General features: G+C 72.4%; 51 protein-coding genes, 2 pseudogenes and 1 riboswitch. Of the genes and pseudogenes, 29 read left to right on the forward strand and 24 right to left on the reverse strand.

Going from position 1 to position 56320, the window contains the following annotated elements:
- Positions 1-46 precede the first annotated feature (46 nt).
- From ABGB17_RS33310 to ABGB17_RS33320, 3 genes are read right to left on the reverse strand one after another with little or no spacing between them, the layout of a single operon-like run.
- Positions 47-499, reverse strand: coding sequence for a hypothetical protein (locus tag ABGB17_RS33310; RefSeq protein WP_347637298.1), 453 nt, complete (start codon positions 497-499; stop codon positions 47-49).
- A gap of 19 nt (positions 500-518) precedes the next feature.
- Positions 519-1223, reverse strand: a complete 705-nt coding sequence (locus ABGB17_RS33315) for a hypothetical protein (RefSeq protein WP_347637300.1) — start codon at positions 1221-1223, stop codon at positions 519-521.
- A 33-nt stretch (positions 1224-1256) separates the two neighbouring features.
- Positions 1257-2033 (reverse strand): Crp/Fnr family transcriptional regulator, encoded by a 777-nt coding sequence (locus ABGB17_RS33320; RefSeq protein ID WP_347637302.1) that lies wholly within the window; start codon positions 2031-2033, stop codon positions 1257-1259.
- 331 nt (positions 2034-2364) lie between these two features.
- Here ABGB17_RS33320 and ABGB17_RS33325 point away from each other — a divergent pair, with 331 nt between their 5' ends.
- Together ABGB17_RS33325 and cydB are read left to right on the forward strand one after the other, a co-directional pair.
- Positions 2365-3735, forward strand: a complete 1371-nt coding sequence (locus ABGB17_RS33325; protein WP_347637304.1) for a cytochrome ubiquinol oxidase subunit I — start codon at positions 2365-2367, stop codon at positions 3733-3735.
- A 10-nt stretch (positions 3736-3745) separates the two neighbouring features.
- The gene (cydB, locus tag ABGB17_RS33330; protein ID WP_347637306.1) at positions 3746-4729 is read left to right on the forward strand and encodes a cytochrome d ubiquinol oxidase subunit II; all 984 of its coding nucleotides are present in this window, start codon (positions 3746-3748) and stop codon (positions 4727-4729) included.
- 38 nt (positions 4730-4767) lie between these two features.
- Here the strand turns inward: cydB and ABGB17_RS33335 are convergent, their stop codons facing one another.
- The 5 genes from ABGB17_RS33335 to ABGB17_RS33355 form a co-directional block, all read right to left on the reverse strand.
- Positions 4768-5175 (reverse strand): peptidase inhibitor family I36 protein, encoded by a 408-nt coding sequence (locus tag ABGB17_RS33335; protein WP_347637308.1) that lies wholly within the window; start codon positions 5173-5175, stop codon positions 4768-4770.
- Between the two features lie 180 nt (positions 5176-5355).
- Positions 5356-7743: an aerobic carbon-monoxide dehydrogenase large subunit gene (gene cutA, locus ABGB17_RS33340; RefSeq protein ID WP_347637310.1), complete on the reverse strand. Its 2388-nt coding sequence runs from the start codon at positions 7741-7743 to the stop codon at positions 5356-5358.
- Positions 7740-8234, reverse strand: a complete 495-nt coding sequence (locus ABGB17_RS33345; RefSeq protein WP_347637312.1) for a (2Fe-2S)-binding protein — start codon at positions 8232-8234, stop codon at positions 7740-7742. The genes cutA and ABGB17_RS33345 overlap by 4 nt, the downstream gene beginning before the upstream one ends.
- Positions 8227-9129: an FAD binding domain-containing protein gene (locus tag ABGB17_RS33350; RefSeq protein ID WP_347637314.1), complete on the reverse strand. Its 903-nt coding sequence runs from the start codon at positions 9127-9129 to the stop codon at positions 8227-8229. Before ABGB17_RS33350 ends, ABGB17_RS33345 begins: the two co-directional genes overlap by 8 nt.
- Positions 9126-10499 carry a solute carrier family 23 protein gene (locus tag ABGB17_RS33355; RefSeq protein WP_347637316.1) on the reverse strand — a complete coding sequence of 458 codons (1374 nt, stop codon included), beginning with the start codon at positions 10497-10499 and terminating at the stop codon, positions 9126-9128. The genes ABGB17_RS33350 and ABGB17_RS33355 overlap by 4 nt, the downstream gene beginning before the upstream one ends.
- Before the next feature lie 378 nt (positions 10500-10877).
- Between ABGB17_RS33355 and ABGB17_RS33360 the strand changes: the two genes are divergently transcribed.
- Positions 10878-11279 (forward strand): AraC family transcriptional regulator, encoded by a 402-nt coding sequence (locus ABGB17_RS33360; RefSeq protein WP_347637318.1) that lies wholly within the window; start codon positions 10878-10880, stop codon positions 11277-11279.
- Between the two features lie 67 nt (positions 11280-11346).
- Entirely contained in the window at positions 11347-11754 is a 408-nt protein-coding gene (locus tag ABGB17_RS33365) for a VOC family protein (protein ID WP_347637320.1), read from the forward strand.
- Between the two features lie 8 nt (positions 11755-11762).
- Here the strand turns inward: ABGB17_RS33365 and ABGB17_RS33370 are convergent, their stop codons facing one another.
- The 3 genes from ABGB17_RS33370 to ABGB17_RS33380 all read right to left on the reverse strand — a co-directional run bounded on the left by ABGB17_RS33370 (position 11763) and on the right by ABGB17_RS33380 (position 16341).
- On the reverse strand, positions 11763-11903 hold the full coding sequence (locus ABGB17_RS33370) for a hypothetical protein (protein WP_347637322.1): 141 nt from the start codon (positions 11901-11903) through the stop codon (positions 11763-11765).
- A gap of 112 nt (positions 11904-12015) precedes the next feature.
- A complete protein-coding gene (locus tag ABGB17_RS33375; protein WP_347637324.1) occupies positions 12016-14742 on the reverse strand; it encodes a protein kinase in 2727 nt (908 codons plus the stop codon).
- Between the two features lie 33 nt (positions 14743-14775).
- On the reverse strand, positions 14776-16341 hold the full coding sequence (locus ABGB17_RS33380; protein ID WP_347637326.1) for a PucR family transcriptional regulator ligand-binding domain-containing protein: 1566 nt from the start codon (positions 16339-16341) through the stop codon (positions 14776-14778).
- A 154-nt stretch (positions 16342-16495) separates the two neighbouring features.
- Between ABGB17_RS33380 and ABGB17_RS33385 the strand changes: the two genes are divergently transcribed.
- From ABGB17_RS33385 to ABGB17_RS33400, 4 genes are all read left to right on the forward strand, one after another.
- Positions 16496-17413 (forward strand): DUF2877 domain-containing protein, encoded by a 918-nt coding sequence (locus tag ABGB17_RS33385; protein ID WP_347637328.1) that lies wholly within the window; start codon positions 16496-16498, stop codon positions 17411-17413.
- A gap of 118 nt (positions 17414-17531) precedes the next feature.
- Positions 17532-18917, forward strand: a complete 1386-nt coding sequence (locus ABGB17_RS33390) for an FdrA family protein (protein ID WP_347637330.1) — start codon at positions 17532-17534, stop codon at positions 18915-18917.
- Positions 18918-18999: 82 nt separating this feature from the next.
- Positions 19000-20382: a DUF1116 domain-containing protein gene (locus ABGB17_RS33395; RefSeq protein ID WP_347637332.1), complete on the forward strand. Its 1383-nt coding sequence runs from the start codon at positions 19000-19002 to the stop codon at positions 20380-20382.
- A gap of 177 nt (positions 20383-20559) precedes the next feature.
- Complete coding sequence (locus ABGB17_RS33400; protein WP_347637334.1) at positions 20560-23256, forward strand: protein kinase; 2697 nt, start codon at positions 20560-20562, stop codon at positions 23254-23256.
- A 28-nt stretch (positions 23257-23284) separates the two neighbouring features.
- Here the strand turns inward: ABGB17_RS33400 and ABGB17_RS33405 are convergent, their stop codons facing one another.
- On the reverse strand, positions 23285-24865 hold the full coding sequence (locus ABGB17_RS33405; RefSeq protein ID WP_347637336.1) for a metallophosphoesterase: 1581 nt from the start codon (positions 24863-24865) through the stop codon (positions 23285-23287).
- Positions 24866-24923: 58 nt separating this feature from the next.
- The gene (locus ABGB17_RS33410) at positions 24924-26522 is read right to left on the reverse strand and encodes an FAD-binding oxidoreductase (protein WP_347637381.1); all 1599 of its coding nucleotides are present in this window, start codon (positions 26520-26522) and stop codon (positions 24924-24926) included.
- Positions 26523-26956: 434 nt separating this feature from the next.
- Here ABGB17_RS33410 and ABGB17_RS33415 point away from each other — a divergent pair, with 434 nt between their 5' ends.
- The 3 genes from ABGB17_RS33415 (at position 26957) to ABGB17_RS33425 (ending at position 29971) form a co-directional block, all read left to right on the forward strand.
- On the forward strand, positions 26957-28459 hold the full coding sequence (locus ABGB17_RS33415; RefSeq protein WP_347637337.1) for a glycerol-3-phosphate dehydrogenase/oxidase: 1503 nt from the start codon (positions 26957-26959) through the stop codon (positions 28457-28459).
- Between the two features lie 164 nt (positions 28460-28623).
- Complete coding sequence (locus ABGB17_RS33420) at positions 28624-29544, forward strand: sucrase ferredoxin (RefSeq protein ID WP_347637339.1); 921 nt, start codon at positions 28624-28626, stop codon at positions 29542-29544.
- A gap of 115 nt (positions 29545-29659) precedes the next feature.
- A complete protein-coding gene (locus ABGB17_RS33425) occupies positions 29660-29971 on the forward strand; it encodes a WhiB family transcriptional regulator (RefSeq protein WP_093171423.1) in 312 nt (103 codons plus the stop codon).
- Positions 29972-30104: 133 nt separating this feature from the next.
- On the opposite strand, the gene ABGB17_RS33430 is transcribed toward ABGB17_RS33425, so the two are convergent.
- From ABGB17_RS33430 to ABGB17_RS33445, 4 genes are all read right to left on the reverse strand, one after another.
- Positions 30105-30725, reverse strand: a complete 621-nt coding sequence (locus ABGB17_RS33430) for a phosphoribosyltransferase family protein (protein WP_347637341.1) — start codon at positions 30723-30725, stop codon at positions 30105-30107.
- 976 nt (positions 30726-31701) lie between these two features.
- Entirely contained in the window at positions 31702-32802 is a 1101-nt protein-coding gene (rsgA, locus tag ABGB17_RS33435) for a ribosome small subunit-dependent GTPase A (protein ID WP_347637342.1), read from the reverse strand.
- 646 nt (positions 32803-33448) lie between these two features.
- Positions 33449-34711: a serine hydroxymethyltransferase gene (glyA, locus tag ABGB17_RS33440; protein ID WP_347637344.1), complete on the reverse strand. Its 1263-nt coding sequence runs from the start codon at positions 34709-34711 to the stop codon at positions 33449-33451.
- Between the two features lie 42 nt (positions 34712-34753).
- Positions 34754-34833: riboswitch (ZMP/ZTP riboswitch) on the reverse strand.
- Positions 34830-35675, reverse strand: coding sequence for a YhjD/YihY/BrkB family envelope integrity protein (locus ABGB17_RS33445; RefSeq protein ID WP_347637345.1), 846 nt, complete (start codon positions 35673-35675; stop codon positions 34830-34832). Its footprint overlaps the riboswitch before it by 4 nt.
- Positions 35676-36017: 342 nt before the next feature.
- On the opposite strand from ABGB17_RS33445, the gene ABGB17_RS33450 reads away from it, so the two are divergent.
- From ABGB17_RS33450 to ABGB17_RS33480, 7 genes are all read left to right on the forward strand, one after another.
- Positions 36018-36143, forward strand: coding sequence for a hypothetical protein (locus ABGB17_RS33450; protein ID WP_347637347.1), 126 nt, complete (start codon positions 36018-36020; stop codon positions 36141-36143).
- A gap of 382 nt (positions 36144-36525) precedes the next feature.
- Positions 36526-38208, forward strand: coding sequence for a nitrite/sulfite reductase (locus ABGB17_RS33455; RefSeq protein WP_347637348.1), 1683 nt, complete (start codon positions 36526-36528; stop codon positions 38206-38208).
- Positions 38209-38236: 28 nt separating this feature from the next.
- Positions 38237-38380, forward strand: a complete 144-nt coding sequence (locus ABGB17_RS33460; protein ID WP_347637350.1) for an Insertion element protein — start codon at positions 38237-38239, stop codon at positions 38378-38380.
- Between the two features lie 84 nt (positions 38381-38464).
- A complete protein-coding gene (locus tag ABGB17_RS33465) occupies positions 38465-39193 on the forward strand; it encodes a phosphoadenylyl-sulfate reductase (protein WP_347637351.1) in 729 nt (242 codons plus the stop codon).
- Positions 39175-40065: a sirohydrochlorin chelatase gene (locus ABGB17_RS33470; RefSeq protein ID WP_347637353.1), complete on the forward strand. Its 891-nt coding sequence runs from the start codon at positions 39175-39177 to the stop codon at positions 40063-40065. Before ABGB17_RS33465 ends, ABGB17_RS33470 begins: the two co-directional genes overlap by 19 nt.
- Positions 40066-40202: 137 nt before the next feature.
- Positions 40203-40787, forward strand: a complete 585-nt coding sequence (locus ABGB17_RS33475) for an RNA polymerase sigma factor (protein ID WP_347637354.1) — start codon at positions 40203-40205, stop codon at positions 40785-40787.
- Entirely contained in the window at positions 40784-41449 is a 666-nt protein-coding gene (locus ABGB17_RS33480) for a hypothetical protein (protein ID WP_347637356.1), read from the forward strand. The genes ABGB17_RS33475 and ABGB17_RS33480 overlap by 4 nt, the downstream gene beginning before the upstream one ends.
- 304 nt (positions 41450-41753) lie before the next feature.
- Here the strand turns inward: ABGB17_RS33480 and ABGB17_RS33485 are convergent, their stop codons facing one another.
- Positions 41754-42170, reverse strand: a complete 417-nt coding sequence (locus tag ABGB17_RS33485; protein ID WP_347637357.1) for a hypothetical protein — start codon at positions 42168-42170, stop codon at positions 41754-41756.
- A 216-nt stretch (positions 42171-42386) separates the two neighbouring features.
- Positions 42387-42659, reverse strand: a complete 273-nt coding sequence (locus ABGB17_RS33490; protein ID WP_347637359.1) for a helix-turn-helix transcriptional regulator — start codon at positions 42657-42659, stop codon at positions 42387-42389.
- A 471-nt stretch (positions 42660-43130) separates the two neighbouring features.
- On the opposite strand from ABGB17_RS33490, the gene ABGB17_RS33495 reads away from it, so the two are divergent.
- From ABGB17_RS33495 to ABGB17_RS33515, 5 genes are all read left to right on the forward strand, one after another.
- Positions 43131-44039, forward strand: coding sequence for an SPFH domain-containing protein (locus ABGB17_RS33495; RefSeq protein WP_347637360.1), 909 nt, complete (start codon positions 43131-43133; stop codon positions 44037-44039).
- A complete protein-coding gene (locus ABGB17_RS33500) occupies positions 44036-44284 on the forward strand; it encodes a hypothetical protein (protein WP_347637361.1) in 249 nt (82 codons plus the stop codon). Before ABGB17_RS33495 ends, ABGB17_RS33500 begins: the two co-directional genes overlap by 4 nt.
- 2 nt (positions 44285-44286) lie before the next feature.
- Positions 44287-44922, forward strand: a complete 636-nt coding sequence (locus tag ABGB17_RS33505) for a GPP34 family phosphoprotein (RefSeq protein ID WP_347637362.1) — start codon at positions 44287-44289, stop codon at positions 44920-44922.
- Positions 44923-45022: 100 nt separating this feature from the next.
- The gene (locus ABGB17_RS33510) at positions 45023-45760 is read left to right on the forward strand and encodes a class I SAM-dependent methyltransferase (RefSeq protein WP_347637363.1); all 738 of its coding nucleotides are present in this window, start codon (positions 45023-45025) and stop codon (positions 45758-45760) included.
- 77 nt (positions 45761-45837) lie between these two features.
- Positions 45838-46620, forward strand: coding sequence for a DUF1707 domain-containing protein (locus tag ABGB17_RS33515; protein ID WP_347637365.1), 783 nt, complete (start codon positions 45838-45840; stop codon positions 46618-46620).
- Positions 46621-46624: 4 nt separating this feature from the next.
- Here the strand turns inward: ABGB17_RS33515 and ABGB17_RS33520 are convergent, their stop codons facing one another.
- Entirely contained in the window at positions 46625-47572 is a 948-nt protein-coding gene (locus tag ABGB17_RS33520; protein WP_347637367.1) for a maleylpyruvate isomerase family mycothiol-dependent enzyme, read from the reverse strand.
- A gap of 1 nt (position 47573) precedes the next feature.
- Positions 47574-48140, reverse strand: a complete 567-nt coding sequence (locus ABGB17_RS33525) for a sigma-70 family RNA polymerase sigma factor (protein ID WP_347637369.1) — start codon at positions 48138-48140, stop codon at positions 47574-47576.
- Positions 48141-48262: 122 nt separating this feature from the next.
- Here ABGB17_RS33525 and ABGB17_RS33530 point away from each other — a divergent pair, with 122 nt between their 5' ends.
- Positions 48263-49891 (forward strand): isovaleryl-CoA dehydrogenase, encoded by a 1629-nt coding sequence (locus ABGB17_RS33530; protein WP_347637371.1) that lies wholly within the window; start codon positions 48263-48265, stop codon positions 49889-49891.
- Between the two features lie 137 nt (positions 49892-50028).
- On the opposite strand, the gene ABGB17_RS33535 is transcribed toward ABGB17_RS33530, so the two are convergent.
- A complete protein-coding gene (locus ABGB17_RS33535; protein ID WP_347637372.1) occupies positions 50029-51072 on the reverse strand; it encodes an alcohol dehydrogenase catalytic domain-containing protein in 1044 nt (347 codons plus the stop codon).
- A 176-nt stretch (positions 51073-51248) separates the two neighbouring features.
- On the opposite strand from ABGB17_RS33535, the pseudogene ABGB17_RS33540 reads away from it, so the two are divergent.
- Together ABGB17_RS33540 and ABGB17_RS33545 are read left to right on the forward strand one after the other, a co-directional pair.
- Positions 51249-51656, forward strand: a pseudogene (locus ABGB17_RS33540) (helix-turn-helix domain-containing protein); the annotation flags it as partial.
- Between the two features lie 40 nt (positions 51657-51696).
- Positions 51697-52119, forward strand: coding sequence for a hypothetical protein (locus ABGB17_RS33545; RefSeq protein ID WP_347637382.1), 423 nt, complete (start codon positions 51697-51699; stop codon positions 52117-52119).
- Positions 52120-52142: 23 nt separating this feature from the next.
- Here the strand turns inward: ABGB17_RS33545 and ABGB17_RS33550 are convergent, their stop codons facing one another.
- Both ABGB17_RS33550 and ABGB17_RS33555 read right to left on the reverse strand, forming a co-directional pair.
- Positions 52143-52919: an SDR family oxidoreductase gene (locus tag ABGB17_RS33550; protein WP_347637374.1), complete on the reverse strand. Its 777-nt coding sequence runs from the start codon at positions 52917-52919 to the stop codon at positions 52143-52145.
- The gene (locus ABGB17_RS33555) at positions 52907-53731 is read right to left on the reverse strand and encodes an alpha/beta fold hydrolase (RefSeq protein WP_347637376.1); all 825 of its coding nucleotides are present in this window, start codon (positions 53729-53731) and stop codon (positions 52907-52909) included. The genes ABGB17_RS33550 and ABGB17_RS33555 overlap by 13 nt, the downstream gene beginning before the upstream one ends.
- Positions 53732-53844: 113 nt before the next feature.
- Between ABGB17_RS33555 and ABGB17_RS33560 the strand changes: the two genes are divergently transcribed.
- The 3 genes and pseudogenes from ABGB17_RS33560 to ABGB17_RS33570 all read left to right on the forward strand — a co-directional run.
- Positions 53845-55173 (forward strand): PLP-dependent aminotransferase family protein, encoded by a 1329-nt coding sequence (locus ABGB17_RS33560; RefSeq protein ID WP_347637377.1) that lies wholly within the window; start codon positions 53845-53847, stop codon positions 55171-55173.
- A 467-nt stretch (positions 55174-55640) separates the two neighbouring features.
- Positions 55641-55997, forward strand: a complete 357-nt coding sequence (locus tag ABGB17_RS33565; RefSeq protein WP_347637379.1) for an arabinofuranosidase catalytic domain-containing protein — start codon at positions 55641-55643, stop codon at positions 55995-55997.
- A 67-nt stretch (positions 55998-56064) separates the two neighbouring features.
- A pseudogene (locus ABGB17_RS33570) lies at positions 56065-56320 on the forward strand (hypothetical protein); the annotation flags it as partial.

Genomic DNA, 56320 nt, shown 5'->3' on the forward strand with positions numbered 1-56320 from the left:
GTGAGGTGGTGGGTATGCCCCGGCTTTATCCCCACCAGGGCGGTTCCTATCCCACCGGGTCGGCATTCAGGAACGGGTGGCACGGTGCTCCGAGTAGTTCGGTTGCCAGGCCGGTCACCTTGGTGGACAGGGACGGGTGGTGGGTCAGCAGGGCGGCCAGGTGGGTCAGGAGGGTGTGGATCTCGGGTTCCGCGAAGCCGCCCGGGGCGCATACACGGGTTCGGACGGCCATCAGGTCGATCATGGTTTCGGCGCGTAGCGCGGGGGTCAGGGGGGTCAGGGCCAGTTCGCGGCGCAGGCTGTCGATGCGGCCGACGACGTGCCAGCTCACGGTGGCGTGGGGGCGCAGGGCGGGGGATGTCTCCCGGACGGCGGCCGCCTCCCCGACGGCGCCGGACGGGGGACGGGGGGCGGGGGGTGTGCCCTGGGGCAGCGCGCTGGACGGGGTCCAGCGGGGGGCGGGGACTTCTGGGCCCTTGAGGGTCCCGATGCGTACCATCTCGGGTCCTTTCGCGGCGTCAGTGGCCGCCGGCGGCGGCGGGAGGGGTGTAGACGCCGGCGTGGGCGGCGGTCACGCCGTGGTAGGGGCGGGCGTGGGCGGGGTCGTCCACGCCGGGCAGGCTGAGCCAGGCTTCGCCGACGCCGCCGGCGAACGGCACGAGGACGCGGCGGAACAGGGCTTTGCGCAGGTCGCGGTGCTCGCAGCCGATGACGTCCTCGAAGAGCTGCGCGGACAGGACGACGGCCAGGTCGGCGTGCGGGTGGCGGCGCAGTTCGGCGCGGACCTCGGGGCTGTCGCGCAGGCGGTGCACGGTGTCCACGGCGCGGCCGACGAAGCCGGTGTCGGCCACCCGGGTGGGCCCCTGGTGGAAGGCGGCCCGCACTCGCAGCCGCCGGGGCGAGTCGGGGCCGGGCCCGTGGTTGCGCCGCCGCAGCGCGAACCGCAGTTCCCCGGTGAGCCCGGCGACGACCCGCGCCTCGTTCACCCCGGACGGCAGCAGGAAGAAGGCCCCGCTCTCGCCGTCATCGTCAGTGGAGGACGTGGAGGAGGCCCCCCGGTCGGCGAGGTACAGCCGGTCGAGACCCGCCCGCGCGCCCGCCTCGGTGACGAGGTCCACGAGCCGCCGGTGCGCACGGTCGCGGGCGAGGGGGGACGGTCCACCGGGGTCCTCGACGTCGAGGGCGACGCACAGCCGCCGGACTTCTCCGCTCAGGTCGTTCACCGGTTCGCTCTCCTTCACGCCGGGGCGACGTCGCTAGATGTTCACAGAGTCGCGGCCGGGCCGTCCGGGGACCTCGTACTCGGACGGGTTCTGTCCCTGACCGGCGAAACTCTGGAGTCTGCGCAGGTCGTGCAGCACGATGCGGCGGTAGCCGGTGCCGAGGACACCCGCGCGGCGCAGGGTGGTGAGGGCCTTGTGCACGGTGATGTCGGCCGCGCCGACCAGGGCGGCGAGCTCCGGCTGGGTGAGCGCGACGCCGATCATGACGCCTTCCGGCACCTGTTCCCCGTACGACCGGGCGAGCTCGACCAGCACACGCGCCAGCCGGGTGAGCGTGGAGAACGACCCGAACTCGACCCGCCGCCGGGTGGACCAGCGCACCTTGTCGACGACGGCCCGGTTGACCGCGAGCCCCGCCTCGGGCCGGCGCTGCAGGAACGCGACGAACGCCTCGTGCGGGATGTGCCGGGCCAGACAGGGCCCGGCGGCGACCACGGTGGCGAGGCGCGGCTCGCCGTCCAGGGCGGCGAACTCGCCGACGACGTCCCCGCCGACGCGGATGCCGAGCAGGGTGATCTTGCCGCTCTCGGTGTTGGCGGTGAGCTTCACGCAGCCGTCCACGAGCAGGTAGGCGTGCCGGGTGCGGTCGCCCTCCATCATCAGCGTCTCCCCGGTGGAGAACTGCCGGGGGCGGCCGAGCCGCAGGAACTCCTCCCGTGTCTCCTCGCCGAGACCGCCGAGCAGGCTGCCGCGCGGCCAGTCGCCCACCTTGCGGATGACGCCGCGCCGCCCGGATTCAGGGCCGGACATGGTTGCTCCTCCCAGCGCGTTGGTGGCCGTGCGGGGACCGGGGACGGCCGTCCGCGAGGGCGGTGCGCCCAGCGGCGGGGCCTCAGCCATCGCGCCGGCCGTGCGGTGCTGATCGGTTCACGTTTCAAATATGCGGTGGGGTGCTTGCGGGGTGCTTGCGGTCGGCGGGCACCGGGTTGACGACTGATTGACATCCACTTGACGCCGCGACCAGGCATTGCGTGTGTGACGAAGATCGCAGCCACTCTGCGAGCAATTGCTCTACAAGCTGTAGTACTACTGGAAGTAGCACTACGGCCCGTAGAGCTTCGTGCGCACCCGTGAGGGAGAAATGGACGCACTTGACCTGGCACGGTGGCAGTTCGGGATCACCACCGTGTACCACTTCCTCTTCGTCCCCTTGACGATCGGTCTCGGCGCCTTCGTGGCCGGCCTGCAAACGGCCTGGCACCGCACCGGCAAGGAGCAATACCTCCGCCTGACGAAGTTCTTCGGCAAGCTCTTCCTGATCAACTTCGCCATGGGCGTGGTCACCGGCATCGTGCAGGAGTTCCAGTTCGGCATGAACTGGAGCGAGTACTCGAAGTTCGTCGGCGACGTGTTCGGTGCCCCGCTGGCCCTGGAGGCGCTGCTGGCGTTCTTCCTGGAGTCCACCTTCCTCGGCCTGTGGATCTTCGGCTGGGACCGGCTCCCCAAGCGTGTGCATCTCGCCTGCATCTGGGCGGCCGTGATCGGCTCGAACCTGTCGGCGTACTTCATCCTGGCGGCCAACGCGTGGATGAAGCACCCCGTCGGCTACGAGGTGGTGGACGGCAGGGCGCGCATGACGGACCTGTGGGCCGTGCTCACCAACTCCACCGCCCTCGCGCAGGTGCCGCACGTCGTGGCCGCCGCGTTCGTCGTCGCGGGCGGCTTCGTGATCGCGGTCTGCGGCTACCGCGTGCTGCGTGAGCGCCGGTCCGGCGGCGCGGACCCGATGTGGCGGTCCGCCCTGCGCGGCGCCCTCGTGATGACCGCCCTGGCGGGGGCGCTGGTCGCGGGCACCGGCGACATGTCCGGACGTCTGCTGTACGAACAGCAGCCGATGAAGCTGGCGGCCGCGGAGGGCCTGCGCCACGACACGCGGGGCGCCTCGTTCTCCCCCGTCCCGGGTGTCGACGTACCGAAGGCCCTCAGCGCGCTCGCCGCGCACGACCCCGACGCCGTCGTGCGCGGCGTGGAGGACCTGCAACGCTCGTTCGCCGAACGGTTCGGCCCCGGCGACTACATCCCGAACATGCCGGTCGTGTACTGGTCGTTCCGGGTGATGATCGTCTTCGGCCTGACCACGGTCGCCCTGTCCCTGGCCGGCCTGTGGGCGCTGCGGCGCCGCCGCCCGGTGCCCCGCCTGCTCGCCCGGGCGGGTCTCGCCGCGCTGCCGCTGCCCGTGCTCGCCGTGATCGCCGGGTGGCTGCTCAGCGAGATCGGGCGCCAGCCGTGGGTCGTCCAGGGAGAGCTGCTGACGGCCGCCGCCGTCTCCCCCGGCGTCTCCCTGCGCGAGGTGGCCGTCTCGCTGACGGTCTTCACCGTGCTGTACGGCGTGCTGGCCGCCGCCGAGGTGCGCCTGCTCGCCCGGCACGTCAAGGCGGGCCCCGAGCCGGCCGCCCCGGCGCCCGGCCCGCGCCCGGAGACCGCCCCCCTCACCCCGACCCTGATGTACTAGGGAGACCCCCGTGGAGCTCACGACCTTCTGGTTCCTGGTCATCGCGTTCCTGTGGACCGGCTACTTCGTGCTCGAAGGCTTCGACTTCGGCGTCGGCGCGCTGCTGCCCGTGATCGGCCGCACCGACGCCGAGCGCGGCCAGGCGATCTCCACCATCGGCCCGGTCTGGGACGGCAACGAGGTGTGGCTGATCACCGCGGTGGGCGCCACGTTCGCCGCCTTCCCCGCCTGGTACGCGGGCCTGCTGAGCGGCTACTACCTGCCGCTGGTGCTGGTGCTCGCCGCCCTGATCGTGCGGGGTGTGGCCCTGGAGTGGCGCGGCAAGGTGCGGCCCGCCGAGAGAAGACTGTGCGACGCGGGCATCGCGGCCGGCAGCGCCGTGGCCGCGGCGACGTGGGGCGCGGTGTTCGGCCACCTGCTGTTCGGCTCGGCGCGGGCCGCCGTGCTCGGCGGGGCGTTGTCGCTTGCCGTGGCGGTGCTGCACGGCTCGGTGTTCCTTGCGCTGAAGACGGCGGGCCCCCTGCGTGCCAGGGCCCGCCGTCTCACGCCGGCCGCCGCCGTCGCCGCCCTGCCCCTCGCCGCCGTGTCCCTCCCGGCCCTCGCGGACCTGGCGGCGGGCACGGCGGGGGCGGGTGTGGGGGCGGGCAGCGCGGGAACGGCCGGCGCCGCGGGCGGCGCCGGGTGGACGGCGCACCCGCTGGTGTGGGCCGCGGCGGCCGGGGCCGTCGCGGCGCTGGCCACCGCGGTGGCGCTGGCGTGGCGCCGCCGCGAAGGCTGGGCTTTCGCCGCCACCGCGGCGGCGATCACGCTGGTCGCCGGGACGGTGTTCACGACGCTGCACCGCGCGCCGCTGCCCGGCCTGACCCTCGCGGAGGCGGCGTCAGGCCCGTACACGCTCGGCGTGCTGACCTGGATCGGGCTGGTCGCGCTGCCGTTCGTGCTGGGCTACCAGGCGTGGACCTACTGGGTCTTCCGCCGCCGCGTCACCGCGTGAGCCCCGCGCCTCCCCTCGCCGGGGGCGCCGGGCACGGGTCAGCACATGTCGGTCCGCCCCACGGCGTCGATCCTGCGGCCGAAGTTGGTGTCGTACGCCTTGGCGTAGTCACCGGCGTTCACCCTGCGCCGCTCGGCCGGGTTCCAGTCGATGAAGCAGCCCTCGGCGTTGGCGTAGAACGAGTAGACGTGGTCGTGCAGGTTGGACGGCATGTCGCGGTACCCGTTGGAGGGCATCCATCGCCACGGCGTCCCGATGTAGTCGCGGTGGTACCAGAAGCAGATCTCGCCCCCGCCGCACTGCTCGCGGGCCCGCTGCAGCGCCGCCGCGTCGCCCTCCGTCCGGCCGCCGCCCATGGCGGCGGCCGGCGCGGGGGTGGCCAGCGCCACCGCGATGAGCCCGATCGCCGCCAGGGCGGCGCGTGCCGTGCGTGTCCGTGATCTCACTACTCGAGTCCTCCTCGTGATGAGGGCGCCGGCGGCCCCTCCCCCGGCCGGGGCGGGTGCTCCGACGCCACGACAATCACGGAATGTAGCAACTTGACTACTCTGTGCGACCTACCCGTCACGGTGCGACTCGGGGGGCCGCGGGGTACGCGGATCATGGCCGTCAGGCCATAGACAGCCTCACCCGGCGGCGCGGCGCAGGTCGTACAGGTCGGAGGGCGAGATCGGCATGCGGCTGATCGTGATGCCCTCGGCGTCCTCGATCGCCGAGGCGATGACCGCGGACACCGGGATCACCCCGGCCTCTCCCGCGCCCTTGATGCCGAGCGGGTTGAGCGGCGAGGGCGTCTCCAGGTGGGCGGTCTCGATGCGCGGCACCTCGGTGGCGTACGGCATCAGGAAGTCCATGAAGGAGGCGTTGAGGAGCTGGCCGTGGCCGTCGTACACCATGCGCTCGTACAGCGCCCCGCCGACGCCCTGCGCCACCCCGCCGTGGATCTGGCCCTCCACGATCATCGGGTTGATCAGCTTGCCGCAGTCGTGCACCACGGCGTACCGCAGGACGCGGATCTCGGCCGTGTCGGGGTCGGTCTCCACGATGGCCGCGTGCATGCCGGAGGCGAACGTCGAGCGCACCGGCGAGTAGTAGTCACGGCCCTCCAGGCCCGGCTCCTCGCCCTCCGCGACCGGCGGCCGGTCCATCGAGGACGCCCCGGCGAACTGCGTGGCCCGCTTGGCCTCCTCGTCGAAGGCGTACCGCAGCGGGTTGGACAGCACGGCCACCGTGGCCAGCGGGACGGACGCGCCGGGGTTGCCGACCACCCGCACGTCGCCGTCCACGATCTCCAGGTCCCGCGGGTCGGCCTCCAGCGCGTCGGCGGCGATGCGCAGCGCCTTGTCGCGCACCTTGCGGCAGGCCAGCGCGATGGCGTTGCCGCTCATCACGGCCGCCCTGGAGGCGAACGTGCCGACGGCGTAGCCGAAGCGGCGGGTGTCGCCGGTGACCACGGACACGCGGTCGATCGGCACGCCGAGCTCGGTCGCGGCGATCTGCGCGAACACCGTCTCGTGGCCCTGCCCCTGGGAGGTGAGGCCGGTGGAGACGTGCACCCGGCCGTCCGAGGTGACCTGCACGTGGCCGCCCTCGTACGGGCCGACGCCGGTGCCCTCGACGTAGCAGCCGATGCCGATGCCGAGCCTGCGGCCCTCGGCGGCGGCGCGTTCCTTCACGGCGGGGAAGTCGTCCCAGCCGATCAGGTCCTTCAGCATGCGCAGCGACTCGGGGTAGTCGCCGCTGTCGTAGATCAGCGGGCGGCCGTCCTGGAACATCAGGCCCTGGTCGTAGGGGAACTGATCGGGCTGGATGAAGTTGACGGCGCGCACCGCCGTACGGTCCAGGCCGAGACGGTCGGCGATGCGGTCCATCGTGCGCTCCATGCAGAACACGCCCTGCGGACGGCCCGCGCCCCGGTACGGCGTGACCTGCACGGTGTTGGTGTAGATCGAGGAGAACTCCACCCGGTACGCCCCGACGCGGTACGGCCCGAGGAGCTGGGTGGCGCTGATGATCGGCACGATGATGCCGTACGGCGTGTAGGCGCCGTGGTCGTGCTGGATGGTCACGTCCAGGCCGTGCAGGCGGCCCTCGTCGTCGAAGCCCACCCGCACGTGCTGCACCTGGGCGCGCTCGTGTGCCGAGGAGATGAAGTGCTCGCGCCGGTCCTCGGCCCACTTGACCTCGCGGCCGAGCAGCATGGCCGCCCAGGGGACCAGCACCTCCTCCGGCCAGGGGTGCACGATCTTCACGCCGAAACCGCCGCCGACGTCCGGGGCGATCACCTCGACGGACGGCAGGGGCAGGCCGAGCTTGGCGGCGATCGCCATGCGCACGCTGGTGGAGGTCTGCGTGGAGGAGTAGACCCGCAGCGACCGGTCGTCGGGGTCCCAGCGGGCGTACACGCCGCGCCCCTCCAGCGGCATGGACGCGCTGCGCTCGATGTCCAGCCGGAACGAGAGCGTGTGCGGCGCCGCGTCGATCGCCTCGCGGGCGCCCCGGCCGTCGCCCGCGGGCACCTCCTGCACCAGGTGGGCGCCGACGTTGCCCGGGACGTCCTCGTGCACCAGGTGCACGCCCTGCACGGCCTCCTCGATGCCGACGACCGGCTTGAGGAACTCGTAGTCGACCTCGATCAGGGCGGCGGCGTCCTCGGCGAGGTAGCGGTCGGTGGCGACCACCATGACGACCGGCTCGCCGACGTGCCGCACGATGTCCTTGGCCAGGCAGTACGCGGTACGGCCGTGGGTGAGTGCGGGGTGCGGGATCAGCAGCGGCAACGGGTCGCGCACCCGTTCCGGCAGGTCCTCCCAGGTGTAGATCGCCACGAGGCCGTCCACGTCCAGGGCGGCGGACACGTCGATGTCGCGGATGCGGGCGTGGGCGTGCGGCGAGCGCACGAACGCGGCGGCGAGGGCGTCCCTGCCGAGGTCGTCGAGGTAGCGGCCCTGGCCGGTGACCAGCCGGCCGTCCTCCCTGCGCTGGACCCGCTCGCCGAACAGCCTGGTCGTCACGGGGCGCCCTCCTCGGCCGTCAGCTCGGCCGCCCGGTGGACCGCCTTGACGATGTTCTGGTAGCCGGTGCACCGGCAGAGGTTGCCCGAGATGCCCTCCAGCACCTCGTCGTCGGTCGGCGCGGGGGTGTCGCGCAGCAACGCGGTGACCGTGCACAGGAAACCGGGCGTGCAGAACCCGCACTGCAGGGCGTGGCACTCACCGAACGCCCGCTGCACCGGTGACGGCGTGCCGTCCGGCCCGGCCAGGCCCTCCACGGTGGTGATCTCGTGGCCGTCCGCGGTGACCGCGAACGTGAGGCACGAACGGGCGGGCTCGCCGTCCAGCAGCACGGTGCAGCAGCCGCACACACCGTGCTCGCAGCCCACGTGGGTGCCGGTGAGGCCGAGGTCGTGGCGCAGGCAGTCCGACAGCAGGCGCCGGGCGGGGACCCGCACCTCGTGGACCACCCCGTTGACGGTCAGCGAGATCGCGTGCCGGGCCTCAGCCATCACGTTCCTCCCCTGAGCGCCCCGGGTCGCCCGCCGCGACGGCGGCCGCGGTACGCAGCGCGCGGGCGGCGAGAACCCCGCTCAAATGCCGACGGTACTCGGCCGTCGCGTGGATGTCGGCGTCGGGATCCAGCCGTTCCCGCACAGCCCGCTCCACGGCGGGCCAGTCCACCGACGCGGCGGGGCGGCGCTCGCACACCTCGGTCAGGTCGAGCAGCACCGGCACCGGGCCCGCGCTGACGAACACGGCCCTGGCTCCGGCGATCCGCAGGTCGTCGTCCAGGGTCACCAGGGCGGCGGCGCCGGCCACGGCGTAGTCGCCGTGCCTGCGGGCCACCTCGTGGAACGCGGTGCCGGTGCGGGGCGGCAGCGCGGGGAAGAACGCGGAGACGGCCAGCTCGCCCGGCTGCAGCGCCGACTCGAGGGGGCCGGTGAAGAAACGGCCGGCGGCGACGTCCCGCTGCGCGCCGCCGTGCCTGGCCAGCCTTACGGTGCCGCCGAGCAGGGTGAGCACGGCGGGCAGCTCGGCGGAGGGGTCGGCGTGCACCAGGCTGCCGACGACGGTGCCCCGGTTGCGGATCACCGGGTGGGCCACCAGCCGCAGCGCCGTACGCAGCAGCGGCTGCACGCGCACGGCGGCCTCGGACCGCTCGACGGCGGCGTGCCGGGCCAGCGCCCCGACCCGCACGCCGTCCCGGCCCGCGTCGACGGTGTCGAGGGCGGCGACCCGGTTGATGTCCACCAGGTGCTCCGGGGCCGCCAGCCGCATGTTCATGAGAGGGATCAGGCTCTGGCCGCCGGCCAGCACCTTGCCGTGCGCCCCGACCTCGGCGAGGACCGCGAGGGCCTCACCGAGGTCGCGGGGCGCGTGATAGTCGAACGGCGGAGGCTTCACGTGGTGTTGTCGCTCCCTTCCACGGCCCTCGCGGGCCGCGGACTTCCCGGCGGAGCCGGTCGCCGCGCGACGACGCGCAGCAGGTGGTACCCGCCCAGCACCACCACGGTGCCGAGCGCGATGCCCGCCAGGGAGAAGTCCTTGGTGATCTGGTGGGACACCGGGCCGATCGCGAGGATGATGCCCGCTCCGGTGGGCACCATGTTCACCGGGTCGGCGAAGTCCACCCGGTTCTCGATCCAGATCTTGGCGCCCAGAAGGCCGATCATGCCGTACAGGATGACGGTGATGCCACCGAGCACGCCACCCGGCGTCGCCGCCACCAGCGCGCCGAACTTCGGGCACAGGCCGAACAGGATCGCGATCACCGCGGCGATGTAGTAGGCGCCGGTGGAGTAGACCCTCGTCGCGGCCATGACGCCGATGTTCTCGGCGTAGGTGGTGGTGGGCGAGCCGCCGACGGCACTCGCCACGGCCGTGCCGACGCCGTCGGCGAGGACCGCGCGGCCCATGTACGGGTCGACGTCCTGCCCGGTCATCTCGCCGACCGCCTTGACGTGCCCGATGTTCTCCGCGATCAGGGCGATCACGGCGGGCAGGACCAGCACGACGGCCGAGACCGCGAAGTTGGGGGCGTGGAAGTCCGGCAGGCCGATCCACGGGGCGTCGGCCACCCCCTGGAAGCTGACCCGGGGGTGGGTGTCGATCTTGCCGGTGCCGGCGTTGAAGGCGGTGATGTTCCCGAAGACCACGTCGGCCAGCCAGGAGAGCACGAAGCCGATGACCAGGCCGAGCAGCACGCCGATGCGGCCGACGAAACCCTTGAACCCGACGATGACGAGGCCGGTGACCGCCATCGTGATCAGCGCGATCCACTGGTCCTGCGGCCAGTAGATGTCGGCGACCACGTACGCCAGGCCGAAGCCGATGAGCATGACGACCGCGCCGGTCACCACGGGCGGGAACACGCCGTTGATGACCCGCACGCCCAGGTAGTGGATCGCGACGCCGCACAACGCGAGCACCAGGCCCGCCACCAGGATCGCGCCCGTGACCGTGCCGTCGTCCCCGCCCGCCGCGCGGATCGCGACGACCGCGCCCACGAACGACGCCGAGGTACCGAGGTAGCTCGGGATCTTCCCCTGAACGATGAGCAGGAACAGGATGGTGGCGACACCCGACATCATGATCGCGACGTTGGCGTTCAGCCCCATCACCAGCGGGAACACGAACGTCGCGCCGAACATGGCGATGACGTGCTGCGCGCCGAAGCCCACCATGCGCGGCCAGCTCAGCCGCTCGTCGGGCTTGACCACCTCCCCGGGCGCGAGCGTGCGCCCGTCACCGTGCACTTTCCATCCGAAGGCCATTGAGTGCCCCTTCACTACCCGGGCCGCTCGGTCGATGGCCACCCCGCAGGCGGACCTCCACGGCGTCGTGCTGATTCTTCGTCGGTTCGACGGGGTTGCCCTGACGCCGGTGTGCGGACAGGCGGGGACATCCTCGTCCGTTCCGCGCAGATTAGACCGATGACCCCCCGCCCACATGGTAAGAAATTGCCAAACATGACCATCAGACCAGCAGTCCTCTTGCGCACCAGCCGCCCCACCGCCGAGTGAACGCCACGATCACCACGATGCCCCCGTCGCGGCCCTTCCGCCAGGGCCTGATCCCACCCGTCACACGGGGAAGGTGACGCCGGTCAGTTCCACCGAGATCGTCCCGGTCGCCGGCCGGGGCGTGGTGTGATGGAGCCCGTGAGCCGTGCCGTCGAGGAGACCAACCGCCGCATGCTGCGGGCGCGGGACGCGATGGACCGCGCTTACGCGCAGCCGCTGGACGTCCCGGCGCTGGCACGGATCGCCCATGTGTCGGAGGCGCACTTCACCCGGACCTTCCGGGCCACGTTCGGCGAGACGCCGCACCGCTACCTGCAGCGGCGCCGGGTCGAGCGGGCGATGTTCCTGCTGCGCGAGACCGACCGCAGCGTGACGGACATCTGCTTCGAGGTCGGTTTCGGCAGCCCGGGGACCTTCAGCCGCACGTTCCGCGACATCGTCGGCCGCTCACCGAGGGCGTACCGCAGGGAGGCCACGACGATGCCCGTGCCCACGTGCTTCACGATGGCGTGGCTGCGCCCGAACGCCTGACCGCTTTCGCACCAATCGGTCAGTTTTGGATAAGTTTCCGGCCGACGCCACCAGTAGCGTGACAGGCATGTTCAACGCCATCACGCACTCACAGATATACGTCCTCGACCAGGACAAAGCCCTCGACTTCTACGTCGGCAAGCTCGGCCTGGAGGTCAACACCGACGTCGATCTCGGATTCATGCGCTGGCTGACCGTCAACGTCCCCGGGCAGCCCGAGCGCCAGATCCTGCTGGAGAGGCCGGGCGGCCCGCGGATGTCCGCGGATACGGCCGACCAGGTCCGCGACCTGGTGACCAAGGGCGCGATGGGCGCCGTGATCTTCAGCACCGACGACGCCCGCAAGACGTACGAGACCCTGCTCGCCCTCGGCGTCGAGTTCACCGAGGAACCCACCGACCGCCCCTACGGCATCGACTGCGGCCTGCGCGACCCCTTCGGCAACCACATCCGCTTCACCCAGCCGAAGCCCTAGCCCGGGACCTACTGCGGCGTCCGGACGACGGTCGAGTCCCCGTTCGGCTGCGGGCCGTCCGCGTGAGCGGGGACGGCGCCGAGAGACAGGGCGGCGACGAGGACGACGGCCGCGGCGGCCGCGCGGCGCGGCCCGGTGCTGACGTTCATACGACTCTCCTGGTCGGCTGATGACTACAGGGGGACGAACCACAATCAGCATCGGGCCCGCGCCGCCGTATGTCCACGGTCGTGCGCACGCGTCACCGGCCGGGAACCGGGCTCATTCCGCGCCCAGGTCCCACAGCCACACGGACCCGTCGTCGCCGCCGGTGACGGCGACGGCCCTGCCGTGCATCCGGCCCACCGCCACCGCGTTCACCTTGCCGTTGTGCCGGGCCGGCAGCCTGCTCAGCTGCCGGCCCGCGGCCAAGTCCAGCAGCACAAGCTCGTCGCGATAACGGCCGCTCGTGACAGCGATGGTCCTGCCGTTCAACTCCCCAACCGCAAGCGCACCTTTCACGGTCGGCACCCTGCCCCGTTGCCGGCCCGTGGCCAAGTCGCGTATCTCCAGGCCGGTAGAGAGGCCGATGACGGCGACGGTCCTTTCGCTCATCTTCCCCACCACCACCGTATGGCCCCCGAGACTGAAGGAATTTCTCCAGGCTCCGATCAACGTCCGGACCTTCCTGCCCATGGCCAGGTCCCATATCCGCAGACCACGGCTGTCGCTGATTACGGCGACAAGTCTCCCGTCCAGTTCACTCACCGCCACCGCGTAGACGTTGCCGACGCGCATGGTCACGGGCTCACCGAACTGCAAGCCGGGAGCCAACTCCCACACCCACAACCAGCGGTCGCCGCCGGCGACGACGACGGCCCTGCCGTCCATCGCGCCCACCGCCATCGCGCCGATGTTCTCGGGAGTGGTCATGGGCTCGCCCAGTTGCCGGCCCGTGACAAGGTCCCACACCCGTATCGTCAGATCGCCGCCTGCCGACACGGCGACGGTCTCACCGTGCGCCTGGGCCACCGCCACCGCACGGACACCAGAGGTGTGCCCGACCATCGGCCCGCCCAGTTGCCGGCCCGCGGCAAGATCCCATACCCTCACCGTCTGGTCGGCCCCCCCGGTGACAGCGATGGTCTCACCGTTGAGCCGACCAATCGCCACCGCCCGCACGTCAGCGGTGTGACCGGAGGTGCGGCCCCTCAGTGGCCGGCCGAGCAGGGCTTTGGATGAGACCTCCCACAGCAGGATGTTACGGTCGTCACCTCCTGTGACGGCGACGGCCCTCCCGTCGATCTCACCTACCGCCACCGTGTTGACACGATCAGTGTGTCCAGTCATGGGTTCGCCCAGTTGCCGTCCTGTGGCCACATCGACCACCCGCACCTCACTGCCGCGACCGGCGACGAGGGCGACGGGCCGGCCGTCCAGTTCGCACACCGCCAGCACGTTGACTTCAGCGCCCCTGTGCCTGCCGAGGTGCCGGCCCGTCGCCAGGTCCCACAGCCACAGCCCATCGAAGCTGCCGGCGATGCCGATCGTGCTCCCGTTCATCCGAGCCGTCGCCACCGTCCTGAGGCTGTAGGGGGCGCCCACCGTGAAAGTGCTCAGTTGCCGACCCGTGGCAAGATCCCACACCTGTGCCGTGCCGTCGTAACTGCAACTTACGGCGACGGCCCTGCCGTCCAGTCGGCTCACAGCGATCGCGTGGGCATTTTCGGTGTGGGACATGGGTAGGCCCAGTTGCTCCCCCGTGGCCAGGTCCCGCACCGACAGGTCGTCACCTGCGCTGATGACGGCGACGGCCCTGCCGTTCAGCCGGGTGACGGCCAGCGCGTGCACGACGCGATCGGTGAGGAGTGCGTCCAGCCGCCCGCTCATGAGGTCCCACACCTGCAGCCCGGGTATGCCGCCGGTGACGGCGACAGTCCTCCCCTCCAGCTCACCTACCGCGACCGCGTGAACGGTACCGTCGCTGATCAGCGCGTCTCCCAGTTGCCGATGCGTGACCAGGTCCCATGTCCGTACCGTTCGATCCCCGCCGGCGCTGACCGCGATGGCTCTCCCGTTCAGCCGGCCGACTGCCACGGCGTTGACGCGGCTGGTGTGGCTGTGGTCGTGGCTGGACTCGTGGCCGACAAGGAGTCGGCCGGCGGAGGTGTCCCATCGGCGTGCCGGCTGCCGGACCGGCCTGCCCGCGACGATCGCGGTGAGTGCCTTGGTGGCCTCGGGGACGGTCATCCGCTGGGCGGGGTCCTTTCGCATCAGCCCGGACAGGACCGGGGCCAGCGGGCCGGCGTGCTCCGGTTCCGGTGCCGGGGCGGGGCTCAGCAGGGACGCCAGGATCGCGTAGGTGATCCCGGTGTAGGGCGGGCGGCCTTCGGTCGCGGCGTACATGGTGGCGCCGAGTGACCACAGGTCCCAGGCGGAGGTGACCGGCAGGGCGCGGGCCTGTTCGGGGGCCATGAACGCCGGGGTGCCGATCACCGCGCCGCTGGCGGTCAGGGTGGCCTCCCCGGCCAGGTGGGCGATCCCGAAGTCGGTGATCACCACCCGTTCGCCGGCCAGGAGCACGTTGGCGGGTTTGAGGTCGCGGTGCACGATCCCTGCCTCGTGCGCCTGGGTCAGGGCCTCCAGCAGCATGACGCCGATCCGCGCCACGCGGGCGGGAGGCAGCCGCCCCTCCCTGGCGACGACCTGGGCCAGGGAGGGGCCGTCGACGAACTCCATCACGATGACCGGCGCCTGATCCCAGGTGAGGACGTCGTACACGGTGACGATGCCGGGGTGGTTGAGCTTGGCCGCCGCGCGGGCCTCGCGGATCGCCCGCCGGCCGAGGTCCTGACGCTGCGTGGGGTCCATGCCGCGGGGGAACACGAGCTGTTTGACGGCGACCTGCCGGTTCAGCGTCTCGTCCCTGGCCCGCCAGACCCGGCCCATGCCTCCTTCGCCGAGCAACTCGATCAGCCGGTACCGCCCGGCCAATAACTCACCGTTCATTTCGCCTCCACCTCCGGCGCGACGCCGGCCGTGCTAGATGCCGCGCATGCGCAGGACGTGGAGGGCCAGGGTCAGGTTCAGGCGGAGGTGGGCGTCCTCGGTGAAGTTGCCGAGGAGGCGTTCCAGTTTGCCGATCCGGTAGCGCAGGGTGTTGTAGTGGAAGTGGAGGCGGCGGGCGGTCTCGGCGACGTTGAGGTTGGTCTCCAGCAGTACGTGCAGGGTGCGGCGGAGGTCGGCGTTCTCGGCGTCGTCGTCCTGGACCAGGGGGCCGAGGGTTTCTTTCACGAAGGCGTGGAGTTCTTCTGTGTCGTTGACCAGGGAGAGCAGGCGGTAGACGCCCAACTGGTCGAAGTGGGCCACGGCGCCGGGGCCGTGGAGCTGGCGGCCCACTCTGGCGGCTTTCAGGGCCTGGCCGTAGGCGTCGGGGAGGGACTCGGCGCCGGGGGCGACGCGGCTCATGCCGGTCGAGAAGGTGGCGGGGCGGGAGTCGGCGAAGGCGGCGACCGCGTCTTTGGCCAGGCGGGTCATGTCGGCCTCCGAGCCGACGATGGCGACGACCTCGTGGGAGAAGCCGGCCACGGCGCCTCTCGGGTCGTGGCGGCGCAGGGCGGCGGTCCAGGCGCTCAGCAGGCGGTCGGGGGGGATGTCGAACTCGGGGTCGATCTCGGCGACCAGCACGCCTACGGGACGTTCCAGGTCCCAGCCGAACGCGCGGGCCCTGGCGGCGATCCTCGGGCCGCCGCGGCCGGTGAGGACGTCGCGCAGGAAGTCGGCGCGGTACTTGCTCTCCACGGCGGTGACGGCCTCCTGGCGGGTCACCACCAGGGCGGCGACGGTGGCGGCACGTTCCAATATGCCGATGTCGCCCTCCCGCATGGCGCCGGCGGGGCTGTGGGCGACGATGCGGCCGTGGTGGTGGCCGCCGGCCACCACGGGGACCACGGTGTAGTCGCCGCCGGACATCGCGGGGGCGTTGCGCAGCGCCAGGGTGTCGCCCACGGCTTCCAGGAGCTGGCCGGCGGGGTCGACCACGGCGATCCCGACGTCCAGCAGGCCGGCCACCTCGGCGACGACCTCGCGCAGGCCGCCGCCCGCGAGCACGATCTGGACGAGCGCGCGGTGGGCCTCCTCGGTGCGGGCCAGCAGGGCGGCCTGGCGGTTCAGGATGTCGGTGAGCACCTGGTTGAGGATGTCGTCGAAACCGACGTCGTTCGGCAGCAGGATCAAGGGGAAACCGAGCCGGTCGGCCTGCTCGACCATCTCGGCGGGCAGCTCGTCCACGTACCGGCCGAGCTTGATGCCGAGCGCCGCGAGGCCCCGCTCGTCGAGGTCGGCCACCAGTCTGCCGAGCGACTGCGGGGTGTTGCGCAGGGGGTAGCCGGTGGTCAGCAGCAGCTCGTGGGGCTTCACCCACGCGAGGATGTCCGGTACCTCCATGACGTTGAGCCGCTGCACGATGCGGTCGAGGCCGTTCCTCCCGCCGATCAGGCGGGCTCCGGCCAGAGTGGAGACGCCGAGCACCTCCCCCACGGACACGCCGTGAATGATGGTGCCCGTGGAGGCCAAGCGCATCGCCGGGGGTGATGGGTCAGCAGTCATGGTCATGCTCCCGGGTGAAAAGCCGTTTCGGTGATTCTGACGGAATGACATCTCTGTCAACAAGAGCCAACTCATCGAAGAACTGTTGGCATCTTTCTCCGTACGGCGGCTCCCGGCGCCGTTTTACGGTCGCAAAGACTTGTGGGGAGGCCGGGTGACACTGGGGACAGGTACGAGGGTTCGCCACAGGACGCCGGCGAACGTCCAGGCGTTCGGCGCGGCGAGCACGGCGCTACGCCCGGCGCTGGAGTCGCCACGGCGGCCCGCGCGGGTGCTGGCGGTGTTCCCGCTCGGCATGTACCTGGAGATCCGCACCGAGGACGAGCCGTCGGTGGTGGCCGTGGTGACCGGCGAGGCGACCCGCCTGCCGAACGCCATGGTGCTCGGCGACCCGCTGCCCCCGGCCTCGGCGGGCGACGAGGCCGCGGTGGGCGACGGCTGCGTCGAGATCGGCCGGGTCACCGTGCGCGTGCGCCGCTGGTGGGACCCCGCGCCTCCGCTCGGCCCGGTCGGCGCCGACCGGCTGGCCCGGGCCCTGCCGCGTTTCACCGAGATCTGTGAGGCGTCCGGGCGGCGGCCCGGCCTGCCGTCCGGCGGCGCCGGTGCGATGCTGGCCGAGGGCTGCCACCGGGGGTCGCTGGCCACCGCGATCACCGCCGCCGAGCAGCTCATGGGCCTCGGCCCGGGGCTGACGCCGAGCGGCGACGACATGCTCGCCGGGCTGCTGGTCGCGCTGCGCCACCTCGGCGGTTCCGCGGGCGTGCGCCGCGCGGTGTGGCTGGCCGACTGGCTGGCGGCCACCGTGGCGTTCGACGCCGGCACCCGCACCACCCCGATCTCCGCGACGCTGCTGCACTGCGCGGCCCGCGGCGAGGCCTGCGTGGACGCGCTCGCGGTGCTGCGCGGCGTCGCGGGGCGCCGGCCGCTCGAGCCCGCGCTGCGCCGCCTTCTCCAGATCGGCCACACCTCGGGCGCGGACCTCGCCTGGGGCATGCGGACCGGGATGTCCGCTGTGCTGGCTCTCGGCGGCATGACCGCCGTCCGGACGGCCCAGCCGTCCCGCGCCTTATGAACGACGCGCCGTGTGAAAGCGTCGAAGGAGAAGTGGGCGGACGCCGGAGCGAGGACGGACGGCCGCGAGCAGGGCGGAGGCACCGCCATCAACCCATGAGAGAGGCGGTGAGCGACGGTTGACCACGAACACCGATCAGGTCGAGGTGCGGGCCGGCGTCTACCACGACTCGGTGAGCCTGATGCGGGTCAGCCAGGCCCTCGGCTCGCGCCCGGGGGTCAGCGTGGCGATCGTCGCCATGGCGACCGAGCTGAACGTCGGCCTGGCGCGCGAGGTCGGGTTCGAGGTGCCCGCCGCGGGCCCCGCGGACCTGCTGGTCGCGATCCGCGCCGAGTCCGCCGAGGAGCTCGCCGCGGCCGGTGAGGAGCTGGAACGGCAGTTCGCCGGGCTCGGCAGGGCCGCACGCGACGGCGGCGGCGCGGCGGCCGCGCACGCCCCGCGCACCACCCGCGCCGCGGCCAAGGTCTTCGACGCCACCCTCGCGCTGGTGTCCACGCCGGGCGACCACGCGTTCACCGAGGCCATGGACGCCGTCGAGGCCGGGCTCTCTGTCATGATCTTCAGCGACAACATGCCGCTGGAGCAGGAGATCGCGCTGAAGGAGCGCGCCGCCGAGCGCGGCGTGCTGGTGATGGGCCCCGACTGCGGCACGGCCGTGGTGAGCGGCGCCGGGCTCGGCTTCGCCAACGTGCTGAGCCCCGGCCCGGTCGGCGTGGTCGCCGCCTCGGGCACCGGCGCCCAGCAGGTGACGTGCCTGCTGGACCACGCGGGCGCCGGGGTGAGCCACGTGCTCGGCGTCGGCGGGCGCGACCTGTCGGCGGCCGTCGGCGGGCGCTCCACCCTCGTGGCGCTGCGGGCGCTGGACGCCGACCCGTCCACCGAGCTGATCGTGCTGATCTCCAAGCCGCCCGCGCCCGAGGTGGCCGAACTGGTGCGCCGCGCCGTCGAGGAGCTGAGCACCCCGGTGGTCGGCGCCCTGCTCGGCCCCGGGCAGGACGACCTGACCACCGCCGTGGAGAAGGCCCTGCACGCCCTCGGGCGTCCGGTGCCGCGGTGGCCGTCCTGGACGCTCCCCCAGCGGCCCCGGACGGCGGGGCTGTGCGGGCTGTACTCCGGCGGCACGCTGTGCGCGGAGGCGAAGCTGATCGCGGGCACCGGCGAGTTCACCGACTTCGGCGACGACGAGTACACCCGCGGCCGCCCGCACCCGATGATCGACCCGGCGATGCGGCTGGAGGCCCTGTCGCGGACGTCCGGCGTGATCCTGCTCGACGTGGTGCTCGGCCACGCCGCCGACCCCGACCCGGCGGCGCGCCTGGCCCCCGCCGTCCGCGCGGCCGGCGAGCGGGGCGCGTCCGTGGTGGCCGCCCTGGTCGGCACGGACGCCGACCCGCAGGGCCTGCGCCACCAGGCCGAGGCCCTCCACCAGGCGGGCGCGTCGGTGTTCGTCTCCAACGCCGCGGCCGCCCGGCACGCCGCGAGCCTGATCGCGAGCGCGCCGTGACGCCGGTGTCCGGCGCGCACCTGACGTCCGTCTTCACCACGGCGCCCGCCGGGCGCGCCGCGAGCCTGATCGGGAGGGCGCCGTGAGACTGTCCATGCTGGAGGGCGAGACCCGGGTGATCACCGCGGGCACGGCCGTGCTCGCCGAGGCGCTCGCGCAGCAGGCCGTGCCGCACCTGCCCGTGGACTGGCGGCCGCCGCTGCCCGGCACCGCGCCGGCACTGGCCAAGGTGACGGCCGACCCGCGGCGCGAGGCCGCCAACGCGACCGCCGTGGGCCGCATGACGTCCGCGCGGCCCCGCCTCGCGGGCGTGCGGCCGGCCGGCGAGGTGCTCGGCCTGCCGCCGCGCACGTTCCTGCACGCCGGGCCGCCGATCGACTGGGAGCGGGCGTCCGGGCCGATGCGCGGCGCGCTGATCGGCGCCGCGCTGTTCGAGGGCCTCGCCGCCGACGCCGAGGAGGCCGAGCGGCTGCTGGTGTCGGGCGGCGTGAAGCTCGACTCCTGCCACCACCACCGCACCGTCGGCCCGATGGCGGGCGTGGTGAGCCCCTCCATGTGGATGTTCGAGGTGACCGACGAGGAGCACGGCGGCACGGCGTACTGCTCGCTGAACGAGGGCCTCGGCAAGGTGCTGCGGTACGGCGCCTACGGGCCTGAGGTCGTGGAGCGGCTGCGCTGGATGGGCGAGGTGCTCGGCCCGGTGCTGGCCGCCGCCCTGGCGCTGAGCGGCCCGATCGACCTGCGCTCCCTGATCGCCCAGGCCCTCCAGATGGGCGACGAGCTGCACAACCGGAACCGGGCCGCCACGTCGCTCATGGTGCGCGAGATCGCCCCGGCGATCGTGGACGCCTCCCCCCGGTACGCCGCCGAGGTGCTGCGGTTCGTCAACGGCAACGACCACTTCTTCCTCAACGCCGGCATGGCGGCGGGCAAGGTCTCCGCGGACGCCGCGCGGGGTGTGCCCGGGTCGTCGATGGTGGTCGCCATGGCGCGCAACGGCACCGACTTCGGCATCCAGGTCTCCGGGCTCGGCGACCGGTGGTTCACCGGCCCCGCCGGGGTGCCGGACGGCCTGTACCTCGGCGCGTACGGCCCGCAGGACGCCAACCCCGACATCGGCGACTCGACCATCACCGAGACGTGCGGGCTCGGCGGGTTCGCCATGGCGGCGGCCCCGGCGATCGTGCGTTTCGTCGGCGGCGACGTGTCCGACGCGATCACCGCCACGCGGTCCATGTACGAGATCACGCTGGCCGAGCACCCGGCGTACCAGATCCCCGGGCTCGGGTTCCGCGGCACGCCGACGGGTATCGACGTGACCCTTGTGGCCAGAACCGGTGTGCTGCCGGTCGTGAACACCGGGATCGCGGGGCGCGTGGCGGGAACGGGGCAGGTGGGAGCGGGTCTGGTCAGCCCGCCGGCCGAGGCGTTCGCCGCCGCTCTGGCCGCACTGGCGGAAGAGTAAAGGAAGACCGAATTCCCATTGACCCCTCTTTGACCCTAATATCAGTGCCTTGGCGCACTGTCGAGATGATGACGCACTTGATCGTTCGATGATCCATAAATAGGGATATGACGCGGACAAGCGTGAACTGGGGAGCGCGGGTGTACCGCCGATCGCCTGCTCGGGAGGAAGCCCTCGATGGCAGAGGGTAGGACCCCGATCGGCGCGGGGGTGGCACCCGATGGTCAAGGCCGACTGGTCGGCAGGCGGTACCGCCTGCTCTCGCCGGTCGGCCGTGGCGGCATGGGCATGGTCTGGCACGCCCACGACGTGCTGCTCGACCGCGACGTCGCCGTCAAGGAGCTGATCCTTCCCCTCGGGCTCGACCACGCGGGCACGCAGGTCGCCCACCGCCGCATGCTGCGCGAGGCCCGGTCCGCCGCGCGGCTCAGCCACCCGGGCATCGTCACCGTCCACGACGTGGTCGAGGAGGACGGGCGGCCCTGGATCGTCATGGAACTGGTCCGCGCCTGGTCCCTGGAGCAGGCGGTGCGGCAGAGCGGGCCGCTGCCCGTCGTGCAGGCCGCCGAGATCGGCGTGCGGGTGCTGGACGCCCTGCGGCACGCGCACGCGGCGGGCATCCTGCACCGGGACGTCAAGCCCGGCAACGTGCTGCTCACCGCCGACCGCGTCGTGCTCACCGACTTCGGCATCGCCGCCATCGAGGGCGACGTCACCATCACGCAGACCGGCCTGCTGATGGGGTCGCCCGCCTACATCCCGCCCGAGCGGCTCCAGGGCCGCCCGATCACCCACGCGGCCGACCTGTGGTCGTTCGGCGCCACGCTGTACGCCGCCGTGGAGGGGCGCCCGCCGTACGAGGGGCCCGACGCGGTCGCGGTGCTCGGCGCGGTGCTCACGCAGGAGCCCAACCGGCCCCAGCGCGCCGGAGCGCTGCTGCCGGTGGTCGAAGGGCTGCTGCGCAAGAATCCCGCCGACCGGATGCCGGCCGCGCAGGCGGCCGAGCTGCTGGAGCGGGTGCTGCGCACCCACGGCTCCGGCCTGCCCGTGCGGGGGCTGGACGGCGCGACGTCCACCCCGCTGCCCACCCGCGACGACTCCACCCCGGTAGGTATGCTCCCTCCGCTCGATCCGCCCTCCGGTCCCCTGCCCTCCCGCATCATCGAGACGCCGTCCGGCCCCGTCCGCGTGCCCGCCGAGCAGGTGCCCGGCCCCGCGCGCGACGCCGGCCACGCCCGCCGCCGTGACGGCGAGCCAGGCGCGCCCTTCCCTGCGCCGGCCTACGACGCCCTGGCCGGCGACCCGGGCCGCCCTCCCTCCTACGACGCGCTGCGCGGGGCCACCGGGCCCTACGAGAGCGCCCCCCACGGCGCGCCCTCGGCTTCGTCAGGGCCCCAGTCCTACGACGCCCTGCGCGGTTCCTCAGGGCCGCAGGGGTACGACCCGCTGCGCGGCCCGTCGGGAGCGCAGCCGAACCCGTACGACGCGCTGCGCAGCTCCTCGGGGCCGCGGTCCTACGACGCGCTGGGCAGTCCCTCGGGGTCGCAGTCCTATGACGTGCCGCGAGGTCCCTCGGGGCCGCAGGCCTACGACGCGCTCCGCGGGCCGTCCGGCCCTCAGGGGTACGACCCGCTCCGCGGGCCGTCCGGGGGCCAGGGGTACGACGCGCTCGGCGGCCCGCACACGGACGACCCGCTGAACGGCCGGGGTGCCCGGCCCGCCCCCTACGACGCGCTACGAGGCCCGTCCGGGCCGCAGCCGGACCCGTACGACGCGCTGCGCAGCCCCTCCGGGCCGCAGGCCTACGACGCGCTCCGGAGCCCCTCCGGGCCGCAGGCCTACGACGCGCTCCGGAGCCCCTCCGGGCCGCAGGCCTACGACGCGCTCCGGAGCCCCTCCGGGCCGCAGGCCTACGACGCGCTCCGGAGTCCCTCCGGGCCGCACACGGACGACCCGCCGAACGGGCGGGGCACCCGGCCCGACCCCTACGCCGCGCTGCGCGACACGGCCGACCGGGACGTGGCCGACGCGGGCCGCGCGACCGGTGACGTGCTGGTGGCGGGGACCCCGGGGGCGCGCGGGCGGGGGCCGAACCTCGCGGACCGGCTGGCCAGGGACATCGAGAACCCGTTCGGCGAGCCCGAGCGCCGCGCCCGTGACCCGCGCGACGACGGCGGGCGCCGGGTGCGGGTGGACGACGTGCGGGACGAGGACCCCCGTGAGGGCCGCTCCCCCGTGCTGCTCGTCCTCGCCGGCACCGGCATCGTGGGCGTCGTGGCCGCCCTGCTGTTCGTGTTGTGGCCGTCCGACCCGGCGCCGCGCGACGACGCCGCGCCCGCCCCTCCCCCGGTGACCAGCGGGCAGCCGTCGGTGAACGCCGGCTCCGGCGCGCCGTCCGCGCCCGCGCCCGAGGAGGGCGGCGGCTCCTCCGAGGTGCCCTCCGGCTTCCGCGCCCGCACCGCGGCCGGCGTCTCGGTCGCCGTCCCCGAGGACTGGACGGCGTCCGTCTCCGACGCCGCCGTCACCTACGTCGGCCCGAAGAGCTCCGGCCGCCGCATCCAGATCAAGCGCGTCGCCTCCACCGGCGACGACGGCCTGGCGGCCCTCACCAAGGCCAAGGACGAGGCCACCCTCACCGACTACGCCCAGGCCCGCCTGGAGTCCTCCCCCTTCGGCGACTACGACTCCAGCGTGTGGGAGTACACCTACACCGCCCTCACCAACGTCACCACCCACGCCGTCACCCGGCACATCACCGTCGACGCCGGCACCGCCTACGAGATCACCTTCACCGCCCCCGACGCCGAGTGGGACCAGGCCGACAACCGCCAGACCATGGCCGTCCTCTGGAACACCTTCAAGCCGGCCTCCTGACGGCGCCCCCTCCAGGACCGGCGCGGGCTCAGGTCAGGGGGATGACGACCTGGTCCTCCAAAGGGGGCTCCTCCTCCTGGGGACGGCAGCCCGTGGCGGCGAAGCAGCGGATCCTCAGCGCGCCCGCCTCCACGGAGACGTGCAGGAAGCTCTTGAAGAACGGCGGGTCGTCCCAGTCGGAGAGCTCGGAGAACCAGCGGTGGAACGTGCGGCCCACCGGGAGGTGGAACGGCATGGGCCAGCCGCCGAGAACACGGGCGGCCCACTTCATGCGGGTGGTGATCCTGACCTCCGGGACGCCGGGGGTGGCCACCGGGGCGCCGGGCGGGGCCTCGACGGGGGCACCCGGGACGGGCGCGGCGGCCGGGACGCCGGGAGTGTTCACCGGGCGGGGCGGCGCGTTGCCGATCTGGCGGGACATCAGCACGAGACTCTGGTCGGGGGTGAGGTACAGCCACGGCATGCGGAGGCGGCGGGAGTACAGCTTGCTGTAGAAGGACAGGGAGTCGCCGCGCAGCGGGTAGCACTTGAAGGCGTCCTCGTGGACGCCGCCGGCGTCCACCCGGGGGATGGTGTGGGTGGCGTGCGTGAAGGCGCCGCCGCCGCCGGAGACGATGTACTGGATGACGCGGTCGCCGACCGCGACGGGGTAACGCTGGTAGTTGTGGGTGTCGCCCCCGATGGCGGCGACGTAGTTGGCGGCGGGGTCGCGCACGATCTCGTCCACGGTGCCGCCGCCCTCGATGGGGCCGGGGTGGTAGGCGTTGCGGTCGTAGATGGGCTTGCCGGTGATCAGCACCTTGGGGCGCGGGTCGGCCGACACCCGGCGCAGCCAGGCGCCCTGGTCGCGGTCGATGCCGCCCCTGATGCCGTTGTCGATGCCCACGAGCAGCAGCCCGGGCAGGTCGATCACCCAGTACGGGCCGGGCTGCACGGCCCGCTGCCCGGGGGCGCCGCGCCGTTCGCGTGCCTTGGCGAGCTTCGCCTCGTCGATGGGCTCGGGCTTCCTCCACAGCAGGCCGCGCAGCCCGGGGAGGCGCTTCCCCGCCTCGATCGCGGGCTCGTCGCAGAACACCCGCATGAACCCGCCGAGCCCGTCGTACCAGTCGTGGTTGCCGGGGATGGCGTAGATGGGCCCGGGATAGCCCTGGTAGGGGCGGAAGAACTTGTCCTCGTACTCGTCGCCCGCCCCGGTGGGGTAGATGACGTCGCTGGCCACGATCGCGAACGCCGTGCCCTCGCCGATCTTGAGCAGGCCGGGCACCACGGCGTACTGGGAGGCGTCGCCCTCGCCGGTGTCCCCGACCAGCAGGAAGCTGAACTCCGGCCCCACATCAGGCTTCATCCGGAAATCGGGATCGACGCCGCGCTCCTGACGTACCGCGATCCACCGCCGCCGCATCTCGTCCGACGGGTCACCGAGAAGCTGGGCGAGGATCTCGTTGCGCGACCGCAGCAGCACCGACGGCCGCAGCCAGGAGAAGCCGGCCTTGTCCGGCCGCAACCCTTGGAACGTGCCCACCTGCTGGCAGGACCACCCGGCCCCTTCCTCCGACACCCGGGATGAGAGCTGCTTCCCGCGCTCGGCGGCCCGATCGACGTCGACCATGGCCCCATTCTCCCCGCGATCTTGCCCCGGCGGGCGGCCGAACACGGAATCCGGCAGATCACGGAATGAGCACGCCCGGGTTCAGGATCCCCGCCGGGTCCAGCCGCTCCTTGACGGCGCGCAGGATCTCCACCCCGAGCTCGCCGATCTCCAGCGCGTAGGCGTCGCGGTGGTCCCGGCCCACCCCGTGGTGGTGCGAGATGGTGCCGCCCGCGATGCCGATGGCCTCGCTGACCGCCCGCTTGGCGGTGTCCCACTGGCCGAGCGGGTCGCCGGTCTGCGCGGTCACCACAGTGAAGTACAGCGACGCGCCGGTCGGGTACACGTGCGAGATGTGGCACATGACCAGCGGCGGGTTGCCCTGCCGCCCCGGCGGGCCGGTCTGCCCGAGTGCCACGCTCAGCACCAGCCGCACCGCGTCGTACAGCCGCGGGACGCCCGACCAGAAGCACGCCGTCTCCAGCGTCTCGACGGTGGCGCCCGCCGCGAGCAACCCGTCGCGCAGGTACGGGGCCCCGTACCTGCCGTGCGCCCACGCCTCCCCAGGCTCGGGCCCGAGGTAGAGCCCGCCGAGCCCGGACAACGTCTCCGCGGTCTTCTCGCGCCGGTACGCGACGTCGGCCGCGTCGCCCTCGTACCCGGCGACGGCCAGGCAGCCCGCGCCGGTCTGGAAGCCGCCGATCTGGTCGGGCTTGGCCAGCCCGACCATGGTCTCGGCCTCGTCGGACAGGCGCAGCACCGTGGGCATCGGCCCGCTCTGCGCGACGCGGCGCAGCGCGGCGGTGCCCGCGGCGAAGGACTCGAAGCGCCAGCCCTCGTACACCCGCTCCTCGGGCATGCGGCGCACCCGCAGCCGCAACGAGGTGATCACGCCGAAGGCCCCCTCGGAGCCGAGGACGAGCTGGCGCAGGTCGGGACCGGCGGCGGACTTCGGCGCCCGGCCGAACTCCATCGTGCCGCGCGGCGTCGCCACCGTGACCGCCATGACCATGTCGTCGAACCGGCCGTACCCGGCGGACGCCTGGCCGCTTGACCTGGCCGCGGCGAACCCGCCGAGGGTGGCGTACTCGTACGACTGGGGGTAGTGCCCGAGGGTCAGGCCGTGCCCGGCCAGCAGGTTCTCGGCCTGCGGGGCGCGCAGCCCCGGCTCCAGGTCGGCGACCAGGGACTCGGTGTCCACCGTCAGCAGCCGGTTGAGCCGGCCGGCGTCCAGCGCGATCACGCCCGTGAAGCCGCGCCGGTCGGCGACCAGCCCGCCCACCACCGAGGTGCCGCCGCCGAACGGCACGACCGCCACCCGGTACCGGGAGCACAGCCGCAGGAGCTCCAGGACCTCCTCGTGCGAGCCGGGCTGCACCACCGCGTCGGGGGCGTCGGAGCCGTCACCCGCGCGCATGCGCAGCAGGTCGGGGGTGGACTTCCCGCGGGTGTGGCGGATGCGGGCGTCGTCGTCGATCCGCACGTTGGCGCTGCCGACGACGGCGCACAGGTCGGCGAGCACCCCCGCCGTCAGGGCCACCGGCGGCAGCCGCACCTCGCCGAAGGTCGCCGCCCGCCGCTCCGGCTCGCGGACGCCGAGCAGCTCACGCAGCAGTTTGAGCACGGGCGCGGGCAGGCCGGCCACCTTGGCGGGGTCGCCCCAGCCGGACCACAGCATCGGCTCGGCCGGGGTGTCGGGAATCTCCACGCCCTACACTGTGACATGCCCTCCCGGCCCGCGTGCGCGCCCCACCCGCCAAGCCCCGCGCCCCCCGCGCACCGGCCCTCCCGGGGCCGACCCGGTCCACGCCCCACCCGCGAGAACCCGCGCCCCGCCATGCGCCGGCCGTCCCCGGCGAACCCCCCACGCGACCCATCCGGGAAAACCGCGCCGACCGTGCACCCGCCCTCCCCGGCGGACCCGCCACTCAACCCACCCCGCGAAAACCGCACCCACCGTGCACCCGCCCTCCCCGGCGGACCCGCCACTCAACCCACCCGGGAAAACCGCACCCGCCGTGCACCGGCCCTCCAGGCGGGCCTGGTGGGCGGACCGCCAGGAAGGCCTGGGGGGCCCCGCCGGACCCGTCACCTGAAAGGAGCGTCCCGCTCGTGAACTCCTCCTTGAACGCCGCGCGGCGGGTCCGCGACCTCGGCGAGGCCCGGGAGACCACGGCCGATCTGCTCGTCGTGGGGCTCGGCGCCACCGGGGCGGGGGTCGCGCTCGACGCGGCGTCGCGGGGGTTGTCGGTGGTGGCGATCGACGCGCACGACCTCGCGTTCGGCACGTCGCGGTGGAGCTCCAAGCTCATCCACGGCGGGCTGCGTTACCTCGCCAAGGGGCAGGTCGGGGTGGCGTGGGAGAGCGCGGTGGAGCGGGGCACGCTGATGTGCCGCACGGCGCCCCACCTGGTGCGCGCCCAGCCGTACGTGATGCCGCTGACGCCCGCCGTCTCGGCGGCGCAGGCGGCGGTGACCATGGCCGGCTACCGGCTCGGCGACGTGCTGCGCGCGGCGGCCGGCACCCCGCGGCGCACGCTGCCCGGCCCGGTGCGGGTGGACGCATCCCGGGCCAGGGAGCTGGTGCCGGGGCTGCGCGGGGCGGGGCTACGCGGCGCGCTGGTGTCGTTCGACGGGCGCGTGGTGGACGACGCGCGGCTGGTGGTGGCCGTGGCGCGCACCGCCGCGGCGCACGGCGCGCGGATCGTGACCCGGTGCCGCGCGCTGTCGCTGTCGGGTGACGGCGCCGAGGCCCGCGACGAGCTGACCGGTGAGACGTTCACGCTGCGGGCCCGGAAGGTGATCAACGCGGCCGGCGTATGGGCGGGCGGCCTGTCCCCCTCCGTGCGGGTACGGCCGTCGCGCGGCACCCACCTGGTGCTGCGTGAGGGCGCGCTCGGGTCGCCGCGGGCCGGCATGCACGTGCCGATCCCCGGGGAGACCGCCCGCTTCGTCCTGGTCCTCCCCCAGCAGGACGGCCGCGTGCTGGTGGGCCTGACCGACGAACCCCTGGACGGCCCGGTGCCCGACGTGCCGGAGGCGCCCGAAGCCGACGTGGTGTTCCTGCTGGACGTGCTCGGCTCGGTGCTCCAGACGCCGCTGACGCGGGCCGATGTGGCGGGCGCCTACGCGGGCCTGAGACCGCTGCTGGACGGCGGCGGGCGCACCGCCGACCTCTCGCGGCGGCACGCCGTCCTGACGGCCCCAGACGGCGTCGTGACGATCGTGGGCGGCAAGCTGACCACCTACCGCCGCATGGCGCTGGACGCGGTGGACGCGGCCTTCCCCGGGGCGCCGCCGAGCCGTACGGCGGGGCTCCCCCTGGTGGGCGCCGGGGACCGGCCGGGGCCGGAGGGCGTGCCGCGCCGCCTGGCCGAGCGGTACGGCCGGGAGGCGGCGGCCGTGCACCGGCTGGCGCGGGAGGAGCGCTGGGCGGGGGACGGGCTGCCGCTCGGGGTGACGGTGGCGGAGCTGGTGTGGGGGGTGCGGCACGAGGGGGCGCTGGACGCGGGCGACCTGCTCGACCGGCGCACCCGCATCGGCCTGGTGCCGGAGGACCGGGCCGCGGCCCTCCCGGTCGCCGAGCGCGTCGTCCGAGAACTTCGTGGGGAATAGCCCGGATTCGCATGGTTTCCCCAGCAGGCCCACGCGTGTGATTTTCGTCACATCGGCATGACGTAAACTGCCAGTATTCGGCTGTTGTCGGGAATTGAGAAAACCGCTCGCCGCCTGACCGCCACCATTAGGTTAGTCTTACCTAAGTTGATGGGGGAGGAATCGTGATCGGAGACCGGGCGAGAGGGTGCGAGCACCCCGCCGGGGCTCACGCGGGCGGGATACCGGTACGTGCGAGCGCCACGGTGGGCGCCCGCTTCTGGCTGCTCATCGAGCACACCGGCCCCTGGGCCTCCCACCTGCCCGAATGCGACCTCCCCGCCGAGATCCACGAGCTGCTCCGCCGGGCCGCCGACCTCGGCGTACGCGCCCAGCTCATCCGCCGTCCCGGCCGCCGCACCCAGGTCACGGGGCCGCGCAGGATCCTCGTGGCGGATGCCACCGCCGAGGTCCCCTGGATCGCCGAGGGGTTCTTCGAGGACCCAAGGGATCTTGACCTGGGATCTCTGGTGCGCGGAGTGGTTCCAGGGTCCTGCATACTTGTCAAGGAGCCGGTGTTCCTGGTCTGCACCCATGCCAGGCGCAACGCGTGCTGTGCCCGCGAAGGCCTGCCCATCGCCCGGGTTTTGGCCGAAGCAGGGCCGGGAAGAGTGTGGGAAACCACCCATGTGGGCGGCGATCGCTACGCCGCCAACCTCGTGTGCTTGCCACACGGGCTTTACTACGGCAGCATGTCTCAGGCTGCCGCCATCGCGGTGGCAAACGCGTACCGGCACGGCGAGATCGTTCTCGACCGTTTCCGGGGACGCGCGGGCATCCCTGAGCCATCGCAGGCCGCCGAGCATTTCGTCCGCGTTCACACGGGCGACGTGTCGGTAGGCGGAGTGGCCGTGGAATCCACCAGGTCGGACGGCGACGTCACCGCGGCGTACGTGTACGCACACCGCGAGGACGCGTGGTTCCGGGTCGTGGTCGAGCGGACGGAGTTCACCGCCCCGTGCGGCACCTCGTGCGCCGACACGGTCACGACCTACCGGCTGGCCGCGCTGGAGCATCTCCGGTGCGGCTCGCCCGTTCTGACCTGAGGGCTCCGAAGCGAGCCGGGAACACCACGGCCCGTCACGGCGTTGGCAAATAGAGATGCCAAAAGCGTCCAAAGCGGCCCACACACGAAATACATCTCACCTAAGGTGGTTTCTCATGTCTCAGGTACGTCGGCAGATCGCCCGCCCCCGCCCCAGCTGGGGTTGGCAGGATGATGCCGCGTGCCGTGGAGAGGACCTTGTGCTGTTCTTCGGCCCCGACGGCGAGCGTCAGCCGGAGCGCGACATCCGCGAGCGTAAGGCCAAGGCCATCTGCGCCCAGTGCCCGGTCCGCGCCGAGTGCCTCGACTACGCCCTGTCCCGTCCGGAGAAGTACGGCACGTGGGGCGGGCTCAACGAGGACGAGCGCGCGTCCGAGCGTCGCCGCCGCATGCGGCGTGCCGCCAGCGCCGGGATCAGCGCCGCCTGACCAACCCTCCACCGGCATGCTTCTGTTGCCAGCATGATCATGCGGCTTCTCCGCTCCTGTACGCCTCCAGGGTCGAAATTGCCGCATGATCATGCGGGTGCCTCCCCAGGCCCCACTCTGTGAACCCCAACCCCTACACAGCCGAACCCCCGTCCGTCCTCCGCCCGAGAAGGCGGAGGACGTCTTCGTCGGTCAGTTGCTCGAAGTGCCTGTACCACTGCCCCACGGCGTGGAAACCTGGCGGCGTGGCGAGCATGACGACCTCGTCCGCCTCGTCCCTGAGCGCGGTCACCGTCCTCGGCGATCCCACCGGCGCCGCCAGCACCAGCCTGCGCGGCCTGGCCCGGCGCACCGCCCGCAGAGCCGCGCGCGCCGTCCCCCCCGTGGCCAGCCCGTCGTCCACCACGACCACGTCACGCCCCGTCAGCGCGGGCAGCGCCCGTTCCCCCCGGTAGACCGCGACCCGCCGGGCGAGCTCCCGCCGCTCCCGTTCGACCACCGGCGCCAGGTCCTCCTCAGACATCCGCAACCGCGCCAGCAACCCCGCGTCGAACACCGGCTCCCCTCCTTCGGCCACCGCCCCGAGCCCCAGCTCCGGCTGCGCCGGATGCCCGATCTTCCGGGTGACCAACACCTCCAACGGCGCACAAAGCCTCTCCGCCACCGGCCCCGCCACCGCCACCCCACCCCGAGGCAGCGCCAGCACCACCGGATCCGCCAGCCCCATGTCCCAGAGCATCTCCGCAAGCATCATCCCCGCCTCCCCCCGCCCCGGGAACGGCAACGAAACCCGCCGGCCAACGCCCATACCAAACCCGTACCCCCACCCCCCCCCCACAAGCCCCCGCCCCACGACGACCACCGACCAGGACGATCACCCCAAATCACCCGACCAACGGGCATACCGGCGGCCCACCGCACGACAGCGCCGAAACCCGCCGCACCACGTACCACCGACGCGGCACCGGTCAAGATGCCGCAAAACGGCCAAGGAACCCGCCCAACAGCCGGATGAGACGCCGCACGGCTGCCGGACACGCCCCCGCTACAGCGGACCCACCCGCGACCGCCGACCAACCATCCAGAATCACCCACCAACGGCATACCGGCGCCCCACCGTACGGCGGCGCCGAGATCCGCCATACCACCTCCCGCCGACGCGGCGCCGGTCACGCTGCGCAAAGCGGCGAAGGAACCGGCCTAACGGCCGGATGAAACGCCGCACGGCGGCCGGGACATGACCCGCCGCTGGCCCCCGCGACCGCCGTTCCCGGCTGGCCCCCGCGACCGCGGGCCCACCCGGGAAACGCCGTCAAGGACGGTCATCCCCAACCACTTCACCGGCGGATATGCCGGTGTCCCCCCGTACGGCGGCGCCGAGATCCGCCGTACCACGTCCCGCCGACGCGGCGCCGAGCAACAAGATGCCGCAAAGCGGCGAAAGAAGCGGCCTCGCGGCCGGATGATGCGCCGCACGGCGGGGACGCGGCTGCGGGCCCCCGCGGCCGGTCAACGATCAGGGGTCGGACCTGCTACGCCCCCACCCCCCACGGAGAACGACCAGGTGCGGGACCCGCCACAACCCACCCCCCACCCGACAACGACCAGGGACGGGACCCGCCACAACCCACCCCCCACCCGACAACGACCAGGGACGGGACCCGCCACAACCCCATCCCCTACCGAACATGGTGGGGGCGGGGGTTGTGGCAGGTGTCTCGTTGGTGGGGTTAGGGGCGGGATCTGCCTCGGACGGACTTGTGGATGATTTTCCACTTGCGGGTTTCCTCGGCGCGGAGGCGGGCGTCGCCGCGGCGGGCCATCCAGGCGGCTTCGCGTTGGAGTTTGCGCCAGCTCGCGAGGCGGCGTTCGGGGAGTTCGCCCTCTTCGACGGCGGTGAGGACGGCGCAGCCGGGTTCGGTCTCGTGGGCGCAGTCGGCGAAGCGGCAGTGGTCGGCGAGGTCTTCTATGTCGGTGAAGACCATGTCGACGCCTTGGCTCATCTCGTACATGCCCACGCGGCGGATGCCGGGGGTGTCGATGATCAGGCCGCCGCCGGGCAGGGGGACCAGCTCGCGGTGCACGGTGGTGTGGCGGCCTCGGCCGTCCACGGCGCGGACCTGCTGGGTTTCCATGACGTCCGTGCCGGCCAGGGCGTTGACCAGGGTGGACTTGCCGGCGCCGGAAGGCCCGAGGATCACGGCGGTGGCGGCGCCGGCGAGGTGGGCGCGTACGTCCTCCACGCCGTCGCCGTCGAGGGCGGAGACGGCGTGCAGGTCCACGCCGGGTGCGGCGGCGGCGACGTCGTCGAGCAGGCCGGGGAGGTGCTCGCCCATCAGGTCGGCCTTGGTGATGACCACGACGGGGCGGGCACCGCTCTCCCAGGCCAGGGCGAGCAGCCGTTCGATGCGGCCGAGCTCGGCGAAGTCGTCGCCGTGCACGGCGGGTTCCGCGACGAACACGACGTCGATGTTGGCGGCGAGCACCTGGCCCTGGGAGTCGCCGGACAGGCCGCCCCGCGAGTCCCGGCTGACGCCGCCGCGCACCAGGGCGGTGCGGCGCGGCAGGACCTCCCGCAGTTCGTGGCGGCCCTCGGGCAGCCACGTCAGCGCGGCCCAGTCGCCCACGCAGGGCAGGGCCACGGGATCCTCGGCCGAGGCGCGGCGCAGCCTGGCGGAGTACGGAGCTGTGTGGTGGCCGTCCGCGGCGATGACCTCGGCGGCACCGCGGTCGACGCGGGCCACCCGGGCGGGGACGGTGCCGCCCGGAAGATCGGCGGCGAGGGAGTCACGCCAGCCGAGGAGAGAAAGCTCATGACCGGTGGTGGTCACTGTAGGCACCCTTCGGGAACGGGTACCCGCGGCGTTCAGCTCTCGACGGGCACCCAGGAGGAACAGGACATGGGCATGCTCATCAGAAAGACCCGCATGTCGTGCTCACCTCCTGCCACGTCGAGGCCGCCTCCGGCCGAGGCGGCGAATCGCGCCAACCATACCGCGCGGACGCCCACCGCTCGCAAGCGTATTTCGCCAGGCGTGTCACTCCCCCGCCCTGTACCGTCCCGGCGCCACGGGGACAGCGGGACACGGGACCATGGGCCCGTGTCCCGCTGTCCGCCAGTGCGGTGTCCAGGAACGCACGCTCACCGGGTGGGGCGCCGTACGGCGGCGCCGGATTCGCCGTACTACGTCCCGCCGCGTCGGCGCCGATCACTGGTGCATCCCAGAGCAGGAGACATCCGTACGGCGGAAAGCGCGTCACTGACCGGTCATCGGCCTCGCCGTACCACGTCCCACCGCGTCGGCGCCGATCACTGGTGTATCCCGGAGCAGGAGACATCCGTACGCCGGGAAGTGCGTCACTGACCGGTCATCGGCCTCGCCGTACCACGTCCCGCCGTGCCGGCGCCGGAGGGAAAAGCCGGGGAAGCCGGGAAAAGCAGCGGCCGCCCGGCCGGCCTGAGTGGACATCTCAGCGCTAGCTCAGGCCCGGGGTGGGGAACTTGGCCGTCAGGGCGCTCACGTCGGCGTGGACGCGGGCGATGACGGACTCGGTGGCGTCGGCGTCGCCCTTGGCGAGGCTGGTGACCACCTCGTCCATCCAGGCGGCGATCTGGCGCATCTCGGACTCGGCCATGCCGCGGCTGGTGACGGACGGGGTGCCGATGCGGATGCCGGACGGGTCGAAGGGCTTGCGGGGGTCGAACGGGACCGTGTTGTAGTTGGTCTCCAGGCCGGCCCGGTCCAGGGCCTGGGCGGCGGGCTTGCCGGCGACGCCCTTCGAGGTGAGGTCGATCAGGATCAGGTGGTTGTCGGTGCCGCCGGAGATCAGGGTGAAGCCGCGGCTCGCGAGTTCCTCGGCCAGGGCCTTGGCGTTGGTCACGACCTGGTGGGCGTACGTCCTGAAGTCGTCGGTGGCCGCCTCGCGCAGCGCGACCGCGATGGCGGCCGTGGTGTGGTTGTGCGGGCCGCCCTGCAGGCCGGGGAAGACGGCCTTGTTCAGCGCCTTGGCGTGCTCGTCGTCGGACGCCATCAGCATGGCGCCGCGCGGGCCACGCAGCGTCTTGTGCGTGGTGGTGGTGATCACGTCGGCGTGGCCCACGGGCGAGGGGTGGGCACCGCCGGCGACCAGGCCGGCGATGTGGGCGATGTCGGCGGCCAGCACGGCGCCGACCTCGCGGGCGATCTCGGCGAACGCCGGGAAGTCGATGGTGCGCGGGATGGCCGTGCCGCCGCAGAAGATCAGCTTGGGGCGGTGCTCCAGCGCCAGGGAGCGCACCTCGTCCATGTCGATGCGGCCGGTGTCGCGGCGCACGCCGTACCGGACGGGGGTGAACCACTTGCCGGTGGCCGAGACCGACCAGCCGTGGGTGAGGTGGCCGCCGAACGGCAGGCCCATGCCCATGACGGTGTCGCCGGGGTTCAGGAACGCCAGGTAGACGGCGAGGTTGGCCGGCGAGCCGGAGTACGGCTGGACGTTGGCGTGGGCGACGCCGAACAGGGACTTGGCGCGCTCGACGGCCAGGGTCTCGATCTGGTCGATGACCTGCTGGCCCTCGTAGTAGCGCTTGCCGGCGTAGCCCTCGGAGTACTTGTTGGTGAGAACGGTGCCGGTGGCCTCCAGGACGGCCCTGGAGACATAGTTCTCGGACGGGATGAGTTTGACGGTGTCGGCCTGGCGCCGCTCCTCCGCCTTGATCAGCTCGGCGATCTCCGGGTCGACGTGGGAAAGAGAACTCATGGCCTAACTCCTTCGATGGCTCGCGAAGACTACGTCGGCACTCACGAAGACCCAGGCGCCCGGCCTCCGCAGTTCGCTCCCCGGTGGTGACCCACCCGCACGCGCCAGTCACGTATCCCTAAACGATAGCCGAGCCGCCGTTCCCGGCGGTGCGCCCCGCTGGCCACAGACGATCGAACTCGGCGTTGAGCGTGGCGCCGATGAGCACCGCGAGCGCCGTGATGTACAGCCACAGCAGCATCGCGATCGGCGCGGCCAGCGAGCCGTAGATGGACAGCGGCGTGAACCACGCGGCGAGCACGGCGCGCAGCACGGCGGCGCAGGGGATCCAGATGACCAGCGCGAGCAGCGCGCCGGGCACCTCGCGCCACCAGCGGGTGCGCACCGGCACGCTCAGGTGGTAAAGCAGCGTCAGCACCAGCACCGAGCCTAGGACGACCACCGGCCAGTAGAGGACCCCTACCAGCCCCCCGTAGCGGGGGAAGGTGTCCGCGAGCAGGGTGGGCCCGACCACCAGCACGGGGATGACGATCAGCCCCATGAGCAGCGCGGCGATGTAGAGGCCGAACGACAGGATGCGGGTGCGGATGATGCCCCGGGTCTCGCCGAGGCCGTAGGCGACGGAGATGACGTCGACGTAGACGAACAGGGCCCGCGAGCCCGACCACAGGGCGAGCAGGAAACCGACGGAGATCAGCGAGACCTGGCCGCCCTTGAGGATGTCGTCCACCAGGGGGCGCACCACGCGGTCGACGGCGTTGTCGCTGAACAGCAGCCGCGACTGGCTGAGCAGCCAGGCCCTGCTCTCGGCCACGGTGGCCGCGCCGATCACGGAGGTGAGGTTGCCGAGCAGGCCGATCAGGCCGAGCACGAACGGCGGGAGGGACAGCAGCGCGAAGAACGCCGCCTCGCCGGCGAGGCCGGTGACCCGGAAGTTGAACCCGGCGATCGAGGTGGCCTTCACGAGGGCCCAGAGGCGGGAGCCGCCAATGGCGCGTATGGGGCGCGAGGCACGGACCGCGGCGGTGTGGGCCCTCGCCCTGGTCCTCCACCGAAGGCTCCGCCTGGTCTTGGCCGACGCGTCGGCGGACGTCATGGCATCCAAAGGTATTCGCAACATGACCTCACCACGAGCCCGCCGTGTAACGATCGCGTCCGCGCCGACTCCCGGCCGACTACCCGAAGGACGGCCGCGCTATCCGCTGCCACGGCCACAGCTACCGATACTAGCCAGTTCCGGCTGCCCGGAAAGCACGGCCGGCGACGAATCCTCGCAGGTCGGGAGGCATGCGCGCACAATGGGAAGGTGATCTGCGAGGAATGCAAGGACGAACGCCACGAGGAGTGCCGCGACGGCTCATGGTGCGACTGCCAGCACCGCCCGCCCGGCGAGCCCGCCGAACCGCCGCTCGGCTGGCCCCGGCAGGGCTGAGCCGCGCGCCCCGTGTCCCCGGCGTACGAGCGGCACAGGCCCGGTTGAGCTGGGCCCGCGCGGGGGCGGCGTCCAAAGTGTGGACCTGATATTGGACATCTCAGACTGGGCGGGTATCGTCTAGGACATGCCAGTGGACCCGCTTCTCGTCGTGCGAAGGCACGTCGACTTCCTGCGTGTCCGCAGTGCCATCTGTTGTGACGCCCGTTGAACTGATCGTCGCACCCTGTTGACTCCGGCCAGGCCCAGTTCCTGACGGCAAGGGCGCGTAACGGGCGTTTTTTCATGCCCCCCGCACTCATCGGAGAGTCGGGCCGGCCTTCTGCCCGCGCGTCCGCGCCACCTGACCACAATCCCCGGCAAACCCGGCAAAGGACGCATCATGACCAGCCCGCCCCGGCCCGCCAACCGTCACCACAAGCGACCGCGCGGTGAGGGTCAGTGGGCTCTCGGGTACCGCGAGCCGCTGAACAAGAACGAGGAGAACAAGAAGAACGACGACGGGCTCAACGTCCGTCAGCGGATCATCGACGTCTACTCGAAGGCGGGATTCGACTCCATCGACCCCGCCGACCTTCGCGGCCGGTTCCGGTGGTACGGGCTGTACACCCAGCGCCGCCCGGGCATCGACGGCGGCAAGACGGCCATCCTGGAGCCGGAGGAGCTGGACGACCGCTACTTCATGTTGCGGGTCCGCATCGACGGCGGCCAGCTCAGCCTGGCGCAGCTCCGCACCGTCGCCGACATCGCCAACCGCTACGCCCGCGGCACGGCCGACGTCACCGACCGGCAGAACATCCAGCTCCACTGGGTGGAGATCGAGTCGGTGCCCGCCATCTGGGAGGCGCTGGAGGCGGTCGGGCTGTCCACCACCGAAGCGTGCGGCGACACCCCCCGCGTCATGCTGGGCTGCCCGCTGGCCGGGATCGACGCCGACGAGGTGATCGACGCCACCCCGCAGATCGAGGACACCGTCACGCGGTACATCGGCGACAAGGCGTTCTCCAACCTGCCCCGCAAGTTCAAGTCGGCGATGAGCGGCTGCCCGGCGCACTGCACCGTGCACGAGATCAACGACATCGCGTTCGTCGGCGTCGTGAACGACCAGGGCGAGAAGGGCTTCGACCTGTGGGTGGGCGGCGGCCTGTCCACCAACCCGATGATCGGCAAGCGGCTCGGCACGTTCGTCCGCCCCGAGCAGGTGCACGAGGTCTGGGCCGGCGTGGTCGGCATCTTCCGCGACTACGGCTACCGGCGGCTGCGGCACCGGGCCCGCATCAAGTTCCTGGTCAGCGACTGGGGTCCTGAGCGGTTCCGCGAGGTGCTGGAGAAGGAGTACCTCGGGTACACCCTGCCGGACGGCCCCGCGCCTGAGGCGCCGCGCGGCGGGCGGCGCGACCACGTGGGCGTGCACCCGCAGAAGGACGGCAACTTCTACGTCGGGTTCGCCCCCACCGTGGGCCGGGTGGACGGCGACACGCTCCACCGCATCGCCGACATCGCCGAGCGGCACGGCTCGGACCGGGTGCGCACCACCGTCGAGCAGAAGATGGTGATCCTGGACATCGCCCCCGGCGAGGTGGAGGGCACCGTCGCCGACCTGGAGGCGGCCGGGCTGCGGGTCACACCCAGCACGTTCCGGCGCCAGACCATGGCCTGCACCGGCATCGAGTACTGCAAGCTGGCGATCGTCGAGACCAAGGGCCTCGCCGCGGGGCTGATCGACGAGCTGGAGCGCCGGCTGCCCGATTTCTCCGAGCCGCTGACCATCAACGTCAACGGCTGCCCGAACTCCTGCGCCCGCATCCAGGTGGCGGACATCGGCCTGAAGGGCCAGCTCGTCACCGACGGCGGCGGCGCGCAGGTGGAGGGCTTCCAGATTCATCTCGGCGGCTCGCTCGGCACGTCCCCCGGCTTCGGACGCAAGATCCGCGGCCTGAAGGCCACCGCCGACGAGCTGCCCGACTACATCGAGCGCGTGCTGAAGAACTTCCAGGGCCAGAAGCTGGACGGCGAGACCTTCGCCGCCTGGGTTCAGCGCGCCGAGGAGGCGGACCTGCGATGAGGCAGGCGACCGGGGGCGAGGTGACCACGTGAGCGAGCGCGCGGTCCCGTTCCACTGCCCGTACTGCGGCGAAGAGGATCTCGAACCCTACGCCGGCGACGGCGGCTGGTACTGCCGATCCTGCGCTCGCGCTTTCACCGTGAAGTTCCTCGGCATCGGAGTGCGCTCGTGAGCGCCCGCCGGGGACGCGCCAACCCCCCGAGACCTGTGTTCACCGCGGCACCGCCTGACGTACGAGGAGAGAAGTGAGCCAGTCATGACACTTTTGGAGATCGAGTCACAGTTAGAGCGTCAGCGCGGCGTCCTCGACCTGCGGGGGATCGTGGACTCGGCGGCCCGTTTCCTTGAGGACGCGCCGGCCCGTGAGATCATCCGCTGGGCCGCCGCGACCTTCGGCGACCGCCTGTGCCTCACCTCCTCGATGACCGACGCCCTGCTGATCGATCTGGTCAGCCGGGTGAAGCCGGGCATCGACGTGCTGTTCATCGACACCGGTTACCACTTCGCCGAGACGATCGGCACCCGGGACGCCGTACAGCAGGTGTACGACGTCAACGTGATCAACGTGACGCCGTCGCGCACGGTGGAGGAGCAGGACCGCGAGCTCGGGCCGCGGCTGCATGGCCGCAACCCCGATCTGTGCTGCTTCCTGCGCAAGGTGGAGCCGCTCAACCGCGCCCTGGAGCCCTACCTGGCGTGGATCTCCGGGATCCGGCGCGACGAGTCGCCGACCCGGACCGGCACCAAGGTCGTGGAGTGGGACGCCAAGCGGCAGATGGTCAAGGTGAACCCCATCGCGCGGTGGACCCAGGAGGACGTCGACAACTACATGGCCGACAACGGGGTGATCGTCAACCCGTTGCAGTACGACGGGTACCCCTCCATCGGCTGCGCGCCCTGCACCCGCCGGGTGGCGGACGGCGAGGACCCGCGCAGCGGCCGGTGGGCCGGCATGGGCAAGACCGAATGCGGAATCCACCTCTGACCACCCGGCCTCGCATCCCAGGGGACGTCGCGGGCGCGGCGGGCACGCCGGCCACGGAGGGCACCGCCGGTCCGCGACGCCGGTCCCCCGGCTTCCCCGGCCGGCGGCCGGGCCTCGGCGGCGGGGCGCTCCCGCCGCTGGTCGCGGTGGCGCACGGCTCCCGCGACCCGCGCGCCGCCGCCACGGTGGAGGCCCTGCTCGCCCATGTGCGGCTCGCCCGTCCCGGCCTCGACGTGCGGGCCGCGTACCTCGACCACACCCGCCCGGCGCTCGGGGAGGCGCTCAGCGGGCTGGACGAGGCCGTGGTGCTGCCGCTGCTGCTCACCGAGGCCTACCACAGCAAGGTGGACATCCCCGCGGCCCTCGCCGAGGTCCGGCGTGCCCGCCCCAGGCTGCGGGTCCACCAGGGCGCCACGCTCGGCCCGCACCCGCTGCTGGTGGCCGCCCTGGAACGGCGGCTGTCCGAGGCCGGCGTGCGCGTCGGCGACCCCGGCACCGCGGTCGTCCTCGCCGCCGCCGGCTCGAGCGACCCCCGGGCCAACACGATCATCGCCCGCACGGCCACCGCGTGGGCGAACGCCCGCGGCTGGCACTCGGTGACCGCCGCGTACGCCTCCGCGGCCTCCCCCACCCCGCAGCAGGCGGTGCGGGGCCTCCTCGGCCGGCGCAGGCCCCCCCGGCGGGTCGTGGTCGCGCCGTACCTGCTGGCGGCGGGGCTGTTCGCGGAGAAGATCCACCGGGAGGCCCTCGCGGCGGGGGCGCACGCCGTCGCCGACCCCCTCGGGCCGGCACCCGAGCTGGCCGAGGTGCTGCTCGACCGCTACGCCGGCGTCGTACGGCCGGACGCCTGCCGCCGCCTCCTGCCGTCCTGACACCGGCGGCCCGGCCCGATCCTCTCCCGGCCCGTGTCCTGTACCGGCCGCGTGAATCCGCCGCGGGCGTGAACCCGATGCGCGCGTCGTGCCAATAAGTAGTGAGAGCAACGACGGGACGAGCGATCTGGTGAGGTATGACGACCGAGCTGACCGACGCGGCCCTGATCGAGAAATCACTCGGGGCGCCGGAGGTGTTCACCGAGGTTTTCGCCCGCCACGCCGACCAGGTGCACCGCTACCTGGCGCGGCGGGCCGGTCAGGACACGGCGGAGGATCTCGTGTCCGACACCTTCCTGACCGCCTTCGAGCAGCGGCACCGCTTCTCGGCGGAACGCAGCCCCACCGGGGCGCTGCCGTGGCTGCTCGGCATCGCGACCACCCTGCTGCGCGGCCACGGCCGGGCCGAGGCGCGCCGCTGGAAGGCGCTGACGCGCACCCCCCCGGACCTCGGGCTCGCCGAACCCTCACCGGCCGACCTGGTGGCCGAGCGTGTCGACGCCGGCGCCGTGGTGCGGTCGATCGCCCGCGCCCTCTCCGTCATGCCGGACGGCGACCGTGACGCCCTGCTGCTCTACGCCTGGGCCGACCTCAAGTACGAGGAGATCGCCGCGACGCTGGAGATCCCGGTCGGCACCGTGCGATCGCGGATCCACCGGGCCCGCGCCCAGTTGCGTGCGGCCATCATGACCACGACCTCGGAAGGCTGGTCCGCACGATGAACGAGATCGACCTGCTCGCGAGGCTCGGCGACGACGCGCCGCCCCTCTCGGACACGGCACGCCGCCGGGTCCACGACATGCTTCTCGCACGGGCCGAGGCCGCGGACACGGTGACCACGCCGCGTGCCCCCCGCGCACCCCGCCGGGGCCTGCGAGTCCTGGCCCTGGCGGGGACCGCGGTGGCCGCCGCCGCGGCGATCGCGGTGCCGCTCTCGCTCGGCACCCCCGCCTACGCGGTGGACAAGCTCCCCGACGGCACGGTGACCGTGCGCATCCACGAGTTCCTCGAACCGAAGAAGCTCCAGGCGAGCCTGCGGGACGCGGGCATCAGCGCCGAGGTGGACTACCTGCCCGTCGGCCAGGCCTGCCGGCAACCGAGAGGCGTCCAGCCCGCCACGGCCCAGCTCGCGGTGGAACAGCCGGCGGACGGGGGCCTCGCGTTCCGCATCCCGGCCGGTCAGGTGAAGCCCGGGCAGACGCTGGTCTTCGTCGCCACCTTCGCCGATGACGACCCGTCGCAGGCGGGGAGCATCGCCATGAGTGTCGTCGAGGGACGGGCGGCCCGCTGCACAGCCGTCCCCGCCCCGGCCGGCGACGGTGCGGTCAAGGTCGTCCCGATCCGGCCCGGCGAGGCGCAGCCGGGTACTCCGGCCCGCCCCTGAGACCGCACCACGGCCTCCCAGGGTGCCACCAGCTCCCTGGGAGGCCGTATCCCCCACGTTCAGGGCCTGCCCGGAACCCCCTCTCCCGCCGGACGCTCATATAACTCGATAAACCCCTGAAGACCATGTCGGAGAAGGTGTTTTCGTCCGGCAGAAAAGACCGCGACAGCCCGTCGGGGAAGCCCGGTGACTCCTCCACAGGACGGCCGGGGCCGCTGTGTCGTGAAGCGTGCGAAAAAACGGAAAGGGCCCCGGTCTCCCGAGGCCCTCTCTTATGGTTGCCGTCAAAGAACTGCCGGCGTGATTACCACCACGCGCCGCCCCAGACCGCCAGGTACGGGGCCGGGCATGTCATGGTGTGGTTCCACGTGCCGTAGTAGATGGGCGAGGTGAAGTAGTAACGGTACCCATTGTTGCAGTCGAGGTAGACGCGGTAGCCGGCCGCGTCGCTGGTGCAGGTCATGTACATGCTCGCACCGGAGGTGTAACCGTTGTAGCAGGTGCCCGCGAACGGCGTGGTCTGGCCGCTTGCCACCGCGGCGCTGCCCCCCGACCTCGACCGTGTCTGCTTGGTGGAAACGGCGGTCTTGACGCTGCCGGAATCCGACGTGCTGACTACGCTCGCCCCCGGGGCCGCGGTGCTTCCGGACGTGGCCGAGGCACCCGCCACGGGCAGGACGCCGAAAGTCATGACGAGCGCGGTCGCGGCTGTGCCGACCATGTCCTGATCTTCACACGTTTTCCCTTCTTGTGCGCCTGATGGTGCCCGAATACCCCCACACCCCGTGTGAGCTGGGGCTATCCGCTCGGGCGATATTCCGGTCGAACACGCCCGAGTCGCTTAAGAACGAGAATGCGCCCCCAGGAAGTGAATATCAATTAGCCTTCTGGGTAACCTTTCACGGGCGATCCAGAACGTCATACAAGGCCCTCGCCCCTACGCATTCGGCGACCCGTGACGCTTTCTCAGCACCGACGTCTGGTAGACGTAAGCCACCAATCCGGCCTGCAGCCGTGATTCCAGACCGAGTACGTGGAGAATCCTGGCCGTATGCGCCTTCACCGTGTGCTCGGTAACGGTCAGCCGGATCGCGATCTGCTTGGTCGACATCCCCTTCCCCAGCAGGAAGAACACGTCCATCTGACGGGGGGTGAGCAGCTCGACGGAGGAACTCCACTCGTCGCCCAGAAGATCCTGGAACGTTTCCATTGCACCCTCCTGTTCTCCGTCTCCGCACGGCAAGACAGCGGACATGAAAGGGAGACGTGCTTTGGAGCCGGCGGGACCCCCACCCCCGCGCCGGCGGAGGGCGGCAGCGTATCACCGCCATACCGTCGCAACAACAGGATCTTACTGAGTGTTTGACTGCGTCCGTCACGCGCACAATATTTCATGAACCAGATGACGTGCCAACAGCCGGAAGCGCTCCTATTTCCCACGATCATTCGCACGCCGGCCGCACACCGCGCGAAAATATGCGGTGACGGTATCCGAAAAGCGCGGCGGCGACGATGGGCGACTGTTTTCGGGCCACCGGTACGAAATTCGGCCCGGCGGCGGCCGCGGTTCCGTCCACCGCGGCGGCCCTGCGCCGCCTCCTCCGCGCTCCGTCCCCGGGGGCTTGAAAAGTGATATCACTTTGCTATGGTTGTGCCAGACACACCGAGTGGAGGGAACAAGATGGTCGCGAAGGAGATCGAAGGCGTCGTCGTCGAGATGCCGGAGGCGCGGGTCAGTGAGCGGACGGCGCCCAACGTGTCCGGGTGGCTGATGGTCGTGGTCGTGCTGCTGACGCTGGCGGCGGGGATCGCGTTGCTCATCTCGTGGCAGTGGCCGTGGCTGGGGGTGCTCGGGATCCTGCTGGTGCTGGTGGCGATGGTGCTCAGCAGCGGGCTGATGGCGATCGCGCCGGGGCAGGCGCGGGTGGTGCAACTGCTCGGGCGGTACATCGGGACGGTGCGGACCGACGGGCTGCGATGGACGATCCCGTTCACGCAGCACCGCAAGGTGTCCACGCGGATCCGCAACCACGAGACGGGGGTGTCCAAGGTCAACGACGTGGACGGCAACCCGATCGAGATGGCGGCCGTGGTGGTGTGGCGGGTGGAGGACACCGCGAAGGCGGCGTTCGAGGTGGATGACTTCGTGGAGTTCGTGGCGATCCAGACCGAGACCGCGGTCCGGCACATCGCGGGCAGCTACCCGTACGACTCCTCCGACGAGACGCTGCTGTCGCTGCGGGAGAACGCGGACGAGATCACCGGCAAGCTGTCGGCGGAGATCTCGGCGCGGGTGGAGTCGGCCGGCGTGCTGGTCATCGAGTCCCGGATCACGCGGCTGGCGTACTCGCCCGAGATCGCGCAGGCCATGCTGCGCCGCCAGCAGGCGGGCGCGGTGGTCGCGGCCCGGCGGCAGATCGTCGAGGGGGCGGTGGGCATGGTCGAGGAGGCCCTGCACCGGCTGGACGCGGCCGACGTCGTCGACCTGGACGACGAGCGCAAGGCGACAATGGTCAGCAACCTGCTCGTCGTGCTGTGCGGTGACCGGGACGTACAGCCGGTCGTCAACACCGGCTCGCTGTACCAGTGAGCGAGCGTAAGAAAATCCTCCTGCGACTCGACCCCGCCGTCCACGACGCCATCGCGCGCTGGGCAGGCGACGAACTGCGCAGCACCAACGCCCAGATCGAGTTCCTGCTCCGCCGGGCGCTGGCCACCGCCGGGCGCCTGCCCGGCGACGTGGGACGGATGGCCAGACGTGGCCGTCCCCCCAAAAGGGACACCGGCGACGCCGGGTCCCCGCCGACCGACGCCGAGGACGCACCAGAGGACTGACGATGGAACTGCCCCACACCCTGCCGGAACGGCTCTTCCTGCTCGCCTACGACATCGAGAAGCGGCGGCTCACCTCCCGCTCCCGGCTCGGCTTTCTGATGCGCGCCGCCATCCTGGCCGAGCTGCTCATCCAGGGCCACATCGCCGACGCGACCGGCGGGCCGGTGGCGCGGGCGCAGGCGGTGCCCGACCCGATGCTCGACGAGATGCTCCAGCAGATCGCGTCCTCGCGGCGCCGGAGCTGGCAGCACTGGGTCGGCAAGCGGAACCGCCAGGCGATACACCAGGTGCGCGACCGCCTGGAGCGGGACCGCTGGATCCGCGTGGAACGGCGGCGCATCCTCGGGATCTTCCCCCACACCGTGGTCACCGTCCGCGACACCCGCGTGGTCCGCCGCCTGCTCGCCACCGTGTCGAGCGCCGTCCGCGGCGGCACCCCCGTCGCCCGCATGAGCCGCCGCGACGCCGCCCTGGTGGCCCTCGCCGCCATGGCCCGCCTGCGCGCCGGCCTCCCCCGCGCCGACTGGCGCGCCGCCCGCACCCGCGTCGACACCCTGGGCGACACCGTCGCCCCCATCCCCCGAGCCCTCCGCAAGGCCATCGAGGCCGCCGAGTCCGCCGCCGCGGCGGCCGGCTGATCCTCCCGGCGCCGTCCCGCCGTCCGCCCGCGCGTACGGCGGGACACGCGTGCCCGGGTAATGAGTGGCGGCGCGCGAAGCCTGCGGTCACAGTGGAGACGTGCCGGAGGACAACTTCGACGAACACATCGCCGCCACGTACGAGGCCAAGTGGCCGGAGCTGTTCGAACCGGCGGCCGTCGACCCGGTCGTCGGGTTCCTCGCCGGCCTGGCCGGCTCGGGTGCCGCCCTCGAACTCGGCGTCGGCACGGGCCGCATCGCCGTGCCGCTCAGCGCGCGGGGCGTCCCGGTGCACGGCATAGAGCTGTCGGCGGCCATGGCGGCCCGGCTGCGGGCGCGGCCGGACGCGGGGAACGTCGGCCTCACCCTCGGCGACTTCGCCACCACCCGGGTGGACGGCACGTTCACGCTGGCCTACCTGGTGCGCAACACCATCACGAACCTCACCATGCAGGACGAGCAGGTGCGGTGCTTCCGCAACGTCGCGGCGCACCTCGCCCCCGGCGGCCGTTTCGTCATCGAGGTGTACGTCCCTGAGCTGCGGCGCCTCCCGCCCGGCCAGACCGTGCATCCGTTCACCGTGACCCCGGAGCACCTCGGCTTCGAGGAGTACGACTTCGCGTCGCAGATCGCGTACTCGCACCACTACTGGGTGGTGGACGGGCGGCTGGAGACCTACTCGACCCCGCACCGCTACGTATGGCCGTCCGAGCTGGACCTCATGGCGCGGCTCGCCGGGATGACCCTGCGGGAACGGTGGGCCGGCTGGGACCGGGAACCCTTCACCGGCGACAGCAGGAGTCACGTCTCGGTCTGGGAGATGCCCGCCTTGAGGTGATGAGGTGTTTCCTCCCCAGGGAGGATCGTCGGGAGGCATCCGCGCGCTAGATTCGGGGCATGACCGATCCGGGTGGAATGCGAGCTTCGGATGCCGAGCGTGAGGCCGTGGTGGAGCGGTTGCGAGAGGCGTCGGTGGAGGGACGGCTGACGCTGGCCGAACTGACCGACCGCACGGAGGCCGCTTATCTCGCCGCCACCCACGCCGAGCTCGCCCAGATCACCGCGGACCTGCCGGACGCGGGTCCGGGGCAGGTGCCGTTCCCCGCGCCGCCGGCCAGACCGGGCAAGACGCGGCGGTGGTACGTCGCCGTCATGGGGGACACCAAGCGGCGCGGCAAGTGGCGGGTGGACCAGGAGATCGGCGCGGTCGCGGTGATGGGGGACGTCACGATCGACCTGCGTGAGGCCGAGGTGCGGTCCAGGGAGATCGACATCGTGGCCACCGCGGTGATGGGCGACGTGAAGATCATCGTGCCGGACGGGGTGGACGTGGACCTCAGCGGCGTCGCGTTCATGGGCGACAAGAAGGTCAACGTCATCGAGGCCCCGCCAGGGCACAACGCCCCCGTGGTCCGGGTCCGCGCGTACGCCGTGATGGGCGACGTCAAGGTCGTCGGCGACTCCAAGGCCAAACCGATCTCCCGCGCCCTGTTCGCGTGGAGCGAGTGGTGGCTGGAGCGCCGCGGTGAGCTGCGCCGCGGCTTCGGCGAGGAGCTCCACTCCGCGCACCGCGAGCTGCGCCACGAGCTCCGCGAGGCCCGCCGCCACATGCGGCACGGGCACTCCTTCCCCCCGCCGCCGCCCCCGCCGCCGGACGTCATCCCGCCACCGGAGCCGCCGAAGCCGCCGGGCTGGTGAGCCGTCAGGGGCCGGAGAGTGCCGGCGCCGCGGTGAGGACGTCCGCCGCCAGGGCGGCGTCGCCCGTGACGTCGGCGGGGAACGTGGCGGGTGCGCCGCGGCCGCCGAGCAGGAAGCAGAACGCGACGGTGTCGCACGTGATGGAGACGTCTGAGGGCTGACCCTCGTGGGGCATGGCAACCGCGGACAGGTCGAGCGGAACGTGCCAGGTGCCGCCGCCCGGGCCGGTGAGACGCAGCCGCAGCGCCTTCGCGCCGGGGGTCATGCCGGACAGGGCCATGGTCCAGGGCACCAGGCGGGCGCAGAAGTCCGCGGTCGGGTGGATGTGGGCCGGCAGGGGGCGGGGCAGCGGGACGCCGAGCACGGTGGCGGCGTCGTCGGTGTGGATCCAGGTCTCCAGCATGCGGGCCAGCAGGTGGTCGCCCACGGGCAGGCTGATGCCGCCGGGGCCGACCGGGACGGTGGCGTCCATCGTGACGGCGCGGGCGCAGATGGCCTCGGCCTGGGCCCGCCAGTCGGCGCGGGTCTCCTGGGGGTCGCGGTCCCGCTGGTAGGCGATCACGTCGGCGGTGCGGGACAGCACCTCGTCGGCCGCGATCGGCGGCCCGGTGACCGGCACGCCCATGGCCGCGGCCACCAGGCCGTCGGTGGCGGCAAGGTGGGCGACCAGCTCCTGCAGCGTCCAGCCCTCCACGATCCGCTCGGCCCAGTCGGCGGGTGTGGCGCCGGCCAGCAGGGCGTCCATGGCGGCGACCCGGGCGGCGTACGACACGGCGAAGCCTTCGGTCACGGCGGGCCTGCGCCTGCCGCGCGCGGCGGCGAGCAGGCGCTCCCGCGCCCCCGCAGGCGGCTCGGCCGCGGTCTCGGCGAAGGCGTCGAGCGCCAGCCGGGTGACCCGCTCGGGACCGGGGCCGGAGGGGGTGCCGGGCCCGGGTGGTTCGTCGGGGGCCACGTCACACCTCCTCGTCCGCGAGAGCGTCGGCCAGTTTGCGCAGTCCCAGGCGGATGCGGGACTTGACGGTTCCCTCGGGGAGTCCGAGCTCCTCGGCCGTCTGCCGGTAGGTACGGCCACGGTAGTACGCGAGTTCGATCGCCTCGCGCAGCCCCCCGGGCAGGCGGCTGACGGCGGTGCGGACGCGGGCGGCCTCGTCGGCGGCGAGGATCCAGTCCTCCAGCGGGCTCGGCTCGGGCTCGGCGAGGCGCGGGCCGAGGGCGGAGACACGGCGGCGTTCCTCGGCGCGGACGTGGTCGACGGCCCGGCGGTGGGCGATGGTGGCGAGCCAGGAACGCAGGGAGCCCCGGTCGGGGTCGAAGGCCAGCGGACGCTCCCAGAAGGTGACGAAGACCTCCTGCACGATGTCCTCGGCCACGGGCCGGTCGCGGGTGACCCGCAGCGCGAGCCCCAGCACGAGTGGATACAGCCGTTCGTGCAACTCCCCGAGCGCACTTTCGTCCCCGCCCACGACACGCTGATGCAGCGACCGGTCATCGGTGGTCCCCGCCGCCTCCAACGGCTTCACCCCTCCTTCGGTCAGACACCCGAGCATTTCATTGTTCCGGGGAAATGTTGAGATGGATGGCGAAGCACATCGGATAAGCGCCCGAAGCGTAGACGATCGCCCCTGATGTCCCGGAGGTTCCTTTGACGCACGACGTCTTCAACCAGGTCCCCCCGCACGCCGGCCACGACGTGTCCGCCGACCCAGCGCTGGTGGAGGGACTGCGGCGCGCGTCCGCCGACTGGGCACTCGGGGAGCTGCGCGGCCTCGGCACACTCGCCGGTTCGCCCCGCGCCCAGGAGTGGGGGCGCCTCGCCAACGACAACCCGCCGGTGCTGCGCACCCACGACCCCTACGGCCACCGCGTCGACGAGGTGGAGTTCCACCCCGCGTGGCACGACCTGATGGCGGTGGCCGTGGAGCACGGCCTGCACGCGGCGCCGTGGGCGGCCGCCCGGCCCGGGGCCCACGTGGCGCGGGCGGCCAAGTTCTACGTGTGGTCGCAGGTCGAGGCGGGCCACGGCTGCCCGATCTCGATGACGTACGCCAGCGTGGCGGCGCTGCGCCACTCCCCCGCGCTCGCCGCCGAGTGGGAACCGCTGCTGGAGTCGCGCAGCTACGACTTCGGCCTGCGCCCCGCGTCCGCCAAGCGCGGCGTGCTCGCCGGCATGGCCATGACCGAGAAGCAGGGCGGCTCCGACGTCCGCGCCAACACCACCACCGCCGAACCCCTCGCCGACGGCACCTACGCCCTCACCGGCCACAAGTGGTTCAACTCCGCCCCCATGTGCGACGTGTTCCTGGTGCTGGCCCAGGCCCCCGGCGGCCTGTCGTGCTTCCTGCTCCCCCGCGTGCTCCCGGACGGCACCCGCAACGCCATGCGCATCATGCGCCTCAAGGACAAACTCGGCAACCGCTCCAACGCCTCGGCCGAGGTCGAGTACGACCGGGCGATCGCCCACCTGGTCGGCGAGGAGGGCCGCGGCGTGCGCACCATCATCGAGATGGTCAACATGACCCGCCTGGACTGCGTCATAGGCTCCGCCGCCGGCATGCGCCTCGGCGTCACCCGCGCCACCCACCACGCCGCCCACCGCACCGCCTTCGGCCGCCCCCTGATCGACCACCCCCTGATGCGCAACGTCCTCGCCGACCTGACCGTCGAATCCGAAGCCGCCACCGCCGTGATGCTCCGCCTGGCCGAAGCCACCGACAACGCCATCCGCGGCGTCACCACCGAAAGCGCCCTCCGCCGCACGGCCCTGGCCGCCGCCAAGTACTGGGTCTGCAAACGCGCCCCCGCCCACGCCGCCGAGTCCCTGGAATGCCTCGGCGGCAACGGCTACGTCGAGGAGTCCCAGATGCCGAGACTGTTCCGCGAGTCTCCCCTGAACGGCATATGGGAGGGCTCCGGCAACGTTGCCGCGCTGGACCTGCTCCGCTCCATCGTCAAGGAACCCGACAACCTGGACGCCTTCTTCGGCGAGGTCGACCAAGCCAAGGGCGCCGACGTCCACCTGGACACGGCCGTCCGCGAAGCCAAGGACTCCCTGGCGGACCCCGCGACCCTGGAATACCGAGCCCGCCACGTCGCCGAACGCCTCGCCCTCGTCCTCCAGGCATCCCTGCTGGTCAGATACAGCCCGGCGCCGATCGCGGACGCCTTCTGCGCCTCCCGCCTCGGACCCGGGCGAAGCCTGGCGTACGGCAACCTCCCCTCCGGTGTGGACTCCGGAGCGATCATCGAGAGGGCCGGTGTGAAGATCGCTTGAGCTGGAACGGGTGGTCCGAATGAGCCAGTTCGCGGACCACCCATCAAGCGGTCAGCCCGGCCGCCCCCCTCCGCAGAGAAAGATCACTAGCGAAGAGCGTGCCAGGTTTCTCGTGCACCCAGTCGTGCCGCTGGAGGTCAGGGCTTGATGAGGACCTTGAGGCTCTTGCGGTCGGCCATGTGCTGATAGCCGGCTGGGACGCCGTCGAGGCCGGTCGTGGCGTCGAACACCTTCCCCGGCTCGATGGTGCCGTCCAGGATGTCGGGCATCAGTTCCTCGATGTAGGCCCGGACCGGCGCGGGTCCGCCGGTCAGGCGGAGGTTGTGGCGGAAGAGGGCGCCGAAGCCGATCGGCGCGTCCTCGTACTGGGGGACGCCGACGCGGCTGATGACGCCGCCCGGGCGGACGACACCGAGGGCCTGCCGGTAGGCGGGCATGGTGCCGACGGCCTCCAGGACCACGTGGGTGCCGTGCCCGCCGGTCAGCTCGCGGACCTGGGCGATGCCTTCCTCGCCGCGGGCGGAGACGACGTCGGTGGCGCCGAACTCGCGGCCGAGGTCGGTGCGGGGCTGGTGGCGTCCCATCAGGATGATCTGCTCGGCGCCGAGGCGCCTGGCCGACAGGACCGCCAGCAGGCCGACGGCGCCGTCACCGATCACGGTGACGCGGGTGCGCGGGGTGACGCCGCCGGCCACGGCGGCGTGGTGGCCGGTGCCGAACACGTCCGAGAGTGTCAGCAGGGACGGCATGAGGGCCGAGTCCGCTTCGACGGGGAGCTTGACCAGGATGCCGTCGGCGAGCGGGACGCGGACCGCTTCTGCCTGGCCGCCCTCGAACGACGAGCCGCCCCAGAAGCCGGCTTGCGGGTGAGCGCAGGAGGTGTGCAGGCCCTCGCGGCAGAACCGGCAGGTGTTGTCGGAGATGGCGAACGGCGCCACGACCAGGTCGCCCCGGTTGAGGGTGGTCACCTCCGGGCCGGTGTCCTCGACGATGCCGATGAACTCGTGCCCCATCCGGGCCGGGCCGTCTTCCGGCTTCATCGAGCCGTAGGGCCACAGGTCGCTGCCGCAGATGCAGGACGCGATGACGCGGACCAGCGCGTCGGTGGGCAGCTTGACGACCGAGTCGGGTACCTGCTCGACGCGGACGTCGCCGGCGCCGTACATCAGGGTTGCACGCATCAGAAGGTCTCCGTTTCAGACGGTTGTTTGTCTCGGGCGGTGCGGGGGTGCGTCCGACGTGCTGATCCCAGGGAACCCGCCGGGCCGCGCGCGAGGCAGAGCGCTTTTACAGGGGGGACAAGCTCAACCCCCCTTACCGCCGCCACCTGCGCGAACCCGCGACTACCGTGGAGGGCATGGACCACCGCGCGCAGATCCGGGACTTCCTCGCCACCCAGCGCGCCAAGCTCACCCCTGAGCAGGTCGGGCTGCCCGCCGGCGGCCGGCGCCGGGTTCCCGGGCTGCGCCGCGAAGAGGTCGCGGTGCTGGCCGGCGTGAGCACCGAGTGGTACACCCGGCTGGAGAAGGGCCACATCAACGGCGTGTCAGAAGAAGTGCTCGACGCGGTCGCCCTGGCCCTGCGCCTGAGCCAGGACGAACGCACCTACCTGTTCGACCTGGCCCGCGCCGCCCGGCCCGCCCGCCGCGCGCCCTCGCGCCGCAAGGACGTCCAGGTCCCGCCGCGGGTCCAGTGGCTGCTGGACTCCATGACGATGTCCGCGGCGTTCGTACGCGACAGCCGCCAGGACATCGTCACCTGCAACGCGCCGGCCCGGGCCCTGCTCGCGCCGGTCTTCGACAGCCCTGCCACCACGCGGCACGGCCGCGCCAACCTCGCCCCGCTACGTCTTCCTCGACCCGGGCTCCCAGCAGTTCTTCGTCGACTGGGACGAGGCCGCCGTCGTCAGCGCCGCGCTGCTGCGCGCCGAGGCCGGACGTGAGCCCCATGACCGCACCCTGCGCGACCTCGTCGGTGAGCTGTCCACGCTCAGCACCGAGTTCCGCAGCCGGTGGGCCGTCCACGACGTGCGTGTCCGCCACGACGGCAGCAAGCGGCTGTGGCATCCCCAGATCGGCGACCTGGAGCTGACCTACCAGTCTCTCGACCTGCCCATGTCCAACCGGACGGTGTACGGCCTCACCATCTACACCGCCGAACCGGGCAGCACCTCAGAGGAGCGGCTCAAGCTCCTGGCCAGCCTGGCAGCCACCCAGCCGGCACACTGAACCGCGCCGGGATCTCACCCGGATCAAGACGGCGCGGGAAGGCTTCGGTGCACCTGGAACGGCGCGAAGCTCTGGGAGACGGGCATGAGCTCGATGACGTTGATGTTGACGTGCGGCGGCAGCGATGCCGCCCATGTCACGGCCTCGGCGATGTCGGCGGGGCCGAGTGGCCGCATTCCGGCGTAGAGGGCCTCGGCCCGCTCCCGATCCCCGCCGAACCGTACGGTGGAGAACTCCGTGTCCCCGCACATCCCGGGTTCGACGCAGGTGACGCGGACGCCTGTGCCGTGCAGGTCACTTCGCAGGTTCTGGCTGAACTGGTGGACGAACGCCTTGGTCGCGCCGTAGACGTTGCCGCCGGGGTAGGGGTAGGTGCCGGCGACCGAGCCCACGTTGACCACGTGGCCACGGCCGCGTGCCACCATGCCGGGGAGGATCGCCCGGGTGCAGTACATGAGGCCCCTGCAGTTGGTGTCGAGCATCTGGTCCCAGTCGTCCAGGTCGGCGTCTTGGGCGGGTCGCAGTCCCTTGGCGAGGCCGGCGTTGTTGACCAGCAGGTCGATCTCGGCGAACTCGGCCGGCAGAGCGGCGATCGCGTGCTCGACCGCGGTCCTGTCCCGGACGTCCAGTCCGAGCGGGTGGACGGTGTCCGGGTGGTCGGCCGCCACCTGGGCGAGCAGGTGCGCTCTGCGCGCCGACGCGACGACGCGGGCGCCGCCGGCCGCGAGGCGGCGGGTGATCGCGGCGCCGAAGCCGCTGCTTGCGCCGGTCACGAACGCGGTCATGGTCACAGGGCCCATCGCTCCCGGGGGATCGAGTCGAGGAACTTGCTCAGCGCCTCGTTGAATTCGGCCGGCCGTTCGAGGTTGGGCATGTGGGCGGTGTCCTCGATGACGACGAGGGCGGAGCCCGGGATGACCTCGTGCATGAGCCGGGCGTCAGCGATCGGGGTGAACTCGTCGTCGCTGCCGACGACGATGAGCGTGGGCACGCGGACGCGCGACAGTGACGCCCTGTAGTCGGGGCGCTCGGCGCGGCCGCGCAGCGCGGCGGCCGCGCCCTCCGGGGGTGTTCTCCGCATCATTCCGAGGACATGCTCGGCCACCGCGGGGAACCGCCGGATGTTGGCCGGTGCCACCATCGTGGCCAGGACCTCCTCCGCGTAGCCTCCCATACCCTCCCGGAGCAGCCGGTCGGCCGTGGCGTCGCGGACCCGCCTGCCTTCTTCGGTCTCCGCCTGCGGGGCGGTGTCGGCGAGCACCAGCCCGCGCAGCCGGTCCGGGAACAGGCGATGGAACTCCATGACGATCTGTCCGCCCATGGACAGGCCGCCGAGGACGATCTCCGCGACGCCGAGGTGGTCGAGAAGGCCGGCGATGTCCTCGGCGAAGGTCTGCAGCGGCGTCTTGCCCGGGACGACGGTGCTGTGGCCGTAGCCGCGCAGGTCCGGGACGATGACCCGGCGCCCGTCCCAGGCGAAGTGCTCGACCTGGGGCGCCCACATCGAGCGGTCGAAGGGGTGCCCGTGGACGAGCACCAGCGGCGGCCCGGTGCCCTCGGGGTTGTGGTCGTCATAAGCGATGGCGATCTGCCCGGTGATGAAGGTGTCCACCCGTGAATCTCCTGTTCGGCCAGGCTTGACAGCTCAATGCTATTGAGGCCAATATCTCGGTGCAATAGCTGAATTGCACTCGGAGCAATGTCAGTCGGAGAGTCGGAGACGAGATGGACGACTTCCGGCGGATCGCGGACGTGCTCGCGGCGGAGATCACCTCCGGGCGGCTCAGGCCCGGGGAGCGGCTACCGCCGCAGCGGCAGTTCGCCCGCAGGCACGGCATCGCCGGCTCCACCGCGGCGAGGGTGTACGGCGAGCTGATCCGCCGCGGCCTCGCGGTCGGCGAGGTCGGGCGCGGCACCTTCATCCGCGCCGCCGCGCCGTTCAGCGAGCCCGCGCTCGCCGAGCCGGCCCGGGCACGGGTGGACCTGGAGCTGAACTTCTCCATGCCCCCGGAGCAACCCGCCCTCCTGGCGGAGAGCCTGGGCGGAATGCTGCGTCCCGACGTGCTGGCGGACGCGCTCGCCCCCATGGGCGCGGCGGGTACGCCGGCGGTGCGGGAGGCGGCGGCCGCGATGCTGTCCCGTCCGGGCTGGATCCCCGGCCCCGGACGCCTGCTGATCGCGGGCAACGGGCGGCAGGCGATCGCCGCCGCGCTCGCGGCACTCGTCCCGGCCGGTGACCGCCTCGGCGTCGAGGAACTGACCTACCCGCTGGTCAAGGGCATCGCCACCCGCCTCGGCATCACACTGGTCCCGCTCGCCATGGACGACCACGGGGTGCTCCCGGACGCCATCCGATCGGCCGGGCCGCTGCGTGCCGTCTACCTCCAGCCGACACTCCACAACCCGCTCGGCGTCACCATGCCGGAACGGCGGCGCGCCGAGATCGCCGCCACTCTCCGAGAGCTCGGGATCCACGCGGTCGAGGACGGCATCTACGCGTTCCTCCACGAGGATCGACCGCCGCTGGCCGCGTTCGCGCCGGAACACGTCATCCTCGTCGACAGCCTGTCGAAGCGCGTGGCGCCGGGTCTGACCGTCGGCTTCGCGGTGACACCGGCGGCGATCGGCGACCGGGTCGCCTCGGCGCTGCGCTCAGGCGGCTGGACCGCTCCGCGGTTCGCCGTGGAGGCCGCGACGCGATGGCTCACCGACGGCACCGTCGCCGCCCTCCGAGAGATCAAACGCCGCGACGCGGCGGCACGCCAAGGGCTCGTGCGTGAGCACCTCGCCGAGTTCGCCGTCGAGGCCGACCCGCAGGCCTTCCACTGCTGGTGGCGCCTGCCCGACCCATGGCGGGCCGACACCTTCGTCGCGGCCGCCGCCCGTCGTGGCATCGCGGTCACCCCCGGCGCCGCCTTCACCGTCGTCACGGCCCACGCGCCCAACGCCGTCCGTCTGGCCCTGTCGGCACCACCGCCCGGCACCCTCGCCACGGCGCTGGCGACTCTCGCCGCGCTGGCCAGGAGCGTCCCCGAGGACACCGAGGTCGAGTAGGAGCAGACCACGCTCATCGGCGACAGCGGGCCGCGGGACGTAGAGGCAGGAACGGCTGGTCCGGATGACGCGGTCACGGCCCGAGGCGACCGCGCTGGTCACCGACGATGCCGAACCGTTTCGATCGAGCCGGCCGGCGCGGGGGGAGCCTGACCGCCGGATGGCCGGTACGGTGAGACGGCGCCGGTTCCGCACCCGGCGGACGTCGCGGATGTAAATTTCACTGCCCGTCAGCGTGACCGCGAGTGAACGTCGGCTTAGGTAGAGGTAGTGCTCCCCTGCCGCTGCCACGTCGCGAGGGGCCGATGCGTGCCCTTGACAGGCCGGTCTCTGTCGCGTTTGCTCCGCCGTACTGTCGTCTGCGACCTGTGTCACGAGGCGGAGCAGGAGGACCTGATGTTAGCGCTAACAATTCAATCGGTTCGACTCCCTCCCCACTGGACCCTGATGTCGCCCAGCCGCAGTTCGTGATCGAGAGAGGGGGCATGATGCCACCCGGCAGCCTGCGAAAGATCCTCGCGATCGATGCGAGCGCGTCGATCGCCCTGCCCCGGCCTGCCGGCGCCGCCGACGCCGCCGCGCAGGACCCGTTCCGCGCCGGCACGACCTGCCTCATCAGCGTCATCCACGACCGGTCCGGCCTCACCCAGGCACCCGGCGGCACCACCGACGCCGGGACCATGCGGCGCTGGACGTACACCTCAGGCAAGGTGTACGGCGACAGGTGCCTGGACACCTACGGGCAGGGCACCGCCAACGGCACCCAGGCGATCATCTGGGACTGCGACGGGCAGGCCGGCCAGGAACGGAGCCTGCGCAGTTGACTCCGGTCAGGCGTTCGCCACATGGGCGCCGGCCGTCACCGCACACCATTCACCCCCCGGAGTAGACATGCATCCTCCCTCCGTTTCTCCCCCTGACCGTGAGCGTCATCGACGGCGCCCGCGGGCGGCGGTCGCGCTGACCCTGATGACGGCGCTCGCCACGTTCATCGTCACCGCTGTCACCTGGGCGGTGCCGGCTTCGGCGGCGGCGCCTTTGGTGAGCCAGCCGTCGGGACGCTGCCTGGACGCCGCGGGCAACTCCAGCACGCAGGGAACGGCGTTGCAGATCTGGGACTGCGGCGGCCAGGCCGGCCAGTCCTACG

This window comes from Sphaerisporangium sp. B11E5, assembly GCF_039871875.1.
Lineage (GTDB): Bacteria > Actinomycetota > Actinomycetes > Streptosporangiales > Streptosporangiaceae > Sphaerisporangium.

Coding starts and splice junctions, on each gene's coding strand:
- ABGB17_RS33360 (WP_347637318.1), top strand. CDS start 10,878: ATGGAGCCCGTGAGCCGTGCCGTCGAGGAGACCAACCGCCGCATGCTG.
- ABGB17_RS33455 (WP_347637348.1), top strand. CDS start 36,526: ATGACCAGCCCGCCCCGGCCCGCCAACCGTCACCACAAGCGACCGCGC.
- ABGB17_RS33370 (WP_347637322.1), bottom strand. CDS start 11,903: ATGAACGTCAGCACCGGGCCGCGCCGCGCGGCCGCCGCGGCCGTCGTC.
- ABGB17_RS33550 (WP_347637374.1), bottom strand. CDS start 52,919: ATGGGCCCTGTGACCATGACCGCGTTCGTGACCGGCGCAAGCAGCGGC.
- ABGB17_RS33410 (WP_347637381.1), bottom strand. CDS start 26,522: ATGCTGTGGTCCGGCTGGGGCGACCCCGCCAAGGTGGCCGGCCTGCCC.
- ABGB17_RS33535 (WP_347637372.1), bottom strand. CDS start 51,072: ATGCGTGCAACCCTGATGTACGGCGCCGGCGACGTCCGCGTCGAGCAG.
- ABGB17_RS33345 (WP_347637312.1), bottom strand. CDS start 8,234: ATGGCTGAGGCCCGGCACGCGATCTCGCTGACCGTCAACGGGGTGGTC.
- ABGB17_RS33310 (WP_347637298.1), bottom strand. CDS start 499: ATGGTACGCATCGGGACCCTCAAGGGCCCAGAAGTCCCCGCCCCCCGC.
- ABGB17_RS33465 (WP_347637351.1), top strand. CDS start 38,465: ATGACACTTTTGGAGATCGAGTCACAGTTAGAGCGTCAGCGCGGCGTC.
- ABGB17_RS33365 (WP_347637320.1), top strand. CDS start 11,347: ATGTTCAACGCCATCACGCACTCACAGATATACGTCCTCGACCAGGAC.
- ABGB17_RS33380 (WP_347637326.1), bottom strand. CDS start 16,341: ATGACTGCTGACCCATCACCCCCGGCGATGCGCTTGGCCTCCACGGGC.
- ABGB17_RS33325 (WP_347637304.1), top strand. CDS start 2,365: ATGGACGCACTTGACCTGGCACGGTGGCAGTTCGGGATCACCACCGTG.
- ABGB17_RS33515 (WP_347637365.1), top strand. CDS start 45,838: ATGCGAGCTTCGGATGCCGAGCGTGAGGCCGTGGTGGAGCGGTTGCGA.
- ABGB17_RS33320 (WP_347637302.1), bottom strand. CDS start 2,033: ATGTCCGGCCCTGAATCCGGGCGGCGCGGCGTCATCCGCAAGGTGGGC.
- ABGB17_RS33485 (WP_347637357.1), bottom strand. CDS start 42,170: ATGGTCGGCACAGCCGCGACCGCGCTCGTCATGACTTTCGGCGTCCTG.
- ABGB17_RS33560 (WP_347637377.1), top strand. CDS start 53,845: ATGGACGACTTCCGGCGGATCGCGGACGTGCTCGCGGCGGAGATCACC.
- glyA (WP_347637344.1), bottom strand. CDS start 34,711: ATGAGTTCTCTTTCCCACGTCGACCCGGAGATCGCCGAGCTGATCAAG.
- ABGB17_RS33355 (WP_347637316.1), bottom strand. CDS start 10,499: ATGGCCTTCGGATGGAAAGTGCACGGTGACGGGCGCACGCTCGCGCCC.
- ABGB17_RS33405 (WP_347637336.1), bottom strand. CDS start 24,865: ATGGTCGACGTCGATCGGGCCGCCGAGCGCGGGAAGCAGCTCTCATCC.
- ABGB17_RS33400 (WP_347637334.1), top strand. CDS start 20,560: ATGGCAGAGGGTAGGACCCCGATCGGCGCGGGGGTGGCACCCGATGGT.
- ABGB17_RS33495 (WP_347637360.1), top strand. CDS start 43,131: ATGGTCGCGAAGGAGATCGAAGGCGTCGTCGTCGAGATGCCGGAGGCG.
- ABGB17_RS33425 (WP_093171423.1), top strand. CDS start 29,660: ATGTCTCAGGTACGTCGGCAGATCGCCCGCCCCCGCCCCAGCTGGGGT.
- ABGB17_RS33480 (WP_347637356.1), top strand. CDS start 40,784: ATGAACGAGATCGACCTGCTCGCGAGGCTCGGCGACGACGCGCCGCCC.
- ABGB17_RS33505 (WP_347637362.1), top strand. CDS start 44,287: ATGGAACTGCCCCACACCCTGCCGGAACGGCTCTTCCTGCTCGCCTAC.
- ABGB17_RS33470 (WP_347637353.1), top strand. CDS start 39,175: ATGCGGAATCCACCTCTGACCACCCGGCCTCGCATCCCAGGGGACGTC.
- ABGB17_RS33475 (WP_347637354.1), top strand. CDS start 40,203: ATGACGACCGAGCTGACCGACGCGGCCCTGATCGAGAAATCACTCGGG.
- ABGB17_RS33430 (WP_347637341.1), bottom strand. CDS start 30,725: ATGATGCTTGCGGAGATGCTCTGGGACATGGGGCTGGCGGATCCGGTG.
- ABGB17_RS33490 (WP_347637359.1), bottom strand. CDS start 42,659: ATGGAAACGTTCCAGGATCTTCTGGGCGACGAGTGGAGTTCCTCCGTC.
- ABGB17_RS33375 (WP_347637324.1), bottom strand. CDS start 14,742: ATGAACGGTGAGTTATTGGCCGGGCGGTACCGGCTGATCGAGTTGCTC.